Origin of the sequence: Candidatus Pelagibacter sp. HIMB1485 (genome assembly GCF_052048055.1) — a bacterium.
GTDB lineage: Bacteria > Pseudomonadota > Alphaproteobacteria > Pelagibacterales > Pelagibacteraceae > Pelagibacter.
The window spans coordinates 288,358-346,028 of the sequence record NZ_JBNAIN010000002.1 but is presented as its reverse complement, the minus strand read 5'-3'; the positions used below and the strand labels follow the sequence as shown (position 1 = coordinate 346,028).

The following is a 57,671-nucleotide window of genomic DNA, read 5'->3' as shown; positions in this document are numbered from 1 at the left end:
ATCATTGTAATGGTTTTAGTTATAAGATTTATTTTGAAAAATTTTGAAAAATCAAAATTAAGAACTTACAGTATTGCAGCTCTAATTATTGCAGCTATCATAATTATCAGAGTCACTGCGGAACCAGGTATTGAAAAAATTGAAGCTGTAAATCCTGCAACTACTGGTTTTCTCGGTGGGTTTGGTTTACCTATCATTTTCTCCTGGATCGTAGGTGCATTATTTGCTGGAGGTTTAGCCTTTATAGTTGGAAAAGTTGCTTTAGGTTTACGAGCTGATTATCTAGCAATTGCAACACTATTGATTTCAGAAATTGTAATAGCAATAATTAAGCACGAAGACTGGTTGACTAGAGGTGTTAAAAATGTAATTGGCTTAAAGAGACCTGCTCCATATGAAGTCGATCTGCAGACCACAGATTGGTTTATAAATTTAGTAGAAAAATTTAAATCTAGTAAGTTAGATCTAATTACTGATTTATCCGAAAGACAAGCAGCTTTAAATCAATTTGTAATAGAAGGCTCCTCAATATTTGTTAAACTTTGTTACTCAGGTTTATTCTTGGTTGTCGTTATAATACTTTTAATTCTTACTCAGAAAGCTCTTTATTCTCCGTGGGGAAGAATGATGAGAGCTATAAGAGATAATGAAGAAGCAGCAAATGCCATGGGCAAAAATGTTGTGAAACAACATTTGTTAATATTTGTTTTAGGTTCAGCAATTGTTGGAATTGCCGGAGCAATGCTAGTAACACAGGATGGATTATTTACACCAGGAAGTTATAGACCAATGAGATATACATTCTTAATTTGGGTAATGGTCATCGTTGGAGGAAGTGGAAATAACTTTGGTGCAATTTTAGGTGGCTTTGTTGTATGGTTTTTATGGATTGAAGCAGCACCAATTTCAATGTTTTTAATCAACTTCTTTACTGCAGGTATTCCTGAAACAAATGCTATCAAAGCACATCTTATTGAAAGTGTTCCTTATTTCAGATTTTTGCTGATGGGATTAGGATTGTTGTTTATAATGAGGTATCGACCTAAAGGTATACTTCCAGAAAAAATAGAAATAAAGTAAACCAAATGAAATATATTATATTAGGTGCTGCCGCTGCTTGGGCTTTGTATATGGCTGACAAGTACTTATTCTTTTAATGAATAAAAATCTTTGGTTACTTATTTTTAGTCAGATTTTTGCTTTTACAGCCGCACCAGTCACAGTTTTTTTAAGCGGTATAATTGGTTCGAAATTTAGTCCAATAAAATCTTTAGCCACTCTTCCAATGGCTTTGTCAGTTGTTGGAATTGCGTTATTTGCTTTTTTTGCTGCAAAGCTAATGAGTTTGATTGGAAGAAAATTAGGATTTATTTATGCATCAATAGGTACATGTTTTGCATCTCTTTTAACTGCATATTCAATAATTATAGAAAGCTTTGTCTTGTATAATTTAGGATGCTTTTTAATTGGCGGAGGAATAGCTTTCAGTCATCAATACCGTTTTGCAGCAGTCGAGGTTGTAGATAAGGATTATGCTCCAAAAGCAATTTCTATCATTTTATTAGCAGGAATAGGTTCGGCGTTTATTGGCCCAAATATTGCGAACATTTCGAAAGGATTTATTTCAGATCATATGTACGCAGGTTCTTATCTTGCTCTTGCGGCATTATCTATTTCATCAACAATATTTTTATTTTTTTTTCATGAAACAAAAAAAACATCAAACAATCAATATAAAACTGGAAGAAGTTTTTTAGAACTTATGTCACAACCAAGATTTCTACAGGCACTTGTAGCTTCAGCTTTCGCCTATGCTGTAATGACTTTTTTAATGACAGCCACACCTATAAGTATGCACTTGATGGAGAAAATAAGTTTGTCCAAGACTGGATTTGTTATTCAGCTTCATATAGCAGCAATGTTTTTACCTTCACTAGTTACTGGAAATTTAATTAAAAGGTTTGGTCATAGTAAAATTATGTATATGGGAGTTTTATTGTTTTTAGTCACAATAATTACCAGTTTATTTGAACAAAACTTTATTAATTATTTGATTGCTCTTATCTTTCTAGGTCTAGGATGGAATTTTTTGTTTATTTCAGGAACAAGCTTACTTGTTTTGTGTTACAGAGAAGAGGAAAAATTTAGAGCTCAAGGGTATAATGATTTTATCGTTTACACTATTCAAGCAGCAGCAAGTTTGTCTGCTGGGGTATTTCTAAGCTTAACTAGCTGGAAAACTATGAATTTAATATGTTTGATTTTTCTTATTATAATAGCTCTTTCTACAATAAGAGCTGATTTAAAAAAAACACCCCAGTAATTAAATTACTGGGGTGTTTTGAATTAATATAAAAAATTATCTTTGTTTTTTAGTTTTGAATTTTCCGCCTTTAACTTCTTGCTCTAAGAAAGAACCTTCAGCTTCACCAACTTCAGTAAAAGATACTCCAGTAGCACCTTCGTAATTTATCTTTTTACCTTTTGCTAGTAAGTCTAAACCTTTCTTTAATTCACCTGGGTAGATTTTAGTACCAGGAGCGTTAGCAACATCCATTACATTTTTTGCAATAGATGCTCTGTCAGCAGAATTACCTGCTTGCATTGCAAGAACGATTAAAGCAGCTGCATCGTAAGACTCTCCAGTGTAAGGACCAGATGAATCTATACCACCAGCTTTTGCAACTTCTGCAAATACACCAGCACCTTTACCAGTAGAACCTGGTAGAGATCCAAATGATTTGCTTAAGTCTTTACCAAATGCATCAACTAATGATTGACCAATCATACCATCTGATAAAACGAAAGTATCAAATGCACCAGAGTCTAAAGATGCCTGAATAATTCCTTTTCCTCCTTGGTCAAGATAACCAATAACTGCTACAGCATCACCACCAGCAGAAGCAAGAGTTGCTACTTCTGATGAGTAATCTGCTTTACCATCTTCATGAGCAGTTACAGTTGTAACTTTAATACCATGAGCTTCAACTGCTGCTTTGTAAACGTCAGCTAAACCTTTTCCATAGTCATTGTTAGTATAAGTGATTGCAACACTTTTTACTTTTCTGTCTTTAGTAATGTCAGCTAAGATTTGACCACCTCTAGCATCTGATGGAGCAGTTCTAAAGAAATATCCATTATCATCTAGAGTAGTTAATCCTGGAGAAGTTGCTGAAGGTGAAATCATTACTACACCGTTTGGTACAGCAACATTTGTTGCAATAGCACCTGTTACACCAGAACAGTCAGCTCCCATAATTGCAGCTACACCACCTGAAATTAAACCTTCAGCTGCTGCTGTTGCTGCTGCTGAGTCAACACAAGTTGAGTCTGCTCTCATTGCTTCAATTTTTTTTCCACCAAGTAATGAGCCTGAATCTGAAGCTTCTTTAAATGCAAGCTCTGCAGATGCAGCCATAGCTGGAGTAAGAGATTCAATAGGACCTGTAAATCCTAAAATGATTCCCATTTTGATCGAATGTCCGTCTGCCATAACGTTTGAACCAAAGCTTGATACAAACATAAATGCAGCGATAAATAGTTTTCTCATTATCTTCCTCTTTATTGTTAACAATTTATAAAATCTAATTTAAGTATGAATAATCTGAATATTCAATGACAAAATTGGCTTATTTTAAACTATTATCTGATAGAGAATGGGTCTAAAGATGGTTCATCTGATGTGTAGAACCAAGTAGTTTTTACTCTTGTGTAATCTTTAATTGAGTCAATTCCTGCCTCTTTACCGTATCCACTATCCTTGATACCTCCAAATGGAGCTGACGGTGAAATTAATCTGTAAGTGTTTACAAAAGTAATTCCTGCTCTGATAGCATTGGATACCCTCATCCCTCTTGCAAGATCACTAGTGTATACGCCTGAAGAGAGACCATATTGATTATCATTCATTAATTTTATCACTTCTTCTTCAGTATCAAATTTCATAACTGATAAAACAGGTCCAAATAATTCATTTTCAGCCACTGGTAAGTTATGATTTTCACATTCAATAATAGTTGGAGGAAAATAATAACCTTCATTTGAAAAAGAATGTCTTTTACCACCACATTTAATTTTACCACCTTGTTCAACAGTTAATTTGATATTTTTTTCTATTACCTCTAATTGTTTAAAGTTACTTAATGGACCCATCTCAGTATCAGAGTCCATTGGTGCACCAATTTTAATTTTTTCTGCTCTAGCTGCTAACTTGTCTAAAAATTCGTTATAAATTCCTTTTTGCAAATATAATCTTGAACCTGCTATACAACTTTGACCGCTAGCTCCAAATATTCCAGCAGTAATTCCATTAATAGCATTTTCTTGTTTAGCATCATCAAAGACTGCAACAGGACTTTTTCCTCCTAACTCTAAACTTACTTCAGATAAATTTTCAGCAGAATTTCTAATTATATGTCTTGCTGTTTCAGGTCCTCCAGTAAAAGCAACTTTCTCAACTAAGTTATGAGTAGTCAAAGCTTTACCACATGGATCTCCAAAACCAGAAACTACATTAATTACACCTTTAGGTATTCCAGTTTCCTCAACAAGTTTTGCAAATTCAAACATTGTTGCTGGTGCTAATTCAGAACATTTGATTACTACTGTATTACCCATAGCCAAAGCAGGGGCAACTTTTGTTGCAGTTAAAAACATTTGAGAATTCCAAGGAATGATAGCTGCAATAACTCCTATTGGAATTCTAGTTGTGATTGCTTGAATATTTGGTTTATCTATTGGAAGAACTGTTCCCTCAACTTTGTCGGCTAATCCTGCGTAATAATCATAATATTCAGCAATGTATTTTGCTTGTTGATAAGTTTCTCTGTACAATTTTCCTGTATCAATTGTTTCAATTTTACCTAGCAATTCAGAATTTTCTCTCAACTTGTTTCCAATAGCTCTTAAAAATTTTGCCCTATCTCTTGCAAGCATTTTTGGCCATTCACTTTCAAAAGCTTTTTGCGCAGCTTTTACAGCTCTGTCTACATCGTTTGCACTAGCTTCCGGAACTACAGCCCATGGCTTATTATCTTCTGGATTTAAAGTTTCAAAAGTTTTTTTTGTATCAGAGTCTACCCACTGACCATCTATAAACATTTGATATTTTTTTAATTTAGACATTATTTATATGTTTCATTATTGCATTATTTACTTCGTCTGCATATTCAATAGTACACAAATGCTTTCCGTTTTTAATTTCAATATATGTTGAGTTTTGAATATCTTTATTTAAATTTTTAGACATATCGGGCGTGGATCCTGGATCATCTGAGCCTGTAATTATTAATGTATTAGTTTTAATATTTTTTACATTTTCAAGATTATCTTTGTAATTCGCAAATAACTCATAAGCTTTTATAAAATTTTCTTGGTCGTTTCCCTTTTTGTTAAGAGTTTTCATAAACTCGTCATATAATTCAGGATTTTGTTCAAGGTACTTATCTGAAAACCATCTCTTCATTGCCATTTGAGAAATAGGCATATTTTTTTTTGCTAAATTGACCCTATCAACAACATTTTGTCTTTCCAAATCTGTCCTTTTGTATGTAGTGGAAATCAATGTTAAGGAATTTAAATAATTTTCAAATTTTGATGCAAATTCTATTGCTATTAACGATCCGATAGAAAAACCAATTAAATCAAATTTTTCTATTTTTAAGTTTTTTACCAAACCTAGCAACTGGTCAGTAAAATCTTCCATTGTTAACTCTTGCTTATCAAAAGGGGTTTTTCCATGTCCTAACAAATCGTAAGTTACAAAGGAATTTTTCCTAAAAAATTCGATTTGAGGTTTCCACATTTTTTGATTTAAGCCCACACCATGAATAAAGATCAAAGGTAAAGAATTTTTATTATTAAAATAATAATGATTTTGATTAGTATCAAAATTATAAGACATCAATTAATTATCAATGCCCATCTCTTTCATATCTTGATATCGATCACCAGTTCTTGCATGAGCTCTTCCCGTTGGAGCCCCACCTATAGCAACAACTATTTCATCTTCATTAGGCGCATCATGAATTGTAAATTCATGGGTTAAATAAAAAGGTCTTAATCCAGCATCAGTTTTATGCATCATTGGAATTGAAATTTTTGCTCCTGCAGGACCTCTAGTATTTGTAAAGCTTAAATAAGAAGTTCCACCGACAGCGTCTCTAAATTTATTTCCAAATCTAAGAGTATGAATAAATGCAGAGGCGTGTTCTATTTCACCATTTAATCCTACCATCGCCGCCTTACCGTAGGCTAAAATTTTTTCACCTGATCCAATTTCTTTGGTTAATTCTGGTACCAAGATGTCTCCTAATTGAGGTGCAAGATCTAATATTTCTGGTTTTAAATCTTCTACAAAACCTTTTCCAGCCCAAGGATTTTCTATAACAGCTGCAACAGAAACTAACAAAACAGGTTCATTTGCTTTTTTTCCACCTTCAATAAAAGTTTTATCTACAAACTTTGCAAATTTTCTAAGTTTTAGCTCCATGTGTTAACTCACCTTTTGTATATTAGAATTAATAGGTTTTATATTTGGAATTACCTCTTCTGTAAATAATTTGATGCTTCTCATACAGTCTTCATGTTTGATACCAGGAAAGTTAGACCAAACTTGTAAATTTTGAAGATTTAATTCTTGCTGAAGTTCGTTTATTTTTTCTATTACAAACTCAGGTGTTCCAAATAAAAGATTTCTTTTATGAAGAAATTCATAATTTAATAAATCTAATTTATTTTTAGTCTCAGGTAATTTTTCATCTGGGTCCATATGGTTTCCTAACCCCCTCCAATGGCAGACCCATCTCATATAATTTACAATATGTTCTCCAGCCATTTTTTCTGCTTCTTCCATAGTTTCTGCAACAAACATGTCTCTAACTAAACTTATACCTTCACCTAAAGGAACATCTCTGTTTTCAGCTTTAGATTTTGCTTCTTTAAAAATTTCAAATCTTTTTTTCAAAGCTTTTACAGTTGGGATCCACATAATTGTATTAAGTCCATTTTCTGCTGCCCACTGAATTGATCTTTCTCCATCAACTACTTGTGATATTGGTGGAAATGGTTTCTGATAAGGTTTTGGCAATACTGATATTTGTTTTAATTCGTTTGTTTTTAAATCCACAACATTTTCTTTGGGAGGACTCATGTCGTGTTGCCAAATAAAATTAGGAGATGGATAAGTATAAAATTCTCCTTGATGAGAGAAAAAGGCTTCAGACCATGCTTTTTTCATTATTTCTAATGTTTCCGAAAAAAGTCTAAAATTTTTTGCCTGATCTTTTAGGTCAGCTTCTTTATTCATATTGATTGCTTCTCTACCGTAAACACCTCTACCAATACCGACCTCAACTCTACCTTTAGACATTTGGTCTAGTGTAGCGATATCTTCAGCAAGTCTTATTGGATTATGAAATGTGATTACGTTACATGCTTGCCCTAAACGAATATTTTTAGTTCTGGCCGCAGCATCTGTACACATCATTAAAGGATTAGTACAGGACTCCATCCCCTCATGATTAAAATGATGTTCTGTGTACCAAATAGAATTCCAATTATTTTGGTCGCAATATTCTGTGATTTCTCTAGCTTCGTCTAAAAGCTGAGTATAAGGTTTCTTGTCCCAGTTGGTAGTATTACAAAAATATCCAAAGTTCATAAAGCCTCCTTTAAAAATTAATTTAAAGACGACCGATCCCACTTTCGTAAATCTTTGATTTTAACGACGAGTTATGTATCGCTTTATAAAATAACGATATCACTTTTTAATAGCAGTGGAAATCTAAAAAAGCTTCTTTTTATCTGTCCATGGGCCTTTTTTTGTTTTGGGTAAAAACTTTTTAAGATCTAATAGGACTTTCTCAGATAACTTTCTGTATGTAGTAAGTTTTCCTCCATAAATGTTTAAAAGTGGCAATTTTTTTACAATTTGTAAATCAAAAACATAATCTCTTGTAACTTTTGAGGCCTCTTTAAAATCCTCTATTAGAGGTCTTATTCCTGAATAAGTATCAACTATATCTTTTTTGCTAATTTGTTTTTTTAAATAATTATTCACGGACCGAATTAAGTATTGAGTTTCTTGTTTTGATATTACAGTATTTTCTGGCGATTTAACTTCCACCTCAGTTGTTCCAATTAATGAAAATTTCTTTTTATAGGGAATTACAAAAATTATTCTTTTATCTGTATTTTGAAATGTAAATGCAACATCTTCTTTGTATAATTTCTTAGTAATGATGTGACTTCCTTTAACTAATCTTATTTTATTTTTAGATTTTATTTTTATATTTTTATGCAAAGTTTCATTTATCCATGGTCCAGATGCATTGATTAAAACTTTCGATTTTATTTTTTTTCTATTTTGAAGACTAATGACCCATTCATTATTAATAATTTCAGCTTTTTTAACTTTATTGTATTCTAGTATTTTGGCTTTATTTCTTTTTGCATCTTTAGCATTTAGTTTTGTTAATTTTTTATCATCAATTTGAATATCGTAATATTGAAAACCAGTTTTGTATTTCTCTTTAAGAATATAAGGAAATTTTTTATTAAGATCTAATGTTCTTGATTTTGGAATGCTAGTTTTCCCACCCAAATTATCATACAAAAGCAAACCAAATTTAATTAACCATGCTGGTCTAATTTTATCAGTATGAGGGATAATAAATGGAATTGGCTTTGAAATGTGTTTTGCAATTTTGTAAACAATTTCTCTTTCTTTAAGAGACTCTCTTACTAATTTAAATTCGTAATTTTCTAGATAACGAAGACCACCATGAATTAATTTTGTTGACCAAGAAGAAGTTGCGCCTCCTATTTCTCCTTTATCTGCTAAACATACAGACAAACCTCTTCCAGAAGCATCTCTTGCGATACCAGCTCCATTTATACCACCACCTATTATAAATAAATCAAATACTTTAGACATCAAACTAAATTGTTTATAAAATGTAATAATAAATTTTCAACGACTTAAATTATTTTAACGCTGGTATTCGATAAATTTTTTTAAAGATTGATTTAGAAATTTTTCGTAAATCTGACCTGTGTTAGAATATTTTTTTGAATTAAGGAAAGATTTATTCATTTTAAAGTCATAAGAGGGCTCAAAGAAGAATGGAACGGAAAGTCTCTTGCTTTTATTCCATAGTACTCTGTGATTTGTAGCTTTAAATTTACCTTGACTTAAAAACTCTAAAGCCTTTCCTGTATTTACTACTAAAGCTTTTTTATTAAATAGTACATCATACCATTTTTTCGTTTTTCTATTCTGTACTTGAAGACCACCTTTTTTATCTTGGTATAGAACTGTAAATATTCCACTATCTACATGCGTTTCACATCCAAGTGCAACTCCATCTTGTTTTGATATCTCCACTGGCCTTGTTTGATTTGGATAATAATTAAATCTTAAAGTACTTAAAGTTTTTAACCTTGAAAAAGCTTTGTTTGAAATATTTGGATCAAGTTTATTTAATTTTATTACACTTTTAAACAAAGTTTCACTTAAATTGTAAATATTTTCAAAATATTTATTCAAGGCCTCAATAGAAGTTTTGTTAAAACATTTATTAAGATCTAAATATTCAATGTATTGGTTTCTGGTTTTTGAAGAATATTTCTTAGTAATTTTTAAATCTCCTATATCCAAACCCTCCTTTCCATTTACATCATTTGGAAAGTAACCTCTGTAAAGATTATTATTTTTTTTATTCCATTTTTTTGGTGATAATTTTCTTTTTTTATCGTCTGACAAATTGAAGAACTTGTTTCCTATTCCACATATTTTATTAATTTCTTTTAAATTAAGACCATGTCCAGTCACTTGAAAAAAACCTATATTTACACAAGCTTTCTCAATTTCTTTAATTGTTTTTAACGCACTCCGGGTCTCAAAATTATTTTTGATAAGTGATGATATGTTAATTGTGGGTATATAATTTTTCGTCATCTTCTAACAGGTGTTTCTGTTGCAATGTATTGCTCTCTGACTTTCTCTCTCAAATATATGTATATTCCAGCTGCTATTATACACGCAACACCTAGAAATGTTCTTCCAGATGGAATCTCGTTAAATAGGAAATATCCTGGTATCATCGACATTATAATTAGAGAGTATTCAAATAAAGAAACAACTGATGGAGATGCAACTATGTATGCAGAAAATATACAAAGAAAAGCAATTGATGCTGCTACACCAAAAAATAATATAAATTTCCATGTGTAATCAAAGTTAGAAAACCATTCTCTAAAAATAAATTGTGTTGTTGGATCAAAATTAGAATTGTTAAACTGACCATTGCCCATAAACAGATAAATAGCTCCACATAATATGAGCGCAATTAAATAGAAATAAAATAGTTGAGTATTTACATCATCTTTGTCGGAGGTATATTTTGTAATTGTCATAGAGGCTGCATAAAAAAATGCACATCCGACAGGAAGTAGACTTTTGTATTCAAAATCTGAAAAATTTGGATCTAAAACTATAAACACACCAATAAAACCAAATACAATTGCAGACCATCTTCTAATTCCAATAAATTCTTTTAAAAAAAATTTAGCAAAGATTGATACAAAAAAAGGGCAGGAGAAAAAAAGTGCATTAGCTGTTGCTAATGGCATGTAAGTTAGAGAAATAAAAAATGCAGAAAAAGCTAAAAAATGTAAAATTACTCTTACCAAAGTTAATATTGGATAATGCGTTTTTAAACTAACCTTTTGCTTTTTAAATTTGATGTAGCAAAACAGTAAAATTGCAGCAACAAAGTATCTGCCAAAAAAAATTTCATATAATGCTGCTTTTTCAAATATAAATTTTATTAATGAGTCCTGCATTGCAAATAAAGTCATTGCAATAATAATAAGAACAATTCCTTTAGAGTTATTATCTGTACTCATTTCGCACCTATACCAAAATAAGATAATGAATAATATTTAATTATTTTTTCAGTTTTGAAGAGAACAAAAGATTTTCACTTGAAAATTCAGCTTCATTTTCCTTTATAAAAGCAGCCATCAACTTCAACTTTTCTTCTTCGAATTCTGTTACCTTTCTTTTGCTGAGATCAATATATAGAGATATCCATTCCATTGATGCCGAGATTTTTCTTGTCTCTTTTGCAATCATTTCCATTTTTAAGTGCAATCTTTTTTTATCATGGTCAAAATAAGTAAGGTTTATATCAACGGATTCTCCTTCTTTGACCTCATTAAGATATTTAGTGTTTGTCTCAACAACCATAGTGCTTCTATTTAGATTTTTTGCTGCATCTGCTCCCATTTTAAATTTTTCAAGTGCTACTTCCCATGCTTCATCAAATATCAAAACATAATAAGCCATGTTCATATGATTGTTATAATCAACCCAGTTCTTTTTGATATTGAAGCTTTTAAGAAAAACTGACATTTAATTTTTTAATTTAATATTAATATCATATAATAAATCTTTTATGAAAAAAGTATTAACAGCCAGTTGTTTATGCAAAGGTGTAAAGTTTAAAACACTTAATAAACTAAGAAGTGTATCTAATTGCCATTGTGTGCAATGCAGAAAAACTCATGGTGTATTTGGAGCCTATACAAATATTAAAGACAAAGAACTTAAATTTTTAAACAAAACTACTTTAAAGTGGTTCAAGTCATCTAAGAATTCCAAGAGAGGTTTTTGCAATAAATGTGGGGCAAGTATATTTTTTAAAGTTGATAAATCTGACAATGTTTCAATTTCCGCAGGAATGTTTGATGGTAAAACAAAACTAAAAACTTTTAGAAATATATTTGTAGGTTCAAAGTCAGATTTTTATCAAATCAATGACAAACTTCCAAAATATAAAAGATTTGCTAAATAATATTATTTTAAGATTTAGTTAAAGAAGACTGTAATTCTTGATTAGTAATATAACCCTTAATATTACCGTTCTTATCAACTACTTCACAATTTGAGTCTGAACAAACTATTTGAGGTAAAAATTCTTCAATAAATTGATCTTCATTTACTTTAATAACGTTTGATTTATCTATATTTTCAGAATCATTTAAATTTTTCATAATTATTTTTGCTTTGATTACTTTTGCTCTATTCACATCTTTAACAAAAGCTTTTACGTAATCATCTGCAGGATTCATTATAATTTCTTCTGGCGTTCCAACTTGTACTAATTTTCCTGAATTTAAAATTCCAATATGGTCACCTAATCTCAATGACTCATCAAGATCATGAGTAATAAATACAATTGTTTTTTTTAATTCTGATTGAAGATCAATAAGTTGTTTTTGCATATCACTTCTTATTAGTGGATCTAGAGCACTAAAAGCTTCATCCATCAACATTATATCCGTATCTGTTGCTAATGCTCTTGCCAAACCAACTCGCTGTTGCATTCCTCCAGATAATTGATTTGGATATTGATTTTCAAATCCATTTAATCCAACAGCATCAATTTTTTCCATTGAGATTTTATTTCTCTCATCTTCGGACTTACCTTGCATTTCCAAACCATATCCAACATTTTGCAAGACTGTTTTGTGCGGGAATAAACCAAACCTCTGGAAGACCATACTCATTTTGTGTCTTCTAAACTCAATTAGTTTTTCTTTATCAAGCGACATCACATTTGTGCCCTCAACCAAAATTTCACCATCAGTTGGATCTATAAGTCTATTTAAATGTCTAATTAATGTAGATTTTCCTGAGCCCGAAAGACCCATGCAAACAAACGTTTCACCTTCTTCAATTTTAAGAGAAACATTATCTAATCCAACTGTGTGCCCAGTTTTTTCTAATATTTCATCTTTAGTTGAACCTTCCTTGACCATTGGAAGCACTGATTTTGGATTATTACCAAAGATCTTATATACGTTGTTGATTTCGATTTTTGACATCAATTAAGTTCTAACAGTTCATAGAGCATAATGTAAAACAATTTCTATACAACTGATAATTGATTTTTATAAATTCGATTTTGTTTGATTTTGTTAGTCATTTAAATAATCATTTAATTTATGACCAAATCAGACCAAGATATTCGATGCGAACTATCTGCTCTTTATAGAATTTTACACATGTATGGGATGACAGATTTAGCTAATCAATGTGCTGGAGCTAGATCAGCTGAAGATAAAGATTGTTCTTTTGTTCATCCTTATGGAATGTTTTATGAAGAGATTACAGCATCATCTTTAGTAAAGATTGATAAAGATGGTAAAAAAATAAATTCAGATGGACCATGGTTAAATGATGGTTGTATCAATCTTGCACAATGGATTTTTAATTCACGTTCTGATGTTAACTTTTATGTTCACGGACATGCTAATGATGTTATGGCAGTTGGAGGAACTAAAGAAGGTTTGATGCATCTTTCACAAGCAGCAGTCTATTTAAATCATTTAATTGGATATATCGATTACGAATTTGTTGAGGATAAAGATTTTGGAAAAAAATTTGAAAACCTTATAGGGAAGCATGATATTTTAATTACAAGAAATCATGGATACTATACTGTAGGTAAAACTGCTGCAGAAGCTTTTTTTAGAGCATATTATTTAGAACAAGCATGTACTGTTCAAGTTAAAAATTTATCTATGGGATTAAATAAACATGAAATAGACAAACAAAAAGCTGCTTATTTTTGGGATAATATGAGTAGTTCAGATGATTATAATTATGATGGAAAAACAGAGTGGGCTGCATTATTAAGAAAATTAGATCGTGAAAATTCAAATTATAAAAGTTGATGGAACAAAATTATAAAATTGAAAATATAACTAAAAATTCTACTAATTTAGAAGTTGATTGGAGTGATGGAAAAAAAAGTAAGTTTAATTATTTGTGGTTAAGAGATAATTGTCCTACAGCACACGATAAAGATTCTCGTCATAGAATGTTTAACATTCTCAAAGTATCTAAAGATATAAATCCTAAAAAATTTTCTTTAAACAATGATGGTAAACTCCAAATTGAGTGGAGTGAGGGAGATCATGTTAGTTATTATGATCAAAAATGGCTGAGAGATAATTGTTATACAATTAAAAACAATTTGGAATACAAATCACCCTACAAGCTTTGGGATAATTCTCTTCAAGATCATTTAAAATCTGTAGAAATTGATCATGATGAAATCGTTAATTCAGATGAAGGCTTAATTAAATGGTTGGAACTTTTGCATCATACTGGAATTGCAATTGTAAAAAATGCACCGACAGATGAGAACTCTGGATTTAAAGTTTTAAATAGAATTAGTCATACTAGAGAAACTTTTTTTAAAACTCCATTTGAGGTAATTAATATTCCAAAACCAAACAATTCTGCTTATACAGCACATGCTTTGAGAAATCATATGGATTTACCTTGGTTTGAAACACCTCCAGGTTATCAATTCCTTCACTGCCTGGTTAATTCTGCAAATGGTGGAGATTCTTCAGCTGTAGATGGATTTGCAGTTGCAGATTATTTAAGAAAAAATGAAAAGGAAATCTTTGATACACTAGTTAATGTTCACCTCAAATTTCGAGATATGGATTATACACAAGAGTCAGTAAGAAGTTATTATGCGCCAGCAATTTCTTTAACTAAAGATAATGATTATCACGACATTAGATTTAGTGTTGCAACTATGGATGCCTTAGATTGCCATCCTGATTTAATGGACAAAGTTTATAAGGCTCATCATCGATTTGGAAATTTATTACACGATGATAAATTTCAAATTAAATTTAGATTAGGGCCAGGAGATATATTTACTTTCAACAATAGAAGATTGCTTCATGGGAGAACTGAATTTGATCCAAATTCTGGTCACAGACATCTCCAAGGATATTACATGGATCGTGATGAAATTATAGGAAGATTAAAATATTTAAAGAGCAATTAAACCTGAAGTAGAAATTAAAATTAAAATTTGCCACACACTGGATAACTCTAAATAAATTTTGGAATTCTTTAAAATTTTTTTGTAGTCTTTATAAAAAAACAACGAGAGGGAAAAAATGAATATCAAAAAAATATTTATTCAATTTAGTATTTTCCTAATGCTTTCTACTACTTCTGTGTTTGCAAAAACTCAAATTGAGTGGTGGCATGCATTTGGTGGAAGACTAGGAGAACTTTTGGACGAGCAAGTTCAAAAATTTAATGCAAGTCAAAATAATTATGAAGTAATTCATACTAGAAAAGGTAATTACTCAGAGACTTTAAATGCTGGTATTGCTGCATTCAGAGCAAAGCAACAACCACATTTACTTATGGTTTTTGAAGTTGGAACTGCAACTATGATGGCTGCAAAAGGTGCAATCAAACCAGTTTACGAAGTAATGGCTGAGTCTGGCTTAGGTTTTAATCCTGATGCATACATTCCACCTGTTAAAGGTTATTACACTACAACAGATGGTAAAATGCTTTCATTACCGTACAACTCTTCAACTCCAGTTTTATGGGTTAACAGAGATTTGATGAAAAAAGCTGGATTAGATCCAAACATGAGTCTTGCTACTTGGTCAGATGTTGGTATGGCACTTGATAAAGCAAAGTCAGCAGGAACTTCTTGTGGTCTTACTACTGCTTGGCAAAGTTGGATACATTTAGAAAACTTTTCTGCTTACCATAATGTTGCTTTTGCAAGTAAAGCAAATGGATTTGCAGGTTTAGACACATCTCTATCTTTCAATAGTGCATTACACGTTAAGCATTTAGAAATGATGGGTAACTGGGCTAAAGAGGGTAAATTCTTTTATGCTGGAAGAAGAAACGAAGGTGGAGCAAACTTTAGAGCAGGTGAGTGTATGTTCTTTACAGAAAGTTCTGCTGGATATGCTGGTATAAAAAAAGAAGCTCAATTTGATTTTGAAATCAGACCTTTGCCTTATCATGCAGGAACAAAAGCTCCTCAGAATACTATCATTGGAGGATCATCATTATGGGTAATGTCTGGTCACTCTGCAGACGAGTATAAAGGTGTAGCAGCTTTTATTAATTTCCTATCAGGAACTGATATCCAAGCTAAATGGCACCAAGATACTGGTTATTTGCCAATCACAATTGCAGCAAGTGAAAAGACAGCTGCAGATGGTTTTTACAATGCAAATCCTGGTACGGATATTGCTGGAAAACAAATGATGGCAAAAGCACCAACAGATAACTCAAAAGGTTTGAGACTTGGTTCTTTTGATCAAATCAGAGGTATTATCGATGAAGAGTTAGAAGCAATTTGGACTGGTAGCAAATCAGCTCAAGTAGCTATGGATAGTGCTGTTAAAAGAGGAGATGCTCTTTTAAGAAGATTTGAAAAAGCTAATAAGTAAATAGTTTAATCTATCTGGGGGTTATCCAACCCCCAGATTTTTCATATGGAAAAAAAAGTTTTTTTTAGAGGATGGTTGTTACCCATTTTATTAATTTCACCACAATTAATAATTTCTATAATATTTTTTTTCTATCCTGCGGGACAAGCTATTTCAAATTCATTGTATCTACCTGATCCATTTGGATTAAGTTCAGAATTTGTTGGGTTAGAAAATTTTTTATTTTTATTTGGTGACAGTTATTATTTATCAAGTTTTGTAACTACAATTTTCTTTTCCACAAGTGTCTCTGTTCTATCAATGGGACTTGGTTTATATTTTGCATTATTAGCTGATAGAATTTTTAAAGGTGCTGGAGTTTATAAAACACTTTTAATTTGGCCATACGCAGTAGCTCCTGCTGTTGCAGGTGTGTTGTGGATGTTTTTATTTTCAAGTAGAGTTGGTGTTGTCTCTTGGTATTTAGGTTTATTAGGTTACGATTGGAACCATGCTTTAAATAGTGAAGAAGCAATGGGATTAGTTGTATTAGCTTCGACATGGGGAAGAATAAGCTATAATTTTCTATTCTTTCTTGCAGGATTACAGGCAATTCCAAAATCAATCATAGAAGCAGCAGCAATTGATGGAGCAAGTTTTTGGAAAAGATTTAGAACAATAGTGTTTCCTTTGTTATCACCAATTACGTTTTTTTTATTAGTTGTTAACATCGTTTATGCCTTTTTTGAAACATTTGGTGTAATTCACACAATTACATCTGGGGGACCCGAACAATCAACCACAACTTTAGTTTATAAAGTCTATTCAGATGGTTTTGTTGGTCAAGATTTAGGATCTAGTGCAGCACAATCTGTTATCTTATTAGTAGTTGTTGGTTTGTTAACTGTTATTCAGTTTAAATACATAGAAAGAAAAGTTCATTACTGATGATTGAAAGAAATAAAAAAGGATATTTCATGTCTCACCTAGGTTTGATTATAGGAATTGCTTTTATTTTCTTTCCAGTTTGGCTAACTTTTGTTGCTTCGACAGTCACTCAACAGGATATCATTCAGCCACCACTCCCACTTTTACCTGGGTCTCATTTTATTGAAAATTATACCTATGCTTTAACTGAGAAATCAGCAGAAGGATATGAAAAAAATATTCCAGTTTTAAGAATGTTGTTTAATTCAGCGGTAATGGCGCTTGGAATTACTATAGGAAAAATTACAATTTCTTTACTCTCAGCATTTGCAATAGTTTATTTTAGATTTCCTGGGAGAAAATTTTTCTTTTGGTTAATTTTTTTAACATTGATGCTACCTGTAGAAGTAAGGATCGTGCCTACGTATGAGATTGCAGCGAAATTGAATCTATTAAATAGTTATGCAGGATTAATATTTCCATTAATAGCATCAGCTACAGCGACTTTTTTATTTAGACAATTTTTTATGACCATACCAAACGAGATGGTTGAAGCCGCTAGAATGGATGGAGCGAAACCTATGAAATTTTTCATAGATATATTAGTACCTATAAGTAGAACAAATATTGCAGCTTTATTTGTTATTTTATTTATATATGGATGGAACCAGTATTTATGGCCTCTATTGATGACAACTGATCCAAATATGAATACGATTGTGATGGGTATTAATCAAATGATACCAGGTGGTGACGACTTTGGTCATTGGCCAACAATCATGGCAACCTCAATTCTGGCAATGGTACCTCCAGTTTTAATAGTTATAACTATGCAAAGATTTTTTGTTAAAGGTTTACTAGAAAGTGAAAAATAAAAGATATGGCTAAGATAAATTTACAAAATATAAAAAAATCATATGGGAAGAATAATGTCATTCATGATTTAAGTGCTGATATTAAAGATGGAGAATTGATAGTTATAGTTGGGCCATCAGGATGCGGGAAATCAACTCTATTAAGAATGATTGCTGGTCTTGAAGAGATCAACAGTGGGGAAATAATAATTAATGAAAAAAGAATGAATGATCTTGAGCCAATGGAAAGAAACATTGCAATGGTATTTCAAAATTATGCTCTCTATCCACATATGACGGTTTTTGAAAACATGTCATATGGCTTAAAAATTCAAAAAACACCAAAAGATGAGATAATTTCAAGAGTAAATGAAGCTGCTGAAATTTTAGAATTAAGTAAACTATTAGAAAGAAAACCAAATCAATTATCAGGTGGTCAAAGGCAAAGGGTTGCCATGGGTAGAGCAATAGTAAGAAAACCAGATGTCTTTCTCTTTGATGAACCTTTATCAAACTTAGATGCTAAATTGAGAGTTCAAATGAGATTGGAAATTAAAAAACTTCAAAGAAAATTAAATGTAACCTCTTTATATGTTACTCATGATCAGGTAGAGGCAATGACACTAGCAGACAAGATGATTGTGATGAATGAAGGAAATGTTGAACATATTGGAACACCGTTAGATGTTTATCAAAAACCACAAACATTATTTACTGCACAATTTATTGGAAGCCCGGCAATGAATATATTGAATGGTACAGTTAAGGACGGTGAAGTAAAAATTGCTGACTTTAAATTAAATGTAAACTCTTCACATCAAGGAGAAGTTTTTTTTGGAATAAGGCCAGAGCACTTAACTATAAATACAAATGGAAAATTTAAAGTAAACGTAGAATTTATAGAATTGATAGGTTCCAACACTCTTGTACATTGCAGAATAAAATCCTCTAATGAAGTAGTTGTTGTTAGTGTGCCTGGTATTCTTGATAAAGATGTTTCTGGTGAGGAGATAGGATTAGACATAGAAGATTCTAAAATACATTTATTCAGCTCGACAAATCAAAATAGGATTGATTGATTTGATACTCTCAAAACCAAACTACATAAAAATATATGGTCACAGAGGTGCGAGAGGTGATATGCCTGAAAATTCCTTGTCAGGTTTTAAATATATTTTTGATAATAATTTTTTTGCGTTTGAAACAGATGTGTTGATATCAAAAGATAAAATACCATTAATTGCTCATGATTTTTATCTCAATCCTTACTTCACTAAAGATCAAAATGGAGATTGGATAAAAAATAAAAAAATTAAAATATATGATTTAAATTTCCAGGAACTATTAAACTACGATATTGGCACATTAGACAAAACAACATCTTATGGAAAAAGATTTAAAGATCAGAAATCAATTAAAAATCAAAAGATCATCAAATTAGATGAGTTATTTGATCTTATAAAAAAATATCCTAAAGAAAATATGTTCATAAATTTAGAAATAAAATCAACACCCGAAGAGAAAAATTTAACTCCAAGTCCAAAAGATATGATCAGTATTATTAAGAAAGCATTGTTAAATTACGATTATTTTGAAAAAATTTTAATATCCTCATTTGACTGGAGAATTTTAAAAGAATGTAAACTACAAATGCCAGATGTTTTAAGAGGTCATATTAGTTTGCATACTAATTTAAAAACAAAACCCAAGACTGTATTTCCAAATTCTCCTTGGCTTAATATTAAAGAAGAATTTAATGTTTTTGAGATACCCAAAATAGTAAAAAAACAAGGAGGCCATGTTTGGTGTCCATTTTATAGAGATGTCACTAAACAGAATGTAGAAATGGCTCATGATTTAGGCCTGGGTGTAAATGTTTGGACAGTAAACAGTGAGAGAGAAATGTTAAGAATGATCAAGTATGGAGTTGATGGGATAATAACTGATTTTCCAAATAAATTAAAAAAGGTATGTGAAAACAATAAAGTTCAATGCTTCTAAAATTTATTTCCAACCTGTAACATTTTTTACTTCTAAAAATTCTTCCAATCCCCAAACTCCTCCTTCTCTACCATTTCCAGATTGTCTGTAACCACCAAAAGGAGTTCCAACATCAGCTGCATTACCGTTTATATATACACATCCTGATCTTAATTTTTTTGCAACTCTATGTGCTTTTTCTTTATCATCGGTTTGAAGATAATTTCCTAAACCATAAGAAGTATCGTTTACAATTTTCACTGCTTCATCTTCAGTATCAAATGGAATAATTGATAAAACAGGCCCAAAGATTTCTTCCTTTGCAATTCTCATCTCGTTAGTAACATCTGTGAAAATAGTTGGTTTGATAAAATATCCTTTGTTTAAACCGTTTGGTAATTCTGGCCCTCCTGCAGCTAAAGTTGCTCCCTCAGAAATTCCACTTTCAATAAGATTTATAATTTTATCGTACTGAACTTTTGAAATTACAGGGCCAATGTGATCTCCTTTTTTAGTTGCTTGATCTACTTTAATTTTGTTTGCTTCATCAACAGCTTCCTTTACTGCTCTTTCATAAATAGATTTTTCAACCAACATTCTTGTAGGTGCATCACAAGATTGACCTGAATTACTCATTACATTTCTGATACCATCTCTCACTGCATCTTTATAACTGTCAGCAAAAACAATATTTCCACCTTTGCCACCTAGCTCAAGACAAACTCTTTTAATTGTATCAGCAGCATTTTTAGAAATTAATTTACCAGCTCTTGTTGAACCAGTAAAAGAAACCATATCAATATCTGGATGACTTGAAATGTCTGTTCCAACTCCAGCTCCATCACCATTTACTAAATTAAAAACTCCTTTAGGAAAACCAGCTTCATGGATCATTTCAGCAAACAACATTCCCGATATAGGAGCAATTTCTGAGGGTTTTAAAATCATTGTGCAACCAGTTGCAAATGCCGGAGCAACTTTAAGAGCAATTTGATTTATTGGCCAATTCCAAGGAGTTATTAATCCACAAACTCCAATTGGTTCATAACAAATATGATTATTTGATTTTTCATCAAAATGTTCTTCAAAGTTAAAATTTTTAAGTCTTAGTATAAAATCTTCTAAATGATCTCTTCCTGATGCTGTTTGAACATCATTCGACCAATCCATTGGAGCACCCATTTCTAATGAAATAGCTTCTGCCATTTCATTAAATCTTTTTTTGTAAATAATTAATAATTTTTCTAATAATTTAATTCGTTCCTCTTTTGAGGTTTCTTTCCAAGTTTCAAATGCTGTTTTTGCAGCTTTTACAGCTCTATTTGTATCTTCAGTGGATCCTAGAGAAATTACTGCGCATGGATCTTCATTACATGGATTGATAACATCAAAGTCATTACTCTTAATTGGATCTACCCATTCACCATCAATATAAAATTTTCTTTTATCTAACATAATTTTATTTTAGCATACTATTTAGACTTCATATCCTTTTTCCTCGGGCTCATTATCAACTAATTCCTCTGGAAAACCTTTAGCTCTAAAATCAATATTATTTAAATCTTCCATCCTTTTTACGATCATAGAAGACCAAGCTCTAGACCCATATTTTTTTTGTCCATCTTTAAATATTTCAACAATTTTTGGAGATATCTCTAGTGGAGCATTTAATTTTTTAGCCAGATCATCAAATAAACCTGTATCTTTTAAAACTAAATCCATTGTAAAATTTATATTATAAGAACCATTCAAGATTACCTGACTTTCTGTTTCATGAACAAATGAATTTCCTGATGATGCAGCTATTCCTTTGAATGTTTTTTCAAGATCTAGATTAGATTTTTTAGCAACTGTCCAAGCTTCTCCTAAAGCAACCAAATGTACTGAAGCTAAATAATTTGTAATTACTTTAAGAGTACTTGCTGTACCCAATTCACCAGTATGTAAAACTTTTCTTCCCATGACTGTTAAAACAGGCAAAATTTTTTCAAATGCTTTTCTCTCACCACCTACAAAAATTGCAATATTTCCAGTTGCAGCTCTATGACAACCACCACTTACAGGGCCATCTAAAGGTATAGCATTTTTTGCAATTACTTTTTCTCCAATTCTCTTTACCTCAGCTTCATCAGTAGTACTCATTTCAAGCCAGATTTTATTTTCAGAAAGGCCTTGAAGTACTCCATCTTCAGCTTCCATAACTTCTGCGCTTACTTTTAGAGATGGCAAAGAAGTAATTACAAGATCAACTTGTTTTGCAAGTTCTTTTCCAGAGTTTGCAACTTTTGCACCAGAACTTTTAAATTGATCTGTTAAATTTTGATCTACATCTCTTACTGTTAAGTCAAATCCATTTCTTAACAAACTTCCTGCAAGTTTAGCACCTACATTTCCTAGACCAATAAAACCTATCTTCATTATTTTACCTCTTCTTTTTTATTTTTTGTAAAAACTATTAATATGACACCAATAATTATTATTACTCCACCAATGAACAATTCTTTTGTCGGTTCTTCTCCTAAAAGAAAAATTGCAGCTAATAATCCTGTTGGAGGAATTCCCATAGTTACAATTGGTAGAACTTTATAAATTGGATTATTTTTTATGACATAATAAAAGCAACCATATGTAACTGGCTGCATTATAAAACCAATGTAGATTGCAATTATCCAATGATTAATTTCTGCGTTAGCAAAATATTCAATAGTATTTCCATCAATGATTGCTGATAATAGAATTAAAATTGGACCAGAAAATAATGCCATCCAAGCAACCAATGCTAAAGGATTAATTTCTTTACTCAAAGGTTTAACCATTACTTGTCCAAGAGCCCAAATAGCAGAGCCTAGTATGGTCAATCCAATACCAATAATTTTTCCATCTAAATTTGGCGATCCAGTTAAAACGTAAACACCAATAAACGCTATACCAATACCAATTAAAGCCCTAACAGTTGGTTTCTCTTTAAGCATAAAGTAAGCAAAAATAACTCCAAACGGTACTTCCATTTGTACCAGCAAAACTGCTGAAGATGCATCAATTAAGTCTAAACCAGAGTAAGTGATGCTGTACTGTAAAGTATTAGCTATTAAAGATGCTATGAATATTTTTAATAAATTTCCTCTTGGTATTGGAAACCACCAGACTAAAATTGATGCTGCAAATATAAATCTTAAACCCATTAATAAAATTGGTGGAAAAGATTCAAATGCAGGTTTTGCAATGACAAAACCAAAGCCTAAAAAAATTGGAACCAGCGATGCAATGAAGGTATCTTTTAAATTCATGTCGTTAATTTAATATTAATGATTATTAAAGAACTTCTGATATATTCATCTTTTAAAATATGAATTCAACAAAAATAGATCCAAAATATATTAGTAAATCAAATCCAAGAGTTGGTTTAATAGCTCTTGCAAGTGATTTTATGATTGAGAGAGATTTCATTAATGTCATAAAAGACAGGGAAATTGATTTTTTTGTAAACCGTATTGAGTGTTACAATCCATTAACTCGAGAAAACCTGATTAAAATGTCTAATAAAGTAACTGAGGTTGCAAAAGATATTTTACCAGATCAAGATATTGATTGTATTGTTTATGGTTGCACTTCTGGAACCATTGCAGCTGGATATAATTCTATTGAACAAAAAGTAAAAGCAGCAAAACCTATGGCTGATGTTACAACGCCAAGCACTGCAGCAATTAAAGCTTTAAAAAAATTAAATATAAAAAAAATTTCTTTGTTCACACCATATAGTAAAAAACTAAATGATGAGGTTTTAGATTATTTTAAAACTGAGGGTTTTGAAATTACTTCTAATTCTTACTTTGACATTGAAGCTGATTATGACATTGGTAAAGTAGACCAAGATTATTTATATGAAGTATTATCTAAAATTGATTTAAATGGAGCAGAGGCTTTGTTTGTTTCGTGTACAGCATTACCTGTATTGCCAATTATTGATAAACTTGAAAAAAAATTAAACACAATAGTTTTATCTAGCAATCAAGCATTAATTTGGGATACACTTGTAAAAATAAATAAAAACAATTCTGTTGAGGGATTTGGAAAATTATTTGAGGTAAACTAATGTCATTTACTAAAGAAGAATACAAACAAAGATTAAAAAAAGTTCAAAAAATGATGCAAGAAAAAGGCATCGAACTTTTAATTTCTCATGACACAAATAATTTATATTATTTAACTGGTTATGATGCCTGGTCATTCTATTATGCTCAATGTGCAATCGTTCATGTAAATGCGGATGAGCCACTGTGCTTTGTAAGAGCTCAAGATGCAGGTGGCGCTTATATAAAAACTTATTTAAAAGATGAAAATATTTTAGTTTATGATGAAGAGTACATTCATACTTGGCCAAAACATCCTTACGATAGGTTAGTTGAGATAATTAAAGAGAGAAAATGGGATAATCTATCAATAGGTTTAGAGATGGATGCTCACTATTTTACAGCTTTTTGTTATGAAAAAATAAAACAAGGTTTGCCAAATGCCAAAATCAAAGACAGTGATCGATTGGTGAATTGGGCAAGATTTACAAAATCTGATGCAGAAATAAATTACATGAAATCTGCAGCAAAAATTTCAGAACAAGGTATGAAAACTGCAATGGAAGTTATTAAACCTGGTGTAAGGCAGTGTGATGCAGTTGGTGAAATTCAAAAAGCACTTTTTTATGGAACAGAGGAATTTGGTGGTGAATATTCAAGTATTGCAACTCTTCTTCCAACAGGAAAAGGCACTTCTGCTTCACATTTAACTGCTACTCAAGATAAATTTGTTGAAGGAGAAGCAACAATTATTGAACTTTCTGGAGTTTATAAAAGGTATCATGCACCAATGGCAAGAACTGTATTACTTGGAAAACCTAATCAATTAAAAATTGATACGATGAATAAAACTATTGAAGCCTTAAACTCTGGTATTAGTGCAATTAAAGCAGGAAATACGGTAGATGATGTTGCTCAAGCTTTTTGGAAAATACTTGATAAATACGGTATCGAAAAAAGATCAAGAACTGGTTATTCAATAGGGATTGGTTACCCTCCTGATTGGGGAGAGCATACTCTTAATATATATAAAGGAGACAAGACAGTTCTTCAGCCAAATGTTTGTTTTCATATGATTGCTGTGATGCAATTTGGTGACTGGGGTGTTGAGGCGTCTGAGGCTATTAGGGTTACAGAAAACGGTTCAGAGTTATTTTGTAATTTTCCAAAAGAGCTCCATATCAAGAGTTAATTTACTATTGAAATCTACTTTTACAAATGTTTAATAATCAATTTTATGTCTAAAAATCCAGAATTCGTAAAATTTGATAAAGTAGATAAAAGTTATGATGGTAAAGTACTCGTCGTTAAAGATCTTCAATTAGATATTGCCGAAGGTGAATTTATAACGATGCTTGGACCATCTGGTTCAGGTAAAACAACATGTCTAATGATGTTAGCTGGATTTGAAACTCCAACTAATGGAGAAATTTTATTAGACGGAAATATTATTTCGAACATTCCACCTCACAAAAGAGGAATTGGAATGGTGTTCCAAAATTATGCACTGTTTCCTCACATGACAGTTTATGAAAATTTAGCGTTTCCTTTAAGAGTAAGAAAAGTTGAAAAAGATGAAATTGATAAAAAAGTAGACAAAGCTTTGTCTATGGTATCCTTAAATGGATTTGAATCTAGGATGCCAGCACAACTTTCTGGAGGACAACAACAAAGAGTTGCTGTTGCAAGAGCGCTTGTATTTGATCCAGCTGTTGTTTTAATGGATGAGCCACTTGGTGCATTAGATAAAAATTTAAGAGAGAGCATGCAGTATGAAATTAAACATATCCACGAAAGTATTGGTGTCACAGTTGTATACGTTACTCATGACCAAAGTGAAGCTCTTACTATGTCAAACAGAATAGCTGTATTTAACGATGGTAAAGTTCAACAGTTATCTGATCCAGCAGAATTATATGAGAAACCAGTAAATTCTTTTGTTGCAGAGTTCATAGGTGAAAATAATACGTTTAATGGTGAGGTCTCAGATATAGATAAAGATAAATGTAAAGTTAAATTAGGTAATGCAGAAATATTAGCCAACCCTATTTCGGTAAAATCCAAAGGTGAAAAAACTACAGTATCTCTAAGACCAGAAAGAGCTTTAATTAATCCAAAAGATAAAATGGATAATATGTTTACTGGAAAAATTGAAGAAGTCATTTACCACGGTGACCACACACGAGTTAGGCTGGACTTACTTGGTAGTTCTGAGTTTATATTAAAAGTGCCAAACAGCACTTCCAACCTTGAGCTAAAAGTAAAAGAGGATATCAACATTGGTTGGAATAGTGTTGATGCTAGAGCTTTAGATCCTAAATAGTTTCAATTAAATATCCAAAATAATATTAGATAAAATGAGCTGTTGACTTCAGTTGCTCATTTTGGTGTACTTTCGTTATATAAATTAATTTATATTAACGTTTAAACGGAGGAATAATGAAAAAATTAAGTAAATTATTACTTGCTCTTTCTTTTGCTCTTTCAATAACTTCATCAGCATTTGCAGTTACTGTTGCATCTTGGGGTGGAGCTTATACAGAGTCTCAAAAGTTAGGGTATGGTGATCCAACTGCTAAGGCACTAGGAATAGAAATCAACTGGGTTGATTACTCTGGTGGTTTATCAGAAATTAAAGCACAAAAAGAAGCAGGTGCTATTACTTGGGATATCATAGACTTATTTGCATTTGATACAATTAACGGATGTGATGAAGGTTTATTTGTTAAATTTGATTTTGACAAAGATTTTCCACCAGCACCAGATGGAACTCCTGCAAGTGAAGATTTCTTCACAGATATGCCAAGTGAGTGTGCTGTAGGTAACATTTTATATTCTTGGAACTATGCTTTTGATACAAGAGCTTTTGGTGGTAAAGAGCCTAAAACAATTAAGGACTTCTTTAACACTAAAAAATTTCCAGGAAAAAGAGCAATCTATAATAGTGCTTTAACAAACTTAGAAATCGCTTTACACGCTGATGGAGTTAGAATGGGTAAAGGTGGTGAACTACTTTACAGAAAACTTGAAGAAGAAGGTGGAGTAGAAAGAGCGATGAATAAAATTAAAGAACTATGTACAGATCCAAATGGTGGATGTGTATTCTGGTCTGCAGGTGCTCAACCACCTGAATTATTAGTTGCTGGTGAAGTTGTAATGGCAACTGGTTGGAACGGAAGATTCTTTAACGCTGAAGTAGGCGAAGGTGCTCCAATTAAACAAGTATGGGATGGTCAAGGTCTTGACTACGAATATTTTGCACTTGTTAAAGGTGGACCAGATGAAGCAAATGCTAAAAAAGCTTTAGCTATGATGACTAACACTGAAATGTTAGCAGGTAGCGCAAAGTACATTGCATATGCTCCTTGGAGAAAATCTTCTCTTGAAGTAATCACAGCAGGTGAGCCATGGTACAAAGATGGTAAAACTGAAATGATGCCTCAAATGCCAACATCTCCTTCAAATACTAAGAACTATTTCTTAGTAGATCCTTTCTACTGGGCTGATAACGGAACAGAGATTGGTGAAATGTGGGAAGCAATGAAAGCAGGCCTATAATTTCAGTTTTAAACACTGAATTTATATAATATATTTAGGGCGACTAATAACTAGTCGCCCTATTTTTTTATGAGCTCTGAAACAAAACAAATTTTAACAACTGACGGCATCCCGTTAGAAGTCAGCTTAAAAAAAGCTGAGAGAAAAAATAAAATCAAAGCCTTCCTTTTAGTGGCTCCATTATTATTGTTTTTAGTTATCACATACATTTTTCCAATTGGTGAAATGTTTAGCAGAAGTATAGACGACAAAATGATAACCAATATGCTTCCAAAAACATTTAAAGAAATGGAAAAATGGGATGGAAAAGAATTACCTCCAGAAGAAGTTTATAAGGGTTTCTATTATGATTTTAAAGCTTTGGTAGAAAACCAAGAGCATGGAAAACTTGGTCAAAGATTAAATAAAGAAAAAAATGGGTTTAACTCCATTACCAAGAAACTTTTTAGACAAATTAAAAGAAAAAAAATTGATGAAAGTGCAAGTTTCAAAGAACAAATTATGAAAATCCATAAAAGATGGAGAGATGTTGAATATTGGCAAGCTATAAAAAGAACTGCTCCACCTTATACAATGGCAAAGTATTTAAAAGGTATGGATATGTATTATGCTGCTGATGGAAGTATTGCTCAAGTAGACGAAGATAGAAGAATTCATAGAATATTATGGTTAAGAACTTTAGAAATAGCTTTATTTGTTACTATATTTTGTTTTTTAATGGGATATCCAATAGCCCATCTACTAGCAACATTACCTATGAAATATTCAAATCTTTTAATGATTTGTGTACTACTTCCTTTTTGGACATCGCTGTTAGTAAGAACTGCAAGCTGGATGATCTTGTTGCAACAGCAAGGTGTTGTAAATGATTTTTTTGTAATGATTGGTTTAGTTACCGACGATAACCGTCCTGAAATGATGTACAATAAAGTTGGTACCTATGTAGCGATGACACAAATATTGTTACCTTTCATGGTTTTACCACTTTACAGTGTTATGAAAACTATATCTCCAAGTTTGATGAGAGCAGGAAAATCCTTAGGTGGAACACCGTTTGTTGCTTTTTGGAAAGTATATTTTCCATTAACTATACCAGGGATAGGAGCAGGTTGCCTGTTAGTATTTATATTAGCAATTGGTTACTACATAACACCCGCATTAGTTGGTGGAGCTTCAGGAACTTTAATTAGTAATCAAATCGCTTATCATATGAAAACAACTCTTGATTGGAGTTTTGCATCTGCAATGGGATTAATGTTGCTAACAGGAGTTTTGGCAGTTTACTGGGTTTATAATAAATTGGTTGGAGTTGATAATATTAAATTAGGATAAATATGGCATTACCAAGTTACACAGAAACGCGTTATAGAATTTGGCACTATGTTTACCTAGCTATCTGTGCTTTTGTATTTTTCTTTTTAATTGCACCACTGTTTGTAATTTTTCCATTGTCATTCAATGCTGAAGAATTCTTAGTTTTTTCAGAAGGAATGAAAAATCTTGACCCGGATGCGTTTTCTTTAAGATGGTATCATGACATGGTTTATGGAACTAAAAATCCATGGGGTTTAGCTGCAAAAAATAGTTTTATAATTGCAATATTTGCAACAATTGGCTCAATAATTCTTGGAACTTTAGCGGCATTAGGTTTGAGCAGCAGACACATGCCTTATAAAGGAATAATAATGGCAACATTAATTTCTCCAATGATTGTTCCATTGATTATTTCGGGAGTAGCAATCTTTTTCTTTATGGCCAAGGTTGGTCTAGCTGCTACTCATACTGGAATAGTATTGGCACATATAATTTTAGGCACACCTTTTGTTGTGATTACAGTAACAGCAACATTATCTGGTTTTGACCATAGTGTAACTAGAGCTGCTTCTAGTTTGGGAAGCAATCCTGTAAATACATTTATGAAAATTACTCTTCCATTAATATTGCCAGGAGTAATTTCAGGTGGTTTATTTGCGTTTGTGACTTCATTTGATGAGGTGGTTGTTGTTTTATTTCTTGCAGGTTTAGAAAATACTACAATTCCAGTACAAATGTGGACTGGTTTAAGAGAGCAGTTAAGTCCAACAATTCTTGCTGTTGCAACATGTTTAATTATTCTTTCAACTTTAATTTTAATTAGTGCAGAATTATTAAGAAGAAGATCTGAGAGATTAAGAGGAATTAATAGATAAATTAAACTGCTTCAATTACAGTTGCTATACCCATTCCTAAACCAATACATTGAGTAGCAAGAGCGTATTTTTTATTTTCTCTTTTTAAAAGTTGTGCAGCTTTTCCTGTTATCCTTGCACCCGTTGCTCCTAAAGGATGTCCCAAAGCGATCGCTCCACCGTCTAAATTTACTTTATTAATATCTATTTCTAAATCTTTAATACAAGCTAGTGATTGAGAAGCAAAAGCTTCATTTAGCTCCACAATATCAATGTCTTTTATTGAAAGTTGAGCTCTTTCCAAAGCTTTTTTGGTCGCTGAAATTGGTCCTAAACCCATATAATTTGGATCACATCCCTCAACTGCAGTAGATTTTATTCTTCCAAAAATTTCTAAACCATTCTCTTTAGCAAAATTTTCTTCACAAATTAGAGTTGCTGCAGCTCCATCAGTTAGAGGAGATGAAGTTGCAGCTGTTACTGTTCCATTTTGATCGAATACCAACTTTAAACTATCTAGTTTTTCCATTGTGCTATTAGGTCTAATATTTTCGTCTATTTCACAATCACCTATCTTAGTAATTTCACTTTTAAATTTATCTTTTTGTTGGGCTTCATTTGCTTTTCTATGACTTTCTAATGAGAATTCTTGTTGCTCTGTCCTTGAAATATTATATTTTTTTGCAACATTCTCAGCTGTAATTCCCATTGATAAATATAAATGTGGATTTTGTTTTTCTTCATCAGAATAAGGGTAGGGTAAAGGATCAAAGCCAGTTCTAACTCTTGTCATGCTTTCAACACCTCCACAAATAAATATCTTACCTGACCCCATTGCTATTTTTCCTGCTGCAATATGAATTGCCTCCATTGAAGATCCACACCATCTATCTACAGACATACCAGGAACTCTCATATCTAGATCTGATAAAAAAGTTACTAATCTTCCAATATTAAAACACTGTTCACCAACCTGAAAAGCGCACCCAATGACAACATCATCAATTTCTTTTGGATTAACTTTTGATTGTAAAATAAGATTTTTAATTACTTCAGCCAGTAGATTAACTGGTTTTACATCTATCAATTTCCCTTTGTTTGCCATTGCAAAAGGTGATCTGGAGTAACCAGCTATTACTGAATTGTACATTTTTCTCTTTAATATTGTGTTAATTTATATAGCTTACCAATTTAATTAATCAGGAAATTTGTCTTATTTCAAGTTTTTGATTAATTCAATAAAAGTTTACTATTTATGGATATAAAAAAAGTAGTTGTTATCGGATCTGGCACCATGGGTAGTGGAATTGCTGCACACTTGTGTAACGCAAATGTTCCAGTAACTCTTTTAGATTTAACAACAGAAATATCTGAAAAAGCCAGAGACAGAATTTATAAATCAAGACCTCCATTACTTTTAGATAAAACCAAAATTGAAAATATTAAAGTTGGAAATATTAATGATAATTTTGATGTAGTAAAAGAAGCAGATTGGGTTGTTGAAGCTGTTGTTGAAAGAATTGATATAAAGCACAATATTTATGAAAAAATATTTAAGAATAGAAAACAGGGAGCAATTGTTTCATCAAACACATCATCTATCCCAATTAAAATTTTATCAGAAAAATTAACTGAAGAGGAAAAAAAAGATTTTTGCATTACTCATTTCTTTAATCCGGTTAGATACATGGGGTTACTTGAAATTGTAAAAAATGAAAATAATGATTTAAATAAAATTAATTCTCTTAAAAAATTTTGTGAAATTGAATTAGGTAAAGGAGCTATTATTTGCAATGATACTCCTGGTTTCTTAGGAAATAGAATTGGTGTTTATGCAATGCAGGTAGCAATGACTGAAGCATTTAGAATGAAATTATCAATTGAAGAAGCTGATGCAGTTTTTGGAAGACCAATGGGTATACCTAAAACAGGAGTTTTTGGCTTATATGACCTAATTGGGATTGATTTGATGGCTGATGTTTTGAAAAGCTTTATTAAAGAGCTTCCAGATAATGATGAATTTCAAATTGTTGCAAAAGAAATTCCATTAGTAAAAAAATTAATTGATACAGGATATACTGGCCGTAAAGGAAAAGGTGGTTTTTACAGAATGAATAAAAGTGGAAACCAAAAAATATTAGAAGCTATCAATTTAGAAACAGGTGAATATACAAACTCAAAAAAAATAGATTTAGGAGTTGAGACTGTAGATATTAATAATTTAATTAATCGAAAAGATAAATATGGTGAATATGCTTGGGAAGTAATTTCTAAAATAATAAAATATGCTTCTTCTCTAGTTCCAGGAATTACAGATAAGTTTAATGATATAGATGAAGCAATGAGACTTGGTTTCAATTGGGCAATGGGTCCTTTTGAAATGTTGAAATCAATAGGAGTAGAAAATTTTTTCTCACGAATAGATAATTTTGAAAATAATAAATTTTTAGAAAATTTATCAAAATCAAAAAATGAAAACTTTTATGGAGAAAGACAATTATATACTGATATTGAAACATTAGGAAAAATAAGACCAACAGCAATAAAAATAGATAAAAATAATTCTGCTGAAATTCACCGTTTTAAAGATTTTAATATTGTCGAATTTACTACAAAAGCTTGTGCACTAGATTACGATTCTATGGATGCGCTAAAAAATGCAACTGACAAACCGCTTATTGTTATGAATGAAAGTATGCAATTTTCTGCAGGTGTGAATTTAAGTTATACAATGAATTTTGCAGATAAGGATGATTTCAAATCTATTGAAAAATTTATTAAATACTTCCAGGATACTTGCAAAACATTGAAATATTCTAAGTACCCGGTAGTCTCTGCACCTTCTGGTCTTACATTGGGGGGTGGTTTTGAAGTTTTAGTTCAAAGTAATTTTGTAGCATCGCACACAAATATTGTGGTTGGTCTTGTAGAGACAATTGTTGGATTAGTGCCAGCTGGAGGTGGATGTAAGGAAATGCTTTGGAGATGGTCACAAACGGAAGAAGCAAAATCTGATCCTGATTATGCTCCTTTAAAAGTATTTGATATTATTGGATACGCAAAAACTGCAACTTCTCCTGTAGAAGCTGAGCCTTTAAAATATTTAAAACCTGAGGATAAAAAAATCATGAATAGAAACAGTCTTTTTGAGGAGGCTAGAAAACTGATCCATGAACACAACGATTTTGTTCCTCCAGAAGAGTGTAAATTTAATCTATCTGGCAAACCTTTGAAAGAGAAGATGATTAAAGTTTTAGAGAAATTATATAATGAAAAAATTATATTAGACCATGGAATGCATGTTGGAATTGAACTTGCAAATGTTTTAAGTGGTGGTGATACAAATTTAGACAAAACTTTATCAGAAGATGATCTTTATAAGTTAGAGTTAGACTCTTTTATGAGATTGATAGAAACCAAACAAACTCAAGATAGAATTAAACACACTCTTTCAACTGGAAAACCTTTAATTAATTAGTCTAGCATTCTAAAAGTATTTATATAATCAGGTCTAAGTACATAGATTGCTTTATTGCCTGTTTTTATTTTCTTAAGAATATCTAGGCCATACTTTACTTTTCCAAGTGGAGTATATTCTCCTTGATAAATTGGGATTTCTTTTAAGGTTATAAAAAACTCACTGTCTTCAGTGTCAAATTCTGCAGATCTTGCAAAACCAATACTGCCTTCAGTGAATTCAAAATCATTACTAAGTTCTGATTTCAACAACCCTAATCCTGATTTTCCACTTCCAATTTTTGAGTAATCTAAATACTCAACTTTACCAAATTCAATATCACCAGCTTGTACTAAAGTATTTTCAACCACCTTATAGAAAGCTGAACCATCATACATTTTTTTTTCAATTAGTGTTTTAAATCGTTCAACAGCTTTTGGAGAAATTTCAGGATATAACTCAATAATAACATTTCCACATTCTAAATTCATTACTGCAATATTGTCTGGGTTTTTAAAGTTTAATTTTTTTAAATTATTATCGTTTATAAATAGACACTTATTTTTTAATAAAAAAAAAGACGAAAAAACAGAAACAGCCAAAACTATTAAAAAGATAAATAAAATTTTTTCTGAGTTTGAAGCTTTAATTGTTTTAATCATAAAATATTTTCATCGATTTTAGATATATTTAATTTAATAAAATTAACTTTATTATTTAATATAGGGTCTTTTTTTATTTTCTCTTCAATCAAATTTTTATTAACTATTAAAAAAGAAAAGATTTCAGCCATATCTTCTGATGGAATTGATTTAGAGTATTCTGTTAAAAAACCATTAGTATTTTGATATAAATCTAAATTTAATCTATCTGAGCAAGTGGAGCATTCAGCGTATTCAAAATCAGAATTATTAAATAAAGAAAATTTTTGATCATTAAAAACATCCTCATAACTATTTTGAATCATATGAAAAATTTCATGATGAATCATTCTTTCAAAATATTTTTCATTAAAGTTTATATCTAATATTAAAGTTCTATTTTTATTATCTGGTATTCCACCAGTATTAATGTTTGAAATAAATAAACCTTCACAAAATACAATGTATTTTAAATCTATTTTTTTAAGAAATTTAGAATTGTATCTTTTAATATTTCTCTCAATTGTTGGAAATTTTGTATTAAGATTTTCTAGATTTGTCTTATTGCAAGTAATGTTGTCATCTACTCCTATTTTAAAATCTCCCTTTGCATTTAGATAACGGATATTGTTCTCGTTTTTTAGCTTGTAGATTTCTAAGTTAGGAATTTTAATTAGATTGTATATTTCATCAGCATTTACATGTAAAAACTGAAATATTAAGATGAATAATAATATAATTTTCATTAATTAATTATAGACGAATTAGATTAGATAATATTATCTTAGATTATTAAAAAATGACAAAAGAAAGAAATAAAAATCCTATTCAACCAGTAAGTGGAACAAAAGTACCGCGATTTGCCGGACCAAGTACTTTTGCAAGATTGCCTGAATTGAGAGATGTTGAAAGTTGTGATGTAGCGATTGTTGGTGTTCCGTTTGATGCTGGAACCAGTTATAGACCAGGGGCGAGATTTGGCCCTCAAAGTATACGACAGGCATCTAGACATTTAAGAACAAATTATCATCCAAGTTATGATGTGGAGCCTTTTAAAATTCAACAAGTTGCTGATGCTGGAGATATTTCATGCAATCCATTTAGTATTGATGAAGCTATTAAACAAATAGAAGAGGGAGCAACCGATCTATTAAATAAAGTAGGTGGAATAATTAGTTTAGGTGGTGATCATACAATTGCAGTGCCATTGTTAAGAGCAATTAATAAAAAAAATAAAGGACCAGTTTCTTTAGTTCATTTCGATGCTCATTTAGATACTTGGGATACTTATTTCGGTGCTCCATATACACATGGAACTCCTTTTAGAAGAGCAAGAGAAGAAGGTTTATTTTTAGATGATGCTTCTATGCATGTTGGTATAAGAGGGCCTCTTTACAGTAGAGATGATATAAAAAATGATGAAAGTTTTGGTTTCAAAATAATTCACTGTGATGAATTTCAAACTGAAGGAACAGATAAAATTGCAGAAAGAATTAGAAAAAGAGTAGGAGATAATCCACTTTATTTGTCTATAGATATTGATGTTTTGGATCCTGCATTTGCACCTGGTACAGGAACACCAGAAATTGCAGGAATGACAACTAGAGAAATGGTAAATGTATTAAGAGGGCTATCTGGATTAAATTTAGTATCAGCTGATGTAGTAGAAGTTTCACCTGCATACGATCATGCTGAAGTCACATCTCTTGCAGCTGCAACAATAGTTTACGAATTAACAAATTTATTTGCAAAATCATAAGGAAAGGATAATTTTTAATCATGTTAGATAAAAAAAATTTTTATATTAATGGTGCTTGGGTTAAACCAAATAGCGCCGAAGAAATTAGAGTAATCGATCCAGCTACAGAAGAAAACTGTGCTGTAATTACTTTGGGAAATAAAGCAGATGTTGATTTAGCAGTTACCGCAGCAAAAGATGCTTACGAGTCTTGGGCCTTTTCCTCTAAAGAAGAAAGGATCACATTATTAGAAAAACTTTATGAAAATTATAAAAAAAGATGGGCAGATATTGCAGAAGCCATAACTCTTGAAATGGGTGCACCAAAAGACTTTGCTACAAAATTACAAGCAGGAACAGGAGCAAGTCATATTAAATCATTCATCAGATATTTAAAAAATTTCGAATTTGAAAAACCTTTAGGAGAACACGCTCCTAACCAAAGATTAATTTATGAACCCAAAGGTGTTTGTGCATTAATAACACCATGGAATTGGCCAATGAATCAAGTTTGTTTAAAAGTAATGCCAGCAATGGCTGCAGGTTGCACAATGGTTTTAAAACCATCAGAATTAGCACCACTTTCATCAATGATACTTGCTGAAATTATTGATGAAGTAAAATTTCCAAAAGGTGTGTTTAATTTAGTTAATGGTGATGGAGCAACAACAGGTGATGCTCTTACAAGCCATCCAGATATTAATATGATTTCTTTCACAGGCTCAACAAGAGCTGGAGCTTTGATTTCTCAAAATGCTGCTAAAGATTTTAAAAGAGTAAGCTTAGAATTAGGTGGTAAAGGCGCAAATATAATTTTTAAAGATGCCGATCCAGAAGCAATTGAAAGAGGTGCTTTAAGATGTTTTAGAAATTCTGGACAATCTTGTAATGCCCCAACAAGAATGTTGGTTGAAAAATCAATGTATGATGAAGCTATAGAGAGATTAAAAAAATATACTGAAAATTTTGAAGTAGGTGATCCTAAAAAAGAAGGAGAGCACATAGGTCCAGTTATTTCAGAAACTCAATTCAATAAAATTCAAACTTTAATTCAAAAAGGTATTGATGAAGGAGCAAAATTAGTTGCTGGAGGAACAGGCAAACCTGATGGATTAGACAAAGGTTACTTTGTTAAACCAACCGTTTTTGCAGATGTAAATAATGATATGGATGTTGCAAGAACTGAAATTTTTGGACCTGTTTTATCTGTTATCCCGTTTGAAACAGAGGAAGAAGCAATTAAAATTGCAAATGATACTTCATATGGATTAACAAACTATATTCAAACTCAAGACTCTCAAAAAGTTCAAAGAGTTGCCAGAAAATTAAGATCTGGAATGGTGGATGTTAATGGAGCTGGTATTGCAGTTGATGCACCATTTGGAGGTTTTAAACACTCTGGTATTGGTAGAGAAGCAGGTGAACACGGCTTAGAGGAATTTTTAGAAGTAAAAGCTGTGGGTGGTTGGAGTTAATTTACCGATTTATCTTTTACACCTTCTAAAAATTTAAGGCATTTTTTCATTTCGTTTAATTCTATAAACTCATCAATTTTATGAGCTTGTTCTATAGATCCAGGTCCACAAACAACAGTACTGATTCCTAATTCTTGGAATAGACCAGCCTCCGTACCAAAAGAAACTACTTCCCTTGAATTATCACCAGTTATATTTGATACAAATTCACATGCTTCAGACTCATCTAATCTATTAAACCCAACTACTTCACCAATCGTTTCTTTTTTTATATAAGAATCAGGAAATACTTTTTTCATTTCTGGTAAAAGTATTTCATTTGCATATTTATCAATTTCATTTGTTACAAATTCACCATCTTCTTTGACAACTGGCCTTGTTTCCCATTCAACACTACATTTGTCTGCAATAACATTATGAGCAATACCACCTTTAATGCCTCCAATTGATAAAGTTGAATGTGGAGGATCAAAAATACTGTTTTCTTTAACTCGTTTTTTTAACTGTTCTCTTATTTCTAAAAGTTTTCCAACATACCTAGTAGCATACTCTGCAGCATTTACTCCTAAATGTGGTTTTGAACTATGTCCTGCTAGTCCTCCAAAGTGAACTGTATATTCATTCATACCTTTGTGAGCATCTATTATTTTCATTGTAGTTGGTTCTCCAATTATACAAATTCCATTTTTGATATCTCTTTTTTTCAATTCCTCTATCAACAGAGGAGCACCAATACATGCAGTCTCTTCATCAAAAGTGTAACAGAAATGTAAGTCTCTATCTAAATTACTTTCTTTAAAGATTGGTGCATAAGCAAGTGTGCATGCAATAAAACCTTTCATGTCACATGATCCTCTTCCATAAAGTTTATCGTTTTTAATTGTAGCAACAAATGGATCGGTGCTCCAACCTTTAGAAACTGGAACTACATCAGTGTGTCCTGATAGAATGATTGGTTTTTTTATGCTTTGATTTTTTGCTTTTAAAGTTCCAAAAAGATTAACTCTTTTTTTATCATCATCGTAAACTTTGAAAGTATCTATTCCGATGTTATTTAAAATGTTTTCACAATAATCAATCAAATTACTATTATCTTGGCCTGAGATAGTTTTAAATGCAATTAAGTCAGTTAAAATCTTGATTGATTTTTCATATAAATTGTTATCTATACTCATATACTTAAAACACTATATTATATTATGATTAAAGAGCAAATTACCTATGACACTTTTGACAAAGTAGATATTAGAGTTGGCACTGTTATTTCAGTTAAAAAAAATGAAAAGGCTAGAAAGCCATCTTTAGTAGTTGAAGTAGATTTTGGAAGTGAAATTGGCGTCAAACAATCATCAGCTCAAATTACTCATTATTATAATGAGGAGAATTTAAAAGGAAAGCAAGTCATTGCAGTTTGTAATTTTCCTGAGAAAAATATTGCTGGTGTAGTTTCACAAGTATTAGTTTTAGGAGCAATAGATGCTGAAGGGAAAGTTACTTTAGTACACCCGTCACAAAAAGCTGAGAATGGTTTACCAATTGCTTAGCAATGCATCCTGAAATTCTTTCGATAACTTTATTTGGAATTGTTGCTGCATTTACACCTGGTCCTAATAACTTTGTAGCTTTTTATTCTGGTTTTAACTTTGGTATAGTTAGAACACTTCCACATATAATCGGGGTTACACTAGGTTTCCCATTTTTATTATTATGCCTAGCTTTAGGTTTGATAAATATATTTAAGCTTTATCCTTTAATTCAAGAAATATTAAAATATTTAGGAACTCTATTTTTGATTTTTTTAGCTTATAAAATTTCTTTTTCAGGTCCATCAAATCAAGAAAATAAAAATAAAAATCCGATTAAATTTCATGAAACTTTTATCTTTCAGTTTCTAAATCCAAAAGGTGTAATTGCATCTATAATTCTTGTATCTACTTATATAAACCCAGGAGAAACATTTATGAGTTATACGACTCAAATTCTTGTTATGGCTTTACTAGTTTCGGTAACGAGTATAACTCTTTGGACATTTTTGGGTAAATTCTTTAGGAAATTTGCGACAAATCAGAAATTTATTAATTATTTTAATTATGCTATGTCACTGCTTCTTTTAACAAGCATAATAACTTTTTATTTATAAAATATGACACCAGGAAAAAAAAATTCTTATAATTCTCTTAAAAAAATTAACATCAACAACAAAGAGTATAATTATTACTCATTAAGCGAAGCAGAAAAAAATGGGCTAGATGGAATTAATAAACTTCCAAAATCTCTAAAAGTTTTATTAGAAAATTTATTAAGATACGAAGATGATTTGAGTGTTACAAAATCTCAAATAGAAGCAATTAAAAATTGGCTGGAAACAAAAAAATCAAAAACTGAAATTGCATATAGACCTGCAAGAGTTTTGCTTCAAGATTATACAGGAATTCCTGCTGTTGCAGATTTAGCTGCAATGAGAGAGGCTGTTAAAGAAAAAAATAAAGATCCCAATACAATCAATCCATTATCAGCAGTTGATCTTGTAATTGATCATTCTGTTCAAGTTGATCAATCTGCAAAAGCAGATTCATTTGAAAAAAACGTAGATATTGAATTCAATAGAAATGGTGAGAGATATTCATTTTTAAAATGGGGACAACAAGCTTTTGATAATTTTAGAATTGTCCCTCCAGGAACAGGAATTTGTCATCAGGTAAATTTAGAATACTTATCTAAAGTAGTTTGGTCTGAAGAATTTAAAGGTGAGAAATATATATTTCCAGATACACTTGTCGGCACAGACAGCCATACAACGATGGTTAATGGACTTTCTGTTTTAGGCTGGGGAGTAGGAGGTATTGAAGCAGAAGCAGGAATGTTAGGTCAACCTATATCTATGTTGATACCTGAAGTGATTGGTTTTGAAGTTAAAAATAAAATGCCCGAAGGTACGACGGCAACAGATCTTGTTTTAACAGTGGTTAAAATGTTAAGAGATAAAGGTGTTGTTGGAAAATTTGTAGAATTTTATGGAGATGGATTAAAAAATCTAACTCTTGCAGATAGAGCAACTATTGCAAATATGGCTCCAGAATACGGTGCTACTTGTGGTTTTTTTCCAATAGATGATGAAACTTTGAAATATCTAAAATTTTCAGGAAGAGATCAGCACACTGTCGAAGTAGTTGAAAAATACGCGAAAGAACAAGGGTTATGGGCAAGTAATGATTTAGAATTTACTGATGTAATTTCATTAGACGTGTCTACGGTTGTACCAACTATTTCTGGGCCAAAAAGACCTCAGGATAAAGTTTTGTTAACTGATGCACCAACTTCATTTAAAAAAGTTTTATCTGAAGCAACTAATAAAGATAAAAAATCAATATCAAAAGTTTCAAATACTGATTATGAAATTCAAGATGGTTCAATTTTAATTGCTGCTATAACTTCATGTACCAATACTTCAAATCCAAATGTTTTAATTGGAGCAGGTTTGCTTGCTAAAAAAGCTGTTGAGTATGGTTTAGAAGTTAAACCATGGGTTAAAACATCATTAGCACCTGGATCTCAAGTAGTGACTGACTATTTAGAAAAAGCTGGTTTAAATACTTATTTAGATCAATTAGGTTTTAATTTAGTTGGATACGGATGCACTACTTGTATTGGAAACTCAGGACCATTACCTGAAAATATAGTAGAAGCGATTCAAAAAGAAAATATTCACGCCGTTTCTGTACTATCAGGAAATAGAAATTTTGAAGGAAGAATTTCCCCACATATTAAAGCAAACTATTTAGCTTCCCCACCATTGGTGGTTGCTTACGCAATAGCAGGACATATGGAGTTTGATTTATACAAAGATCCTCTTGGAAAAAGTAAAGATGGGAAAGATATATTTTTAAAAGATATTTGGCCATCAAATCAAGAAATAGAAGATACTCTAAAACAATCTTTGAATGCTGATATGTTTATTCAAAGATACTCAAATGTTTCTGATGGTCCTACTCAATGGCAACAAATTAAAACTGAAAAAAGCAGTATCTATCAATGGGATGAAGGTTCAACTTATGTAAAAAAACCTCCATTCTTTGAAGGTTTGTCTGATGAGCCAGAAGGATTTAAAGAAATTAAAGATGCAAGACCGTTATTAATATTGGGTGATATGATAACAACAGATCACATTTCACCAGCTGGAAGTATACAAAAAGATAGTCCGACTGGAGAATATTTTATGGAACATCAAATTTTACCTAAAGATTATAATTCTTACGGTTCAAGAAGAGGAAATCATGAAGTTATGATGAGAGGAACTTTTGCTAATATTAGAATTAGAAATGAAATGGCACCAGGAACTGAAGGTGGATTTACAAAATTATATCCTGAAGAAAAAGTAATGCCCGTTTATGATGCAGTTGTTGAGTATAAAAAAAGAGGAACTGATTTAGTAGTAATAGGTGGTAAAGAATATGGAACTGGCTCTTCGAGAGATTGGGCTGCTAAAGGAACTAAACTTTTAGGTGTAAAAGCAGTTATTGCTGAAAGCTTTGAAAGAATTCATAGATCAAATTTAATTGGAATGGGAATTTTACCACTGCAATTTAAAGATGGAGAAAATAGAAAAAGCTTAAATTTAGTTGGCTCAGAACTAATAAGTGTAGTTGATATTGAAAAAGGCATAAATCCTTCTGATGAAGTTGTTATAGAGATCAAATATATCTCTGGAGAAATTAAAAAAGTGAAGACTTTATCTAGAATAGATACTAAAAATGAGCTGGAGTATTATAAAAATGGAGGAATTCTCCAATATGTGCTAAGGAACATGATTTGATATGGATGAAGATTTATCAATAATAAATGCAAATACTAGAAACGAAAAAATTAAGAATTTTTTTGTTAATAACAAAAAGGTTCTAATTTCTTCAGTTATTGTTTTAGTTTTGGTTGTAATAGGTGTTTACAGTTACGATAAATATACAACTGATAAAAAAAGACAGATATCTGATAATTTTAATGCAATTACTATTGATCACTCTGAAAGTGCTAAAGAGACAACTTTAAATAAATTATTGGAGATAATTAATCAAAAAGATCCTACTTATTCTCCGCTCTCTCTTTATTTTATAATTGATAACAATCTCCTTTCTGATCAAAGCGAGGTTAATAAATTATTTGATGTCATAATCGATGAAACATCACTAGATAAAGAAATTAAAAATTTAGTTATCTATAAAAAGGCACTATTTAATGCAGATCAGGCAAATGAAGCTGATTTACTAAATATGCTAAATCCATTAATTAATTCAGAAAGTGTATGGAAATCGCACGCATTATACTTAATGGCCGAATATTTTTATGCACAAGATCAAAAACAAAAAGCAAAAGAATTTTTTCAACAAATAACGACTTTAGAAAATCCAAATCCAGATATAAGAATAGAATCAGAGAAAAGATTAAACAGAGATTTGAGTGATTAGACTATTAGCATTATTTATTACATTTTTTCTTTTAAATAATTGTTCTTTCAATGAAAATTCAAGAATTTGGAAAGATAAGGAAAAAGATTTATCAGAAAAAGAAAATGTAAAAAAAATATTTGCAGAGGAAGAGGTAAAAGCCTCTGAATTTAATCAAGAAGTTAAACTCGATTTATCTGGATTAAGAACAACCAACAAAATAATAGATAATACCAATAACTACGGTGCTCAAAGCTATGATGGCCAATTAGAAAAAATAGGTAATTTTAAATTTTCAAAGTTAGATGAGATAAATAATCTTAATTACAAACCAATTTTCCTATCAGATGGGTTAATTTTCTTTGATAAAAAAGGTACAATTATTAGATATGATAATAATAAAAAAGTGTTATGGAAAAAAAATCATTACACCAAGTCAGAAAAAAAATTAAGACCAAAGTTAAATTTTGCAATTAAAGAAAATAGTATATTCATTACAGACAGTATTGCTAAATATTATTCGATTAATCTTGAAACAGGTGAATTGAATTGGACAAAAAATAATACCTATCCATTTAATTCAGATATCAAAAGTTATAAAAACAAAATTTTTGTTGTTGATTATAAAAATACTTTGAGATGCTATAAAATTGAAGACGGATCTGAATGTTGGAATTTGCAAACAGAAGATTCTTTTACAATATCAAATGCAAAATATTCATTAATTTTAATTGACGAAATGGTGGTGTTTAGTAACTCAATTGGAGATATCACAGCAGTTGATATTGAGACTGGATTAATCACTTGGCAGTTACCAACTCAAAGCAGTAGTATTATTAATGAAACTTATAATTTCAAAATATCAAAACTAGTATCAGATGGAAAATCTGTCTATTTTTCAAATAATAAAAATGAATTTTATTCAGTAGATGTTAAAACAGGAGTAGTTAATTGGATAAATGATTTAAATTCAAATATTACTCCAATAATTACTGGCAATTTGATTTTTACAGTTTCTAATGATGGATATTTGTATGTTGTTGAAAAAAACAAAGGCAATATTCTTAGAATTACAGATCTTTTTAATAACTATAAAATAAAAAAAAGAAAAGAAATTGAACCAGTTGGTTTTGTGATAGGTAATACTAATTTGTATTTAACAAATACTGACGGAAAAATAATAATTGCTGATTTAAGTGAAGGAAAAGTTTTAAACGTAGAAAAAGTCTCTGGAGACATTGTTTCAGAACCATTTATATTTGATAATAATTTGTATGTAGTTAGAAACGGTTCTATCGTACAATACAATTAAATATGATCTTGAAATTTTTAGAAAAGATCGGAAGAAAAAAAGTAGTTCTAGATAGAGGACCATCACACCCAAAATTTGATCAAGCAAAACCGTGGATGAATAGATATTATGTGATATTCAGAAATAGACCCAAATGGTTTCCATTTAATATATTAATTCATGAAATGTTAGATGATGATCATGGTGATGGGGTGCATAACCATTTATGCCCATACATTACAATAATTTTAAGAGGAGGGTACTGGGAAACAACAAAAAATGGAAGATTTTGGCGAAAGCCTGGATACATTGGTTTTAGATCGGCAAATGCTTTTCATAGAGTTGACTTAGAACCAGGCACAAAACCCATGACAATATTTATTCCAGGACCATTTGGTTTACGAAAAGGACCACGATCAGAATATGGTATCGATTTTAAAACTAAAAGAAGTTAATGGCCTTATCTTTTGAAAAAGATTTTATATCCCACTGTAAAAAACAAAATTTAGAAATTAATCCTAGTCAGATAGATTTAATAAAAAAATTACAAGAATATTACGAGGGTAATTTCAAATCATTAATATCAAAAATTTTTCAAAGCCAATCTTTTAAAAAGGGGTTTTATTTATATGGAGATGTTGGTGTAGGCAAAACAATGATTTTAGATTTCTTTTTTGATCAAATAGATCACAAGAAATTAAGATTACATTTTAATGAGTTTATGTTGAGTTTCCATGATTTTGTTCATGAAAGAAAAGGTAGTAATCAAGAAAATATTATTAATGAATTTGTTAAAGATTTAAAATCAAAAGCATCATTAATTTATTTTGATGAGTTTCAGGTAACTAACATAGTTGATGCTATGATTTTAGGAAAATTATTTGATCAAATCTTCAAAGAAGATATAAAAATAATCGTAACCTCAAATACTAAAATCTCTGAGCTTTACAAAGATGGTCTTCAAAGAGATCAGTTCAAACCATTTATAAAAATAATGGAGGATCAATCTTTTCAATACGAACTTGTAATTGAAGATGACTATAGAAAATCTAATAATTCTCAAGATAGATACTTTTTTCCACTTGATGAGGAGACTAATTTTAAAATAAATAAATTTTTTAGAACTATTACTAAGGATAAAAATAAAACTGAGAAAATAATTAATGTAAAAGGAAGAAATTTTAAAATAGAAAATTTTTATGAAGGAGTGGCTAGATTTGATTTTAAAACATTATGTGATCAGAATTTAGGTGCAGAAGATTATTTAGAAATTATTAAAAATTGTGTTTTTATAGTAATCGATCAAATACCACAGTTTGATAATTTTAATTCTAACCAACAGCAAAGATTTATAACTTTATTAGATATAATTTATGATAATAGTGTTCCAATTGCAGTAACAGCTAATCAAAGTTTGGATAAATTTACATCATCAAAACTATTAGAAAAACCATTTGAGAGAACAATCAGTAGATTATACGAATTAACATCTAAAGAGATGAATTCATGAAACAAGAATTTTTTAATCTTCAAATAAACACCAATGGTCAAAATTTATATGAATTTACAGATCAAACTCTTAATTGGATAAATGAAAATAATTTTAAGAATGGAATTTTAAATTTAAGTATTCAGCATACAAGCGCGTCTTTAGTTGTACAGGAGAATGCAGACCCAGATGTACAAACTGATTTGATTAAATATTTTGACAAGTTAGTACCAATGGATAATTCGCTTTATATTCATACAACTGAAGGTAAAGATGATATGCCAGCTCATATCAAATCTGCATTAACGAATAATCAAATTACTCTTAGTATCAAAAATAAAGAATTGTTACTGGGAACTTGGCAAGGTCTCTATCTGTTTGAACACAGATTAGAGTCTCAAAAAAGATCTATAATTCATCATTTTTTAGGAGAATAAGTTATTTTTTCTTCAGAGATTGAAATGCATTCAATGCAGCAGCTCTTGCTTTTTCATGAATAACTATTGGCTGTGGATAGTCTTTACCTATAATTGTTTTAATAGCCTCTTGATATTTGACTTCCATTTCCCAAGGTTTGTGAATAAATTTTGCAGGAACTTTCTTTAATTCAGGAACCCATTTTTTTACATAAATTCCTTCTTTATCAAATTTTTCTCCCTGAAGAATAGGATTAAAAATTCTAAAGTATGGCGCAGCATCAGCTCCACAACCAGCAACCCATTGCCATTGTGCAACGTTATTAGCTTTATTAAAGTCAAGTAAGCAGTTTCTAAAATGCTTCTCTCCCTCTATCCAATTAATTCTCAAATGTTTTACTAAAAAGGATCCTACAACCATTCTAATTCTATTATGCATCCATCCAGTTTCGTATAATTCTCTCATACCAGCATCAACTATCGGATAACCTGTCATACCTTTTTTCCATGCTTTTAAAAACTTTTCATTTTTAGCCCATGGGAATTTGTCAAATTCTTTTCGAAAATTGCCTTTTAAGAATTTAGGAAAGTAATTAATTAAACTATGAGAAAACTCTCGCCAACCAAGTTCGTTTATATATTTTCTATACCCTATACCTTTTGATTTGAGCTCACTACACTTTTTCCAAATTGTATTCACATGAATTTGACCAAATTTTAAATATGGAGATAACCTTGAAGTACCATTTATAGAAGGGATATCTCTATTAGTCCCATAATCTTTGATTTTATTTTCTAACAAATCCTTTAGAATCTTTTGAGAGTCATTTTCTGAAACTTTCCAATATTTATCAAATTTTTCATACCATTTTTTATTGGGCAAAATATTTTTGAGATCTATAGAATTTTTAAAAAAATTGATGGCTATAGTTTTCTTTTTTACAGTGTAATTTTTACTTGGAGGTTGATTTAGATAAATTTGTTCAGCAGTTCTCCAGAAAGGTGTAAATACTTTAAATGGTGTACCATCATTCTTAGTTACTTCTTGAAATTCATTTAAAATATTTCCTTTAAAATATTTGTATTCTATTTCGTTTTTTATAAATACATCTCTTATTTTTTTTCCTTTAGATATAACATCTGGTTCATAAATTTTATTCCAATAGATACATACATTATCTTTTTTTTTAAGCTTTGAAAAAATATCTAACTCATCACCTTTTAAAATTTCTAGATTGATTTTAAATTTTAAAAGTTCTGTTTTTATTGACTCTAATGATTTAAATAACCACCATTTCTGAGCTTCTCTTTTGTTATCAAATTCATTATTGTTATAAATATATAACGCAATCACATTCTCATGGTTATTGGTTGCAAAGGAAAGAGCTGGATTATTATCAATTCTAAAATCTTCTCTAATCCAAAATATTCCAGTGCTTTTCATTATAATTATTTTTGATTTACTAATTTTTGATACATTTCTTGATCGGTATCACCCTCACAACCAAAAATTAATACATTAGAATTTTCATTAAGATCAATTTTTGTCTTAATTGTTTCATCTTCACAACTTGCAATTAAACTAATTACACCTGGTGCAGCATTTTCACCTGCTATTATACTCTCTTCACTAAAGCTTGCATTTCCAAGTAATTTCATAGTTTTTGCAATATCATCATCAGGTAAACTTATACAGTGTTTAACTGAGTTTTTTAAGATTTCCCATGGCACAAGTGACACTTCTCCACACGACATTCCGCCCATTAAACTTTCTCGTTTAATATCAATTTTTTCAATTTTTCCAGTTTTAATACTTTCCATTACGCAAGCTGCACTATCTGGTTCTACAACAATTATCGTAGGAATATTATCTAGGTATCTCGCTATCCCAGCTACCATTGCACCAGCCATACCACCGACTCCAGCTTGTAGAATAATATGAGAAATTTTTTCATTTTTAATTTGTTCAGCTATTTCCTTCATCATTACTGAATAACCAGCCATTGTATACTTAGGCACTAGCATATAATCTTTCCAAGCAACATCCTGAACTATTTGCCAATTATTTTCTGTAGATTGTTTTATACATTCAATCAAAGAATTTTCGTAATTGCCTTTAACTTTTATAACTTCTGCACCAAGTGCTTCCATAGCTTTGCCTCTTGCATCACTTACAAATTCACTTATGAAAATTTTACATTTTAAACCTAATCTTTTTGCACCCCAAGCAACAGATCTACCATGGTTTCCAGCTGTAGCAGTCGCTACGACTATTTCTTTATTTCCTTTAGTAACTTTTTCAACAGCATAAGCTCCTCCTAGTGCTTTGAAGGATTTTAAATTAAATCTTTTATTTTCGTCTTTATAAAAAATATTTTTTAAATTTAATTCTTTTGTTAATTTGTTTAATTTAATTAAGGGTGTAGGGGAGTATCCTTCCCATTTTGAGATAGAATTGTAAGCATCATCTATATCTTTTAAGGTTAATGAGCTTAAGATTTGATCTTTATCAAATGAATATTTTTTATTATCAGTAAATTCAGTCAATTTCCATTGATGACCGTTAGATAAAATACTCATAAACTAACAATCTAATGTGTTATCTTTTTCCCATTTAGTGACTGCTTTGGCCTTATCAAAACTTTCTTTTGATTTAAATTCTTTAATTTCTGTATCTCTTAATTTTATATAACTTGAAATAACATCTGATCCAAAAGCTTCATTCATACTTTTATTATCTTTTAATTGAGAAAGTGATTGATCTAACTCATCTGGTAATTTTGGTAAGTCAGGATATTTTGCAAAGTCTTCGTACATATTGCAATGCAAAGGATTGCCGGGATTGATTTTATTTTTGATACCATCTAAGCCAGCAGCCAAAATACTAGCTTGTAATAAATATGGATTAGCAGATCCATCCATTAACCTTAATTCAAACCTTCCTGGATCAGGAATTCTAATCATATGTGTTCGGTTGTTTCCAGTGTAAGAAATACTGCTTGGTGACCATGATGCTCCAGATTTTGTAGGTGGTGCATTAATTCTTCGGTAGCTATTAATTGTTGGATTAAAAAATGCCGATAACGATGATGCGTTTTTAATTACTCCACCTAAGAAATTATATGCAATTTTACTCAATCCAAGTTTATCAGATTTATCTAGAAACTTATTTTTCTTACCTTGCCAAACTGATACATGAGCATGACACCCATTACCTGTTAAATTATTGAATGGTTTAGGCATGAATGTTGCTCTTAATCCGTGTTTTTCAGCAATTGTTTTAACCATGTATTTAAAAAAGGTATGTCTGTCTGCAGTTTCTAAGCAGTCAGAGTAATCCCAATTCATTTCAAACTGTCCATTTGCGTCCTCATGGTCATTTTGATAGGGACCCCATCCCATTTCAATCATGCAGTCACAAATTTCTTTAATTAAATCATATCTTCTCATTAATGCAGATTGATCATAACAAGGTTTTGATTGGGTATCTCTTGGATCTGCAATCGACTCTCCATCAGGTGATATTAAAAAATATTCACATTCAACACCTGACTTCATTGTCAAATTTTGTTTCTTAAGTTTTTTAATTTGATTTTTTAACATTACCCTTGGCGATGCTTCCACTGGTTTACCGTTCATCCATAAATCAGATGCTAACCATCCAACTTCTTTATTCCATGGCAATTGAATCAAGCTATCAGGATCAGGGATCCCAAACATATCAGAGTCTGCTGGCGTCATATCTAGCCATGCTGCAAAACCTGCAAAACCAGCACCTGCATTTTGCATTTCTTTGATTGCATGAGCTGGAACAAGTTTTGATCTTAAAACCCCAAAAAGATCGACAAAGCTAATTAAAAAATATTTAATTTTTTTTTGTTTTGCAATTTTAAATAAGTCTTTAGCCATTACTTAGCTTAACATAATTATTTAAAAAAAGATAAGATAGTTTCTTTATAATAAATCAAATTTACAACTATGATAATTATTATTGCTAAAATTACACCGTATTTAGCTTTAGGAAATGCAACTCCTCTCATTTTTGAGGGTCTTAATTCTTCATTTTCATCTGTCATAAAAAATTTAGATTAAAAAGGGCGCTATTAATTAAAACAGCGCCCAAATTTTTATTTTAATTACCAATCGGTAATATTGCTTTTATGATCATTAGCACTGTGTCTCTTCTTTGCCAATCTTGATAGTTCATCACTTTCAGATTTTGCAGTTAAGACGTGCCAACCAATCCATAAAATTATAGCAATGATTACCAGTATACCTTCACTAGATCCAGCACCAGGGTAAACAGCACCAACTACTTCTTCAGCTGGCTTGTTAAGGTGATCTATCCAGTTTGTTACTGTAGCCATATATTTCTCCTTTACCTGGTTGCAGATGAAACTGCTTTTTCATCTTCTTTAGCAGCCTCCATCATTTCATAATCTAGTCCAGCTATTTCTACCTCTCGAGGGATTCTTAATTTACCCATACCGTGAAGCACTTTAGCTATGACATAGCCTGGTATTAGTCCAAGAACAACAAACATAATTATTGCTCCGATGAACTGTCCAAGAGGATTGATTGTTGCATAAGTAGTTCCATCCCACATAGCACCCACACTATAACCAGATGAAGGGTAGCCCCATAAAACAAAACCACAAATTACAAGACCAACAAATCCCGCATAACCGTGAACTGCTACTGCACCAACTGCATCATCGATTTTGAACTTTCGTTCAACCCAGTAATGTAGTTTGTATGCAATCACAACACCGATCATACCAATGATCATTGATTGAATTGGATGATATAAGTCATTTCCAGCTGAAGCACAGATAACACCTGCTAGTCCACTAGAGTATGTCCAGAAAGGATCACCTTTAGCAATCCAATATCCAGCCAGTAATCCTCCTGATAACGACATCAAGAAGTTAAAGGTAATACCACTAAGTGTAGTAGGAGTTACGTAAATGTTTGTAGCTGTCCAATAAGATATACCTTCCATTCCATATTCTGGACCTAAGTCAAAAATTGGAATGTTACATGCAGCATAAAATCCCCAGAAACCAGTATAAATTAAAAATAATCCAACTGTTACTAGCCAAGGATTTCTAGGCCCTATATTTCTAGGTTCACCACTTGATGAGAATTTTCCAATTCTTGGACCTAAAACAACAAGAACACCTAAAGCAAATCCACCCGCTATTGCGTGAATTACTCCTGATGCATATGCATCATGGTATCCTAAAAGTTTTAACATCCATCCATCAAAGTGCCATCCCCAAGCAGCATCAATTGTCCAAAATACAGATCCAATTGCAATTGCTAAAATACCAAATGCAAATGTTGTAATTCTTTCAATGATTGCTCCTGAAACGATAGAAGCAGCTGTCCAAGAGAAAAGCAGGAATGCAGCCCAGAAGACACCAGAAATGTGATCTCCTAGATTGATCGCCATAAGTTCACTTGTAGCTGTATACCAAGTAGCACTAAACGCAGACTCGTCTGTGATTAGAGCAGTACTCTCATTCATTATTGAAGGTGCTAATCCAGGTCCTGTTGGAAAAGCCCAGTAAATCCACCATCCAAATAAAAACCAAGTTACTGTCACCAGTGGTATCAGCATTGTGTTTTTCATAAGAGTATGTTGATGGTGTTTGTATCGAGAAGCTCCAACTTCATACATACAGAATCCAACGTGAATTAAGAACATCAGCACCACTGTTACCCAGTAGTAGAACTCTGTAAATATGGTAGTAAGAGCAGCTAACTGATCAGTCATATTCTCTCCCCATATTTGTTATTCTAAACCCTATAAAATTATTAGGTTAGTTACAAATATAAAGAGAGACTAAAAACCTAGTGTGGTCACTAGGTTTTTAGAATTAAATCAACTATTGATTGTTATTTAAAATTTTAGGTATGCTTTTTTCAAATCAACAAGAGGATGTTTTGGAGACATTTGAAATTTAACTAAAAGCTCTCTTGCAATCATGTCTCTGTCTTGTTGATTGTTAGGTAGTTTAATTGATTTTGGAATTGTTACCCATCCATTTGCATTTCTGCAAAACACAGCAGGTCTTCCTTCTTCGTAACCCATGTGTACATCTTCCAACCAATTTAAATCATCCCATCCCATTGCCTCAATATATTTTTTTAAGAATGGAGTTATTTTTTTATAATCAGGCAACAGGTTAACGTCATATCTATAACCAATCGACTGGCCTATCATTTTTTCTCTAGCAGTTTGTTTTTTTACTCCAAACTTAACTTTTGAAACTTTAGCTTTCGATTTAGTTTTTTTAGTTTTCTTTTTAGCCATCGTTACCCCTTATATTTTGTGATAGTTATCAACACCAACAGTGTAGTTTGTACCTGCAAGTGGAACTTTCGCTAATGCAGAAGCTTCAGAAGTTAAAGCCGCTAAATCTTCTGGTTCTAACGAATGAATATTCGTCTTACCGCAAGCTCTAGCTAATAATTGAGCTTCCAAAGTCATTGAGTGTAGATAGTTATATACTCTCAACGCTGCATCATCAGGATTTAATCTTGCTCTTAATTTTGGATCCTGAGTAGCAACACCAACTGGACATCTTCCAGTATGGCAGTGATAACACTCCCCAGCTTTTACACCCATTTCTTTTTCGAAATCAGCTTCTGGAATATCTTTGTTGCAGTTAAGTGCAATCATTGATCCAGTACCTATAGCAATTGCATCAGCTCCAAGAGCTAAAGCTTTAGCCATATCAGCACCATCTCTTACACCACCTGCGTAGATTAACGTTACTTTTCCAGTTTTACCCACATCATCAATTGCTCTTCTTGCTTCTCTAATAGCAGCAATTCCTGGAATTCCAGTATTTGCAGCAGCAATGTGTGGTCCTGCTCCAGTAGATCCTTCCATACCATCTAAATAAATAGAGTCAGGATCACATTTTGCAGCCATACGTACATCATCATAAACTTTAGATGCACCAAGTTTTAACTGAATTGGAACTTTATTTTTCGTTAATTGTCTTAACTCTTCAACTTTTAGAGCTAAATCATCTGGACCTAACCAGTCAGGGTGTCTTGCAGGTGATCTTTGGTCAATACCAGATGGAAGTGATCTCATTTCTGCAACTTGGTCGGTTACCTTTTGACCCATTAAGTGTCCACCCATACCAACTTTTTGTCCTTGTCCAATAAATACTTCAATTCCATCAGCCAATTGAGCGTGATGAGGATTAAAACCATATCTTGATTGAATACATTGGTAATACCATTTCTCTGAATATCTTCTCTCATCTGGTATCATTCCACCTTCACCTGAACAAGTAGCGCTTCCTGCCATAGTAGCTCCTCTTGCTAAAGCAGTTTTTGCTTCATAGGAAAGTGCACCAAAACTCATCCCTGTAATGTAAACAGGTATATCTAATTCAATTGGGTTTTCACATCTTGGACCAATTACTGTTTTAGTTTCACATTTTTCTCTGTAACCTTCGATTACAAATCTTGTAAGCGTTCCAGGCAAAAATACCAAATCATCGAATGTTGGAATTTTTTTCATTAATGCCATTCCACGCATTCTGTATCTTCCTAATTGAGATTTGATGTGAATGTCGTCTATTACTTCAGGAGTAAAAATAGCATTGTGTCCTAGTAGACTTTTATTTCTTTTACCTTCTTCATGAACATGAACGTCAGCTTTTCCACCAACTCCTTTACCATTCTTTTTACTTTTTTTCTTAGGCATTAAATTGCTCCCTTCTTCTCTGTAGGTTCTAAATTATCGTAATTCCAAAGTTTTTTACCAGCTACAATTTTTTTCATTTTACTAACGTCAAAATTTTCACCAATTTCAGCAACTTTTAATTTTCTTTTTAGCCAATCTTGGTCGCTTGCTGTTAATTCAGCATCTACAGCATCACTACCATAAGATCCAATTTCTCCTCCTACGAATATTGTCCCATCGTACATTGAGTCGCCCAGGTTAATTCCTACATCTCCAAGAATTATTATTCTTCCTCTTTGCATCATAAAACCAGTAAAAGCACCAGCATCACCACCAATAATGATAGTTCCACCTTTCATATCAATACCAGTTCTAGCACCAACGCTACCTTTGCAGATTAAATCTCCACCTCTGATTGCTGCACCAAAACAAGATCCAGCGTTTTTCTCAATTACAACTTTACCAGCCATCAAGTTTTCTGCACAAGACCAACCAACTCTTCCATTGATTCTAACAATTGGTCCATCACACGAACCAATTCCAAAATAACCTAAACTTCCTTCAAAAATTAAATTTAATTTATTAAGGATACCCACACCCAAACTATGTTTTCCTTGAGGGTTTTTAATTACAATTGTTCCGTATCCTTGGCTCATTAAATTATCAATTTCTTTATTAGCCTCTGCAGCAGTCATATCTTTAACATCAAGATCAGTTCTTTTGTTAAAGTCTACGTCATAAGTACCGAAGTAATAAAAATTCTCTGCCTCATCTGGGTTAAAGAATTTTTGTTGAGTTCTCCCTGTTAGAACTTCGGTATGCATACCCATTGATTGGGCCTTAGATTTTTTTGATACTGTTTTTAGATTTGCCATACTTTAACCTCCCCATCAAATGGATCATATGTGTCTATTTCTTGTGGTAACACTGATCTAATAGCTATCTCCTCTGATCCCATTGCAACTAAATCATCTGACTCATATAAAACTAAAGGTTTTGCAGCCATAGTGTCTTTAGCCATTCCCAAAGAGTCTTTTGTAGCCACAAAATAAGTAAATACACCGTCTAAACCAGTTAAACTCTCTTTCATGCCTTCTTCTAAAGTTGCACCATCTCTCATTTTTTCTGCAAGATAAACTGCGATTAATTCTGAGTCACACTCAGACATAAATCTCATTCCTTTATTTTCCAATACTCTTCTGTTGTTCCAATAGTTCGTTAATTGACCATTGTGTACTACAGAAACGTCACTAAAAGGATAGCCCCAGAAAGGGTGGGCAGATTTGATATCAACACCAGACTCAGTCGCCATTCTAGCATGACCTATTGCATGAGTTCCAACAACTTTATCTAGACTATATCTATCACAAACCATTTTTGCGTTACCTAAATCTTTAATAACTTCTAATGATTTACCCATAGATAAAATTTCTACACCTGGAATACTTTCTATTCTTTGAGAAAAATCTAACAAATCTTTTGTGTTGTAATCAATCTCATATCTTAAAGAGTAAGGAAGTGTTCTTTCTTCCTTAACAACTTTTGCTCCCATCTCAGCTAGAGTTTGATCTACAACTTTTTTTCTTTCATCATATACAGAAACATCTTCCATAACAGACGAACTTCCTTCTCCAACGTTCTCACCAACTTTAAAACGCATGATGAAATTTTTGCCATCTGTATCTCCATACAAAGCATATCCAGTTGAGTCTTCACCTCTATGTTTTAACGCTTGAAGCATACCTTGTAATTCGCTTCCAACATTTGAGGATTTTCCTCTATGAATTAATCCTGCTATCCCACACATATTTTTATACCCTTTCTATTATTTTATGACCTACGGTAAGCAATCAAGATAAGTATCCAGATCCCATTGAGTTGTAGCACCCAAGAATCTTTCCCACTCATCGTTTTTGTACCAATGGAAAACTTTATACATTTCATCCGGCATTGCAGATTTAATTACCTCATCCTCTGCAAGTCTAGCCAAAGCTTCACCAAGACTTAATGGAAGTTTCTTAACATCTTTACCAGCCTTTTGAGCTTCGTAAATATTTCTAGACTCAGGAGCGGCTGGTTTTAATTTTTTACTAATTCCATGATCACATGCTTTTAGTAACGCTGCACCTAATAAGTATGGATTATGCATAGAGTCTACAGATCGGTATTCAAATCTACCTGGTGCAGAAACCCTTAATCCACATGTTCTATTTTGGTATCCCCAGTCAGCATAAACTGGCGCCCAGAAACCTTGATCCCATAATCTTCTATAAGAGTTAACTGTAGAGGATCCTAATGCTGTTAGTGCTGGTAAGTGTTCCATGATACCTGCAATTGATTGTAAACCAATTTTACCTGGTAACTGCATGTCTTTAGTATCAGGCATAAAAGTATTCGTTCCACCCTCAACGTAACTAAACACTTCTTCAACACCTGGAAGTGTTTTGTTTCCAAGTTTGTTTACTTTAATTTTTCCACCTTTCCATAAAGACATATTTGTATGACATCCACTTGCAGAAACTCCCATAAAAGGTTTAGTCATAAAGCATGCTATCAAGTTATGTTCCCTTGCAACTTGAGCACAAATTTGTCTGTATGTTGATAATCTATCTGCGTTTCTTAAGACGTTATCATAAGTCCAGTTTAATTCTAATTGACCTGGTGCATCTTCGTGGTCTCCTTGAATCATATCAAGTCCCATCGCTTTTGCGTATTCAATTACCTTCATAAATACTGGTCTTAACGACTCAAATTGATCAATGTGATAACAGAATGGCTTAGAAAAACCTTTACCTGTAGGGGTGCCATCTTCATTTTTTGTTAACCACATCATTTCAGGCTCAGTACCAACTCTTAATTCTAGACCATGTTTTTTCTTAAATTCATCCATGAAAATTCTTAGATTTCCTCTGCAGTCTGAAGTTAAATGACCACCTGGATTTTCTCTTTCTTCTCTGTTTCTAAAACATGTTACAAAAACTCTTCCAACTCTTTTGTCCCAAGGTAATTGTACAAAAGTTTCTGGATCAGGTATTCCAACAAGCTCCATAGCCTCTGGACCATAACCAATGTAGTTATTATGACGATCTAAAAATAAGTTTGCTGTTGCTCCGTAAACTAATTGAAATCCTTTTTCTGCTGTTCTTTCCCAGTGATCTGCAGGTATACCTTTACCTACAACTCTTCCTGTTACAGAAATAAATTGATAATAAATATAAGTTATTCCAAGTTCGTTAATTTTTTCTCGAACTTTTTTTACTAGTTTAGCTCTACCTGGCTGGTTAACATGTTTTTCTAGATCCGTCATTTTCACCCCTCAATGAATTATTAATTATTCAAGCGTAGCTGAAAACTTTATTCGTGTCTAGGCTTAGAGTTTAACTCCAAGGGAACGGACTGTTAGAAGTCGGATGAAGTTCACCCTTCTCGTAACGGTTGAATCTAAACGGCTTCAATAAATCACTTTCAGTACCAAGAATTTCTTTTGCAACAAGTTCACCAACACCAATCATTTTATATCCGTGATTAGCATCAGCAATCATGTAAACGTTTTCAAAAAATCTATCGAAGATAGGAAAAGAGTCAGGTGTCATACATCCTAAACCACCCGATGGTCCTTTTCTGTATAAATCTGATTTTCCTTCAAATCTTTTTTGGCAGTGCGCAAGTGCTGAACACCACATTTCACTAAACGCATCTGTTGTTTGATACTCTGGAGACTCAATTCCATATGGATCAACATTTACTTGATCAAAATGTTTTTTAACAATGTAAGGAGAAGTTCCACCTTGTACACCTAAGCCTTCAATATCAGGCTTATAATAAATTCCCCAAATTTTATCTGTTAATAATTTTTTTGTTTTGTCAGAGTACAAAGGTGCTGTTGAGTCAACGTGAACTACAGGTGGTTGTTTACCATCATTTGTTTTTAAGAAATCTGGCTCAACACCGATAACTCCCTCTTGAAGCATCCAGTAAGTCCACATATCAGTTTCATGCATCTTACCATCTTTACCTTTTATGTGAGCTGTCTTTGGTAACTCTAACATATTCCAAAAATCTCTTGCCCATGGTCCTGCACCAACAACTACTTGTTCACACTCAATAGTTCCTTTGTCAGTTTCAACACCAGTTACTGCTTGACTGTTACTTCCTTTTTTAAAACCAGTTACTC

At 31.7% G+C, this 57,671-nt stretch carries 56 protein-coding genes (2 of these 56 only partly in view); 27 read left to right on the top strand and 29 right to left on the bottom strand.

The window, feature by feature from the left end; genetic code table 11:
• Positions 1-1,080, top strand: the 3' portion of a protein-coding gene (locus ACTTA4_RS04275; protein ID WP_440634177.1) for a branched-chain amino acid ABC transporter permease. It extends 252 nt beyond the left edge of the window; only the last 1,080 of its 1,332 coding nucleotides appear in the window; its start codon lies off the left edge, out of view; it ends in the stop codon at positions 1,078-1,080.
• 76 nt (positions 1,081-1,156) lie between these two features.
• On the top strand, positions 1,157-2,323 hold the full coding sequence (locus ACTTA4_RS04270) for an MFS transporter (protein ID WP_440633668.1): 1,167 nt from the start codon (positions 1,157-1,159) through the stop codon (positions 2,321-2,323).
• A 36-nt stretch (positions 2,324-2,359) separates the two neighbouring features.
• On the opposite strand, the gene ACTTA4_RS04265 is transcribed toward ACTTA4_RS04270, so the two are convergent.
• The 9 genes from ACTTA4_RS04265 to ACTTA4_RS04225 all read right to left on the bottom strand — a co-directional run bounded on the left by ACTTA4_RS04265 (position 2,360) and on the right by ACTTA4_RS04225 (position 11,416).
• A complete protein-coding gene (locus ACTTA4_RS04265) occupies positions 2,360-3,550 on the bottom strand; it encodes an ABC transporter substrate-binding protein (protein WP_075506235.1) in 1,191 nt (396 codons plus the stop codon).
• A gap of 92 nt (positions 3,551-3,642) precedes the next feature.
• Positions 3,643-5,124 (bottom strand): aldehyde dehydrogenase, encoded by a 1,482-nt coding sequence (locus ACTTA4_RS04260; RefSeq protein WP_440633667.1) that lies wholly within the window; start codon positions 5,122-5,124, stop codon positions 3,643-3,645.
• On the bottom strand, positions 5,117-5,902 hold the full coding sequence (locus ACTTA4_RS04255; RefSeq protein ID WP_440633666.1) for an alpha/beta fold hydrolase: 786 nt from the start codon (positions 5,900-5,902) through the stop codon (positions 5,117-5,119). The genes ACTTA4_RS04260 and ACTTA4_RS04255 overlap by 8 nt, the downstream gene beginning before the upstream one ends.
• 3 nt (positions 5,903-5,905) lie before the next feature.
• The gene (locus ACTTA4_RS04250) at positions 5,906-6,490 is read right to left on the bottom strand and encodes an amino acid synthesis family protein (protein ID WP_440633665.1); all 585 of its coding nucleotides are present in this window, start codon (positions 6,488-6,490) and stop codon (positions 5,906-5,908) included.
• A 3-nt stretch (positions 6,491-6,493) separates the two neighbouring features.
• Positions 6,494-7,660, bottom strand: a complete 1,167-nt coding sequence (locus ACTTA4_RS04245) for an LLM class flavin-dependent oxidoreductase (protein WP_440633664.1) — start codon at positions 7,658-7,660, stop codon at positions 6,494-6,496.
• 123 nt (positions 7,661-7,783) lie between these two features.
• Positions 7,784-8,935, bottom strand: coding sequence for a glycerol-3-phosphate dehydrogenase (glpD, locus tag ACTTA4_RS04240; RefSeq protein WP_440633663.1), 1,152 nt, complete (start codon positions 8,933-8,935; stop codon positions 7,784-7,786).
• A gap of 54 nt (positions 8,936-8,989) precedes the next feature.
• Positions 8,990-9,958, bottom strand: coding sequence for a 2OG-Fe(II) oxygenase family protein (locus tag ACTTA4_RS04235; protein WP_440633662.1), 969 nt, complete (start codon positions 9,956-9,958; stop codon positions 8,990-8,992).
• Complete coding sequence (locus tag ACTTA4_RS04230) at positions 9,955-10,908, bottom strand: DMT family transporter (protein ID WP_440633661.1); 954 nt, start codon at positions 10,906-10,908, stop codon at positions 9,955-9,957. Before ACTTA4_RS04230 ends, ACTTA4_RS04235 begins: the two co-directional genes overlap by 4 nt.
• Positions 10,909-10,948: 40 nt before the next feature.
• The gene (locus ACTTA4_RS04225) at positions 10,949-11,416 is read right to left on the bottom strand and encodes a thioesterase family protein (protein ID WP_440633660.1); all 468 of its coding nucleotides are present in this window, start codon (positions 11,414-11,416) and stop codon (positions 10,949-10,951) included.
• A gap of 43 nt (positions 11,417-11,459) precedes the next feature.
• Here ACTTA4_RS04225 and ACTTA4_RS04220 point away from each other — a divergent pair, with 43 nt between their 5' ends.
• Complete coding sequence (locus tag ACTTA4_RS04220; protein WP_440618122.1) at positions 11,460-11,858, top strand: GFA family protein; 399 nt, start codon at positions 11,460-11,462, stop codon at positions 11,856-11,858.
• Positions 11,859-11,865: 7 nt separating this feature from the next.
• Here the strand turns inward: ACTTA4_RS04220 and ACTTA4_RS04215 are convergent, their stop codons facing one another.
• A complete protein-coding gene (locus ACTTA4_RS04215) occupies positions 11,866-12,891 on the bottom strand; it encodes a quaternary amine ABC transporter ATP-binding protein (RefSeq protein ID WP_440633659.1) in 1,026 nt (341 codons plus the stop codon).
• A gap of 120 nt (positions 12,892-13,011) precedes the next feature.
• Between ACTTA4_RS04215 and ACTTA4_RS04210 the strand changes: the two genes are divergently transcribed.
• The 7 genes from ACTTA4_RS04210 to ACTTA4_RS04180 all read left to right on the top strand — a co-directional run bounded on the left by ACTTA4_RS04210 (position 13,012) and on the right by ACTTA4_RS04180 (position 20,066).
• A complete protein-coding gene (locus ACTTA4_RS04210; protein WP_440633658.1) occupies positions 13,012-13,743 on the top strand; it encodes a class II aldolase/adducin family protein in 732 nt (243 codons plus the stop codon).
• Positions 13,743-14,879, top strand: a complete 1,137-nt coding sequence (locus ACTTA4_RS04205; protein ID WP_440633657.1) for a TauD/TfdA family dioxygenase — start codon at positions 13,743-13,745, stop codon at positions 14,877-14,879. Before ACTTA4_RS04210 ends, ACTTA4_RS04205 begins: the two co-directional genes overlap by 1 nt.
• A gap of 115 nt (positions 14,880-14,994) precedes the next feature.
• Positions 14,995-16,305, top strand: a complete 1,311-nt coding sequence (gene ugpB / locus ACTTA4_RS04200; protein ID WP_440633656.1) for a sn-glycerol-3-phosphate ABC transporter substrate-binding protein UgpB — start codon at positions 14,995-14,997, stop codon at positions 16,303-16,305.
• Positions 16,306-16,350: 45 nt separating this feature from the next.
• The gene (ugpA, locus tag ACTTA4_RS04195; RefSeq protein ID WP_440633655.1) at positions 16,351-17,232 is read left to right on the top strand and encodes a sn-glycerol-3-phosphate ABC transporter permease UgpA; all 882 of its coding nucleotides are present in this window, start codon (positions 16,351-16,353) and stop codon (positions 17,230-17,232) included.
• Positions 17,232-18,086 (top strand): sn-glycerol-3-phosphate ABC transporter permease UgpE, encoded by an 855-nt coding sequence (gene ugpE, locus ACTTA4_RS04190; protein ID WP_440633654.1) that lies wholly within the window; start codon positions 17,232-17,234, stop codon positions 18,084-18,086. The genes ugpA and ugpE overlap by 1 nt, the downstream gene beginning before the upstream one ends.
• 5 nt (positions 18,087-18,091) lie before the next feature.
• Complete coding sequence (locus ACTTA4_RS04185) at positions 18,092-19,144, top strand: ABC transporter ATP-binding protein (protein ID WP_440633652.1); 1,053 nt, start codon at positions 18,092-18,094, stop codon at positions 19,142-19,144.
• A gap of 1 nt (position 19,145) precedes the next feature.
• A complete protein-coding gene (locus tag ACTTA4_RS04180) occupies positions 19,146-20,066 on the top strand; it encodes a glycerophosphodiester phosphodiesterase family protein (protein ID WP_440633651.1) in 921 nt (306 codons plus the stop codon).
• 3 nt (positions 20,067-20,069) lie between these two features.
• On the opposite strand, the gene ACTTA4_RS04175 is transcribed toward ACTTA4_RS04180, so the two are convergent.
• The 3 genes from ACTTA4_RS04175 to ACTTA4_RS04165 are packed head-to-tail and all read right to left on the bottom strand — an operon-like array spanning position 20,070 to position 23,332.
• Complete coding sequence (locus ACTTA4_RS04175; RefSeq protein WP_440633650.1) at positions 20,070-21,500, bottom strand: aldehyde dehydrogenase family protein; 1,431 nt, start codon at positions 21,498-21,500, stop codon at positions 20,070-20,072.
• 21 nt (positions 21,501-21,521) lie between these two features.
• The gene (locus ACTTA4_RS04170; protein ID WP_440633649.1) at positions 21,522-22,463 is read right to left on the bottom strand and encodes an NAD(P)-dependent oxidoreductase; all 942 of its coding nucleotides are present in this window, start codon (positions 22,461-22,463) and stop codon (positions 21,522-21,524) included.
• A complete protein-coding gene (locus tag ACTTA4_RS04165) occupies positions 22,463-23,332 on the bottom strand; it encodes a DMT family transporter (RefSeq protein WP_440633648.1) in 870 nt (289 codons plus the stop codon). Before ACTTA4_RS04165 ends, ACTTA4_RS04170 begins: the two co-directional genes overlap by 1 nt.
• Before the next feature lie 59 nt (positions 23,333-23,391).
• On the opposite strand from ACTTA4_RS04165, the gene ACTTA4_RS04160 reads away from it, so the two are divergent.
• The 6 genes from ACTTA4_RS04160 to ACTTA4_RS04135 all read left to right on the top strand — a co-directional run bounded on the left by ACTTA4_RS04160 (position 23,392) and on the right by ACTTA4_RS04135 (position 29,862).
• Positions 23,392-24,138, top strand: a complete 747-nt coding sequence (locus ACTTA4_RS04160) for a maleate cis-trans isomerase family protein (protein WP_440633647.1) — start codon at positions 23,392-23,394, stop codon at positions 24,136-24,138.
• Entirely contained in the window at positions 24,138-25,307 is a 1,170-nt protein-coding gene (locus tag ACTTA4_RS04155; RefSeq protein WP_440633646.1) for a M24 family metallopeptidase, read from the top strand. Before ACTTA4_RS04160 ends, ACTTA4_RS04155 begins: the two co-directional genes overlap by 1 nt.
• Positions 25,308-25,352: 45 nt before the next feature.
• Positions 25,353-26,438, top strand: coding sequence for an ABC transporter ATP-binding protein (locus tag ACTTA4_RS04150; RefSeq protein ID WP_440633645.1), 1,086 nt, complete (start codon positions 25,353-25,355; stop codon positions 26,436-26,438).
• A 116-nt stretch (positions 26,439-26,554) separates the two neighbouring features.
• The gene (locus ACTTA4_RS04145; protein ID WP_440633644.1) at positions 26,555-27,673 is read left to right on the top strand and encodes an extracellular solute-binding protein; all 1,119 of its coding nucleotides are present in this window, start codon (positions 26,555-26,557) and stop codon (positions 27,671-27,673) included.
• A 69-nt stretch (positions 27,674-27,742) separates the two neighbouring features.
• Positions 27,743-29,005, top strand: a complete 1,263-nt coding sequence (locus tag ACTTA4_RS04140; RefSeq protein ID WP_440633643.1) for an ABC transporter permease — start codon at positions 27,743-27,745, stop codon at positions 29,003-29,005.
• Positions 29,006-29,007: 2 nt separating this feature from the next.
• Positions 29,008-29,862, top strand: coding sequence for an ABC transporter permease (locus ACTTA4_RS04135; protein ID WP_440633642.1), 855 nt, complete (start codon positions 29,008-29,010; stop codon positions 29,860-29,862).
• A 1-nt stretch (position 29,863) separates the two neighbouring features.
• On the opposite strand, the gene ACTTA4_RS04130 is transcribed toward ACTTA4_RS04135, so the two are convergent.
• On the bottom strand, positions 29,864-30,991 hold the full coding sequence (locus ACTTA4_RS04130) for a thiolase family protein (protein WP_440633641.1): 1,128 nt from the start codon (positions 30,989-30,991) through the stop codon (positions 29,864-29,866).
• Between the two features lie 105 nt (positions 30,992-31,096).
• On the opposite strand from ACTTA4_RS04130, the gene ACTTA4_RS04125 reads away from it, so the two are divergent.
• Positions 31,097-33,319 carry a 3-hydroxyacyl-CoA dehydrogenase NAD-binding domain-containing protein gene (locus tag ACTTA4_RS04125; RefSeq protein WP_440633640.1) on the top strand — a complete coding sequence of 741 codons (2,223 nt, stop codon included), beginning with the start codon at positions 31,097-31,099 and terminating at the stop codon, positions 33,317-33,319.
• Here ACTTA4_RS04125 and ACTTA4_RS04120 read toward each other — a convergent pair.
• The gene (locus ACTTA4_RS04120) at positions 33,316-33,960 is read right to left on the bottom strand and encodes a peptidylprolyl isomerase (protein ID WP_440633639.1); all 645 of its coding nucleotides are present in this window, start codon (positions 33,958-33,960) and stop codon (positions 33,316-33,318) included. The two genes, ACTTA4_RS04125 and ACTTA4_RS04120, sit on opposite strands and share 4 nt — an antisense overlap.
• The gene (locus tag ACTTA4_RS04115) at positions 33,957-34,685 is read right to left on the bottom strand and encodes a putative zinc-binding metallopeptidase (RefSeq protein ID WP_440633638.1); all 729 of its coding nucleotides are present in this window, start codon (positions 34,683-34,685) and stop codon (positions 33,957-33,959) included. The genes ACTTA4_RS04120 and ACTTA4_RS04115 overlap by 4 nt, the downstream gene beginning before the upstream one ends.
• A 53-nt stretch (positions 34,686-34,738) precedes the next feature.
• Between ACTTA4_RS04115 and speB the strand changes: the two genes are divergently transcribed.
• On the top strand, positions 34,739-35,698 hold the full coding sequence (speB, locus tag ACTTA4_RS04110) for an agmatinase (protein WP_440633637.1): 960 nt from the start codon (positions 34,739-34,741) through the stop codon (positions 35,696-35,698).
• A gap of 20 nt (positions 35,699-35,718) precedes the next feature.
• Entirely contained in the window at positions 35,719-37,152 is a 1,434-nt protein-coding gene (locus tag ACTTA4_RS04105; RefSeq protein ID WP_440633636.1) for an aldehyde dehydrogenase family protein, read from the top strand.
• On the opposite strand, the gene argE is transcribed toward ACTTA4_RS04105, so the two are convergent.
• On the bottom strand, positions 37,149-38,327 hold the full coding sequence (gene argE / locus ACTTA4_RS04100; RefSeq protein WP_440633635.1) for an acetylornithine deacetylase: 1,179 nt from the start codon (positions 38,325-38,327) through the stop codon (positions 37,149-37,151). The two genes, ACTTA4_RS04105 and argE, sit on opposite strands and share 4 nt — an antisense overlap.
• 27 nt (positions 38,328-38,354) lie before the next feature.
• On the opposite strand from argE, the gene ACTTA4_RS04095 reads away from it, so the two are divergent.
• The 8 genes from ACTTA4_RS04095 to ACTTA4_RS04060 are packed head-to-tail and all read left to right on the top strand — an operon-like array spanning position 38,355 to position 45,807.
• Complete coding sequence (locus ACTTA4_RS04095; RefSeq protein WP_440619473.1) at positions 38,355-38,696, top strand: tRNA-binding protein; 342 nt, start codon at positions 38,355-38,357, stop codon at positions 38,694-38,696.
• Between the two features lie 2 nt (positions 38,697-38,698).
• Positions 38,699-39,292, top strand: coding sequence for a LysE family translocator (locus ACTTA4_RS04090; protein WP_440633634.1), 594 nt, complete (start codon positions 38,699-38,701; stop codon positions 39,290-39,292).
• A gap of 3 nt (positions 39,293-39,295) precedes the next feature.
• A complete protein-coding gene (gene acnA / locus ACTTA4_RS04085) occupies positions 39,296-41,965 on the top strand; it encodes an aconitate hydratase AcnA (protein ID WP_440633633.1) in 2,670 nt (889 codons plus the stop codon).
• 1 nt (position 41,966) lies between these two features.
• Entirely contained in the window at positions 41,967-42,611 is a 645-nt protein-coding gene (locus ACTTA4_RS04080) for a tetratricopeptide repeat protein (protein WP_440633632.1), read from the top strand.
• Positions 42,604-43,902 carry an outer membrane protein assembly factor BamB family protein gene (locus ACTTA4_RS04075; RefSeq protein WP_440633631.1) on the top strand — a complete coding sequence of 433 codons (1,299 nt, stop codon included), beginning with the start codon at positions 42,604-42,606 and terminating at the stop codon, positions 43,900-43,902. Before ACTTA4_RS04080 ends, ACTTA4_RS04075 begins: the two co-directional genes overlap by 8 nt.
• Positions 43,903-43,904: 2 nt before the next feature.
• The gene (locus tag ACTTA4_RS04070; RefSeq protein ID WP_262590382.1) at positions 43,905-44,336 is read left to right on the top strand and encodes a hypothetical protein; all 432 of its coding nucleotides are present in this window, start codon (positions 43,905-43,907) and stop codon (positions 44,334-44,336) included.
• Positions 44,336-45,391, top strand: coding sequence for a cell division protein ZapE (zapE, locus tag ACTTA4_RS04065; protein WP_440633630.1), 1,056 nt, complete (start codon positions 44,336-44,338; stop codon positions 45,389-45,391). The genes ACTTA4_RS04070 and zapE overlap by 1 nt, the downstream gene beginning before the upstream one ends.
• Positions 45,388-45,807 (top strand): secondary thiamine-phosphate synthase enzyme YjbQ, encoded by a 420-nt coding sequence (locus tag ACTTA4_RS04060; protein WP_440633629.1) that lies wholly within the window; start codon positions 45,388-45,390, stop codon positions 45,805-45,807. The genes zapE and ACTTA4_RS04060 overlap by 4 nt, the downstream gene beginning before the upstream one ends.
• Position 45,808: 1 nt before the next feature.
• Here ACTTA4_RS04060 and ACTTA4_RS04055 read toward each other — a convergent pair whose 3' ends face one another.
• From ACTTA4_RS04055 to ACTTA4_RS04000, 12 genes are all read right to left on the bottom strand, one after another.
• Complete coding sequence (locus tag ACTTA4_RS04055; RefSeq protein ID WP_440633628.1) at positions 45,809-47,230, bottom strand: cryptochrome/photolyase family protein; 1,422 nt, start codon at positions 47,228-47,230, stop codon at positions 45,809-45,811.
• Positions 47,231-47,235: 5 nt separating this feature from the next.
• On the bottom strand, positions 47,236-48,366 hold the full coding sequence (locus tag ACTTA4_RS04050) for a diaminopropionate ammonia-lyase (protein WP_440633627.1): 1,131 nt from the start codon (positions 48,364-48,366) through the stop codon (positions 47,236-47,238).
• 3 nt (positions 48,367-48,369) lie between these two features.
• Entirely contained in the window at positions 48,370-49,695 is a 1,326-nt protein-coding gene (gene glnT, locus ACTTA4_RS04045) for a type III glutamate--ammonia ligase (protein WP_440633626.1), read from the bottom strand.
• Between the two features lie 17 nt (positions 49,696-49,712).
• Complete coding sequence (locus ACTTA4_RS04040) at positions 49,713-49,862, bottom strand: hypothetical protein (protein ID WP_262590388.1); 150 nt, start codon at positions 49,860-49,862, stop codon at positions 49,713-49,715.
• 60 nt (positions 49,863-49,922) lie between these two features.
• Positions 49,923-50,153 (bottom strand): hypothetical protein, encoded by a 231-nt coding sequence (locus ACTTA4_RS04035; protein ID WP_440633625.1) that lies wholly within the window; start codon positions 50,151-50,153, stop codon positions 49,923-49,925.
• An 11-nt stretch (positions 50,154-50,164) separates the two neighbouring features.
• Positions 50,165-51,565, bottom strand: a complete 1,401-nt coding sequence (locus ACTTA4_RS04030; RefSeq protein WP_262590390.1) for an ammonium transporter — start codon at positions 51,563-51,565, stop codon at positions 50,165-50,167.
• A gap of 126 nt (positions 51,566-51,691) precedes the next feature.
• Positions 51,692-52,105: a hypothetical protein gene (locus ACTTA4_RS04025; protein WP_075506197.1), complete on the bottom strand. Its 414-nt coding sequence runs from the start codon at positions 52,103-52,105 to the stop codon at positions 51,692-51,694.
• A 9-nt stretch (positions 52,106-52,114) separates the two neighbouring features.
• Positions 52,115-53,518 carry an FMN-binding glutamate synthase family protein gene (locus ACTTA4_RS04020; protein ID WP_262590391.1) on the bottom strand — a complete coding sequence of 468 codons (1,404 nt, stop codon included), beginning with the start codon at positions 53,516-53,518 and terminating at the stop codon, positions 52,115-52,117.
• Positions 53,518-54,372, bottom strand: coding sequence for a GXGXG motif-containing protein (locus ACTTA4_RS04015; protein WP_262590392.1), 855 nt, complete (start codon positions 54,370-54,372; stop codon positions 53,518-53,520). The genes ACTTA4_RS04020 and ACTTA4_RS04015 overlap by 1 nt, the downstream gene beginning before the upstream one ends.
• Positions 54,360-55,304, bottom strand: coding sequence for a glutamine amidotransferase (locus tag ACTTA4_RS04010; protein WP_075506194.1), 945 nt, complete (start codon positions 55,302-55,304; stop codon positions 54,360-54,362). Before ACTTA4_RS04010 ends, ACTTA4_RS04015 begins: the two co-directional genes overlap by 13 nt.
• A gap of 30 nt (positions 55,305-55,334) precedes the next feature.
• A complete protein-coding gene (locus ACTTA4_RS04005) occupies positions 55,335-56,804 on the bottom strand; it encodes a glutamine synthetase family protein (RefSeq protein WP_440633624.1) in 1,470 nt (489 codons plus the stop codon).
• A gap of 70 nt (positions 56,805-56,874) precedes the next feature.
• Positions 56,875-57,671, bottom strand: partial view of an NAD(P)/FAD-dependent oxidoreductase gene (locus ACTTA4_RS04000; RefSeq protein ID WP_440633623.1) — the 3' portion only. 532 nt of this gene lie beyond the right edge of the window; the window shows 797 of its 1,329 coding nt (coding positions 533-1,329); its start codon lies beyond the right edge, outside the window — the gene reads right to left on this strand; the stop codon is at positions 56,875-56,877.

Coding starts and splice junctions, on each gene's coding strand:
- ACTTA4_RS04270 (WP_440633668.1), top strand. CDS start 1,157: ATGAATAAAAATCTTTGGTTACTTATTTTTAGTCAGATTTTTGCTTTT.
- ACTTA4_RS04265 (WP_075506235.1), bottom strand. CDS start 3,550: ATGAGAAAACTATTTATCGCTGCATTTATGTTTGTATCAAGCTTTGGT.
- ACTTA4_RS04260 (WP_440633667.1), bottom strand. CDS start 5,124: ATGTCTAAATTAAAAAAATATCAAATGTTTATAGATGGTCAGTGGGTA.
- ACTTA4_RS04255 (WP_440633666.1), bottom strand. CDS start 5,902: ATGTCTTATAATTTTGATACTAATCAAAATCATTATTATTTTAATAAT.
- ACTTA4_RS04250 (WP_440633665.1), bottom strand. CDS start 6,490: ATGGAGCTAAAACTTAGAAAATTTGCAAAGTTTGTAGATAAAACTTTT.
- ACTTA4_RS04245 (WP_440633664.1), bottom strand. CDS start 7,660: ATGAACTTTGGATATTTTTGTAATACTACCAACTGGGACAAGAAACCT.
- glpD (WP_440633663.1), bottom strand. CDS start 8,935: ATGTCTAAAGTATTTGATTTATTTATAATAGGTGGTGGTATAAATGGA.
- ACTTA4_RS04235 (WP_440633662.1), bottom strand. CDS start 9,958: ATGACGAAAAATTATATACCCACAATTAACATATCATCACTTATCAAA.
- ACTTA4_RS04230 (WP_440633661.1), bottom strand. CDS start 10,908: ATGAGTACAGATAATAACTCTAAAGGAATTGTTCTTATTATTATTGCA.
- ACTTA4_RS04225 (WP_440633660.1), bottom strand. CDS start 11,416: ATGTCAGTTTTTCTTAAAAGCTTCAATATCAAAAAGAACTGGGTTGAT.
- ACTTA4_RS04220 (WP_440618122.1), top strand. CDS start 11,460: ATGAAAAAAGTATTAACAGCCAGTTGTTTATGCAAAGGTGTAAAGTTT.
- ACTTA4_RS04215 (WP_440633659.1), bottom strand. CDS start 12,891: ATGTCAAAAATCGAAATCAACAACGTATATAAGATCTTTGGTAATAAT.
- ACTTA4_RS04210 (WP_440633658.1), top strand. CDS start 13,012: ATGACCAAATCAGACCAAGATATTCGATGCGAACTATCTGCTCTTTAT.
- ACTTA4_RS04205 (WP_440633657.1), top strand. CDS start 13,743: ATGGAACAAAATTATAAAATTGAAAATATAACTAAAAATTCTACTAAT.
- ugpB (WP_440633656.1), top strand. CDS start 14,995: ATGAATATCAAAAAAATATTTATTCAATTTAGTATTTTCCTAATGCTT.
- ugpA (WP_440633655.1), top strand. CDS start 16,351: ATGGAAAAAAAAGTTTTTTTTAGAGGATGGTTGTTACCCATTTTATTA.
- ugpE (WP_440633654.1), top strand. CDS start 17,232: ATGATTGAAAGAAATAAAAAAGGATATTTCATGTCTCACCTAGGTTTG.
- ACTTA4_RS04185 (WP_440633652.1), top strand. CDS start 18,092: ATGGCTAAGATAAATTTACAAAATATAAAAAAATCATATGGGAAGAAT.
- ACTTA4_RS04175 (WP_440633650.1), bottom strand. CDS start 21,500: ATGTTAGATAAAAGAAAATTTTATATTGATGGTGAATGGGTAGATCCA.
- ACTTA4_RS04170 (WP_440633649.1), bottom strand. CDS start 22,463: ATGAAGATAGGTTTTATTGGTCTAGGAAATGTAGGTGCTAAACTTGCA.
- ACTTA4_RS04165 (WP_440633648.1), bottom strand. CDS start 23,332: ATGAATTTAAAAGATACCTTCATTGCATCGCTGGTTCCAATTTTTTTA.
- ACTTA4_RS04160 (WP_440633647.1), top strand. CDS start 23,392: ATGAATTCAACAAAAATAGATCCAAAATATATTAGTAAATCAAATCCA.
- ACTTA4_RS04155 (WP_440633646.1), top strand. CDS start 24,138: ATGTCATTTACTAAAGAAGAATACAAACAAAGATTAAAAAAAGTTCAA.
- ACTTA4_RS04150 (WP_440633645.1), top strand. CDS start 25,353: ATGTCTAAAAATCCAGAATTCGTAAAATTTGATAAAGTAGATAAAAGT.
- ACTTA4_RS04145 (WP_440633644.1), top strand. CDS start 26,555: ATGAAAAAATTAAGTAAATTATTACTTGCTCTTTCTTTTGCTCTTTCA.
- ACTTA4_RS04140 (WP_440633643.1), top strand. CDS start 27,743: ATGAGCTCTGAAACAAAACAAATTTTAACAACTGACGGCATCCCGTTA.
- ACTTA4_RS04135 (WP_440633642.1), top strand. CDS start 29,008: ATGGCATTACCAAGTTACACAGAAACGCGTTATAGAATTTGGCACTAT.
- ACTTA4_RS04130 (WP_440633641.1), bottom strand. CDS start 30,991: ATGTACAATTCAGTAATAGCTGGTTACTCCAGATCACCTTTTGCAATG.
- ACTTA4_RS04125 (WP_440633640.1), top strand. CDS start 31,097: ATGGATATAAAAAAAGTAGTTGTTATCGGATCTGGCACCATGGGTAGT.
- ACTTA4_RS04120 (WP_440633639.1), bottom strand. CDS start 33,960: ATGATTAAAACAATTAAAGCTTCAAACTCAGAAAAAATTTTATTTATC.
- ACTTA4_RS04115 (WP_440633638.1), bottom strand. CDS start 34,685: ATGAAAATTATATTATTATTCATCTTAATATTTCAGTTTTTACATGTA.
- speB (WP_440633637.1), top strand. CDS start 34,739: ATGACAAAAGAAAGAAATAAAAATCCTATTCAACCAGTAAGTGGAACA.
- ACTTA4_RS04105 (WP_440633636.1), top strand. CDS start 35,719: ATGTTAGATAAAAAAAATTTTTATATTAATGGTGCTTGGGTTAAACCA.
- argE (WP_440633635.1), bottom strand. CDS start 38,327: ATGAGTATAGATAACAATTTATATGAAAAATCAATCAAGATTTTAACT.
- ACTTA4_RS04090 (WP_440633634.1), top strand. CDS start 38,699: ATGCATCCTGAAATTCTTTCGATAACTTTATTTGGAATTGTTGCTGCA.
- acnA (WP_440633633.1), top strand. CDS start 39,296: ATGACACCAGGAAAAAAAAATTCTTATAATTCTCTTAAAAAAATTAAC.
- ACTTA4_RS04080 (WP_440633632.1), top strand. CDS start 41,967: ATGGATGAAGATTTATCAATAATAAATGCAAATACTAGAAACGAAAAA.
- ACTTA4_RS04070 (WP_262590382.1), top strand. CDS start 43,905: ATGATCTTGAAATTTTTAGAAAAGATCGGAAGAAAAAAAGTAGTTCTA.
- zapE (WP_440633630.1), top strand. CDS start 44,336: ATGGCCTTATCTTTTGAAAAAGATTTTATATCCCACTGTAAAAAACAA.
- ACTTA4_RS04060 (WP_440633629.1), top strand. CDS start 45,388: ATGAAACAAGAATTTTTTAATCTTCAAATAAACACCAATGGTCAAAAT.
- ACTTA4_RS04055 (WP_440633628.1), bottom strand. CDS start 47,230: ATGAAAAGCACTGGAATATTTTGGATTAGAGAAGATTTTAGAATTGAT.
- ACTTA4_RS04050 (WP_440633627.1), bottom strand. CDS start 48,366: ATGAGTATTTTATCTAACGGTCATCAATGGAAATTGACTGAATTTACT.
- glnT (WP_440633626.1), bottom strand. CDS start 49,695: ATGGCTAAAGACTTATTTAAAATTGCAAAACAAAAAAAAATTAAATAT.
- ACTTA4_RS04040 (WP_262590388.1), bottom strand. CDS start 49,862: ATGACAGATGAAAATGAAGAATTAAGACCCTCAAAAATGAGAGGAGTT.
- ACTTA4_RS04035 (WP_440633625.1), bottom strand. CDS start 50,153: ATGGCTACAGTAACAAACTGGATAGATCACCTTAACAAGCCAGCTGAA.
- ACTTA4_RS04030 (WP_262590390.1), bottom strand. CDS start 51,565: ATGACTGATCAGTTAGCTGCTCTTACTACCATATTTACAGAGTTCTAC.
- ACTTA4_RS04025 (WP_075506197.1), bottom strand. CDS start 52,105: ATGGCTAAAAAGAAAACTAAAAAAACTAAATCGAAAGCTAAAGTTTCA.
- ACTTA4_RS04020 (WP_262590391.1), bottom strand. CDS start 53,518: ATGCCTAAGAAAAAAAGTAAAAAGAATGGTAAAGGAGTTGGTGGAAAA.
- ACTTA4_RS04015 (WP_262590392.1), bottom strand. CDS start 54,372: ATGGCAAATCTAAAAACAGTATCAAAAAAATCTAAGGCCCAATCAATG.
- ACTTA4_RS04010 (WP_075506194.1), bottom strand. CDS start 55,304: ATGTGTGGGATAGCAGGATTAATTCATAGAGGAAAATCCTCAAATGTT.
- ACTTA4_RS04005 (WP_440633624.1), bottom strand. CDS start 56,804: ATGACGGATCTAGAAAAACATGTTAACCAGCCAGGTAGAGCTAAACTA.